This is a genomic window from Mycolicibacterium tusciae, assembly GCF_002086795.1.
Classification (GTDB): Bacteria; Actinomycetota; Actinomycetes; order Mycobacteriales; family Mycobacteriaceae; genus Mycobacterium; species Mycobacterium tusciae.
Map to the genome: position 1 here is coordinate 55,277 of NZ_MVIM01000013.1, position 56,522 is coordinate 111,798.

Below are 56,522 nucleotides of genomic sequence, written 5' to 3' on the forward strand. Positions count from 1 at the left end.
CGCGTACCACAAGCTGCTGGTGTGGGACATGATGAGCCGGCCCTGGCTGACGCGCACCGCGGAGTCGGTGCTCAACCCGCTGATCGGTAAGAGCGTCGCGATGTACTTCGAGAAGCCGGTGGTTTGACGTTGAGTCGTGACATCCCAGGAGTAGCCGGCGTCCTGACGCCTGCGCAGTGCCGCCAAACCGCCCAGTCGATCGCAGACACCCAAGAGTCCTCGGGAGCGATCCCGTGGTTCGAGGGCGGCCATACCGACCCGTGGGATCACGTGGAAAACGCGATGGCACTGACGACGGCCGGACTCCTGGAACCGGCCCGCCGCGCGTTCGAATGGTGCCGCAGGACGCAGCGCCCCGATGGCTCATGGCCCATCCAATTCCGCAACGGCGTGGTCGAGGACTCCAACAGCGACAGCAATTTCTGTGCCTACATCGCGACCGGGGTGTGGCACCACGTGCTGATCACCGGCGATCGCCGATTCGCCGAGAAGATGTGGCCGGTGGTGACCAAGGCTGTCGACTTCGTGCTCGACATGCAGCTCAGCGGTGGCGAAATCTCCTGGGCCAGAAGCTCGAACGGGCTCGAGCCCGAAGCACTGCTCACCGGATGCTCGAGTATTTATCACAGCCTGCGTTGCGCGCTGGCGCTCGCGGACTACTTCGGGGATCCGCAGCCCGAGTGGGAGCTCGCGGTGGGTCGTCTCGGCCACGTGATCGCCGAGCATCCGGACGCCTTCGTGACCAAGGACCGCTGGTCGATGGAGTGGTACTACCCAGTGCTAGGTGGCGCGATGCGCGGTGCCGCCGCTCGGGCACGCATCGACGAACGGTGGGACAACTTCGTCGTCGGCGGCCTCGGTATCCGCTGCGTCGACGACAGGCCGTGGGTCACCGGGGCCGAAACCTGTGAGCTGGTAATGGCTTTGGACGCGATCGGCGACACGGCCCGCGCACACGAGCAATTCGCGGCGATGCACCACCTGCGTGAAGAGGACGGCTCCTACTGGACCGGCCTCGTCTACGCCGACGGCAAACGGTGGCCGGTGGAACGCACCACGTGGACCGGCGCGGCGATGATTCTCGCCGCCGACGCGCTGTCGCGCACGACGCCGGCCAACGGCATCTTCCGCGGCGCCGATCTGCCGCGCGGCCTCGTGGGCGAGTACGACTGCGAGTGCGCGACCAGCGACCGCTAGCGCGGTCCTACGGCAAGCTCAGCGCGCTTAACGGGTTGATTACCAGCACCACGTGCGTCCGATCAACCCGTTAGGGCACAGGACCGCGCGGCTGATCCAGCCCGCCAGCCGTTACAAGGCCTCGCCGGGTACGCCGGACACCCGCTCCAGCACCCGCATCGACCCGGTCGCCGACACCTCGCGGAAATCGCCGGTGTCCAGCGCGCGGCGGTAGACGTGGTACGGCGCCTGGCCGCCGTCGTCGGGGTTCGGGAACACGTCGTGAATGATCAGCGCGCCGCCGACCAGCACCCACCGCACCCAGCCGTCAAAGTCGCGCTGGGCGGCCTCCTCGGTGTGACCGCCGTCGATGAACAACAGCCGCAACGGAGTTCGCCACCCTCGGGCCACCGTCGTCGACCGGCCGACCACCGCGACGACATGGTCGTCCACCCCCGCGGCATCAAGCGTGTGACGCAGCGTCGGCAGCGTGTCGAACAATCCGGTGACCGGGTCGACCATCGACTCGTCGTGGTACTCCCACCCCGGCTGGTGCTCTTCGGAACCGTGGTGGTGGTCGATCGTGAAGACCACGCCGCCGCTCTGCTGCGCCGCGGCACCGAGCAGAACCGTCGATCTACCGCAGTAGGTCCCGATCTCCACGCCGACACCGTCGCCCAGGTAGCGGACGGCGGTGTCGTACAGCGTGCGCCCCTCGTCGGCGGGCATGAAGCCGGTCACCTCGTCGGCGAGCGCGAACAGGCGGGCAGCGGCCTCGGGCAGGGCGGTGTCGCCGCCCTCGGGGAGCGCAGTATCGGTAGTGCTCATGGGGGCCAACCTACCGTTGCTGGTCAAGGGCAGTTGTAGTAGCGTCCGGACATGTGTCCGACACGACCCTGGAGTCGACTCGGCGCCGTCTGACCGCCAAGCAGGCCGACACCGTCGATCGCCTGGGAAGGGCCGCGGTCGAGCTCCTCAGCAGGGATGGTTTCACCGGCCTGACCGTGCGCCGCGTGGCTGCCGAGGCAGGAGTCGGAGCGGCCACCGCCTATACGTATTTCTCGTCCAAAGAGCATCTGGTCGCCGAGGTCTTCTGGCGCCGTCTCGCCGCCTCGCCGCCGGCGAGCCACGGTTCCGATGACCCGGCGGCGCGGGTCACCGAGGTGCTCCGGCACATCGCCCTGCTGGTCGCCGACGAACCCGAATTCGCTTGTGCGGTAACCAATGCGCTGCTCGGCCGGGATCCCGACGTCGAGGTGCTGCGGCTGCGCATCGGGCGTGACATCCGTGACCGGCTGACCGCTGCGCTCGGACCCGCCGTCGATCCCGACGTCGTCGACTCGCTGGAAATGCTGTACTCCGGTGCGCTGGTGCGCGCCGGAATGGGTTACGCATCGTACGCCGAGATCGCGCAGCGGTTGGAGAAGTCTGCGCGGCTGATGCTCGGTTAGCGAGGGCCGAGGATCGCCGTCGATGCGACGATGGCCGGCTCGACGATGCCCTGTATGTCGTGGCCCGCCTCGACGAACAGGGCGGTCAGCTCACGCAGACCACCGAGCACGATAAGCGCCAGCGGCCGGGAGATCGGTGCGATCTGTGCGCGACGGAATCCGGGACTGTCGCTGAGATCGACCAGCATGTCGGTGAGGTGTTCCATCGCAACGCGGTGCAGCGGCTGAGCCACGGCGCCCAGCGCGGGAAGCTCGCGGATCCAGGCGAGCGTGATCTCCGGCCGCGCTTCGATGTGGCCGACGTAGGCGCCGACGGCCTGGCGGATCTGCTCCTGCCAGTCCGCCTCCGGGTCGACGGCGTTGCGAATGTTGGTGATCAGGGTCTCGTTGTTCCGGCGCAGCAGCTCGATCAGGCAGTCTTCCTTGCTGGCGAACTGCGCGTAGAAGGTGCGCTTCGAGGTGCGGGCATGCCGGACGATGTCCGCGACGGTGGTGTCGCGGAAACCGCGCTCGATGATCGACGCCGCCATGCCGTCGAGTAAGCGGTCGCGAAACGGGTCGGTCCCCTGCGCTTCGGATTGCGAATCACGCTGGCCGAGCGCTGCCGTCACGTCGCCTCCCTCCGGACTCTTGCACATTGCTGGTACTAACCGGTACCGTACTACACGAACCTGCGGTACACCGTAGTACCAGTCCGCCGTAGTTCCAGGACTCTGTCGTCCTGGCGAGATGGCTTGGGAGTGCACCATGAGCGATGGGCCCACGCGCGACGCGGTGGGGACTGAGATCCTCGACAGGCCCGCCGTAACGTCCAGCGCCGTCAGGATGCCGCCAGGCCCGCGGTTGCCGAAGTGGGTGCAGGGCGCCGGCTACATCGTCTCGCGAAACTGGGTGTACGAGCGGATCGCTCGCCGCCACGGCGAAGTCTTCACCATGAACCTGCCCATGTTCGGCGAGACCGTCATCGTCGCCGACCCGCAGTTGGCCAAGCAGTTGTTCACGGCCAGCACCGACGATGTAGGCAACGTCCAGCCAAATCTGTCGAGGGTGCTCGGCAGCGGATCGGTGTTCGCGCTCGACGGTGCCGACCACCGCAGGCGCCGCAAGCTGCTGACGCCACCGTTTCACGGTAAGAGCATCAAGAACTACGAGAAGATCTTCGAAGAGGAGACGCTGCGCGAGTCGGCGAATTGGCCAGAGGGCCAAGCATTCCCGACGCTCGAGCCGATGATGCGGATCACGCTCAACGCGATCCTGCGAGCGGTGTTCGGAGCCGACGGGCAACAGCTCGACGAGCTGCGGCGCATCATTCCACCGTGGGTCACGCTCGGTTCGCGACTGGCCGTGGTGCCTATGCCGACGCGTGACTACGGCCGGTTCAGCCCCTGGGGCAGGCTCGCCGAATACCGGCGCCGGTACGACGACGTCATCGGCAGGCTGATCGACCACGTCAAAGCCGACCCGAACTTCGACAGCCGCGACGACGTGCTCGCACTGCTGCTGCGCAGCACGTACGAGGACGGGTCGGAGATGTCACGCAGCGACATCGGCGACGAGTTGTTGACGCTGCTGGCCGCCGGGCACGAAACGACGGCGTCCACCCTCGGATGGGCGTTCGAGCGCGTCACGCGTCATCCGGAGGTGCTGACCGCCCTGGTCGACGAGGCCGCGACCGACGACAACGAGTACCGGCAGGCCACCATCCTGGAGGTGCAGCGGGCCCGCACCGTCATCGACTTCGCGGGCCGACACGTCTACGCGCCGACATTCCAGCTCGGCGACTGGGTGATCCCGCGGGGCACGTCCATCGTGGTCGCGATAGCGCAACTGCACAACCGTGCCGAGGACTTCGCCGAACCGGATCGTTTCGACCCGCAGCGCTACATCGGGTCCAGGCCGCCGACGTTCGCGTTCGTCCCGTTCGGTGGCGGCACCCGGCGGTGCGTCGGCGCGGCATTCGCCAACGTCGAGATGGACGTGGTGCTGCGGACGGTGTTGCGGCACTTCGTGATCGACGCGACGACGGCGCCCGGCGAGAAGGTGCACTCGCGCGGTGTGGCCTTCACCCCAAAGCATGGCGGGCGCATCATCGTGCACCGCCGCGAGACCCCGCTGGGCTAGGAGAAAGCAATGACGGACGCGGCGATCAGCGACATGGAAGACACCAACGGCACCGACGACACCGAAGCCGCCGAGGCGCCGTCGGCCAAGATGCCACCGGCGGTGCGGCTGCCGAAGGTGGCGCAAGGGGTGCTGCTCGCCGGCTTTCGGCGCTTCTTCCTGCGCACCACGCTGAAGCGCCACGGCCCCGTCTTCGCGATCAACGTCCCGTTCTTCGGCCGTAGCGTTGTGGTCTCCGACCCTGCGCTGGTGCGGAAGGTGTTCCTGGCGAGCACCGACGAGCTGATCAATGTGAAGCCGAACCTCAGCAGGATCTTCGGGCCCGGGTCGGTGTTCGCACTCGACAACAAGGAGCACCGGGCGCGCCGCAAGCTGCTGGCGCCGCCGTTCCACGGGCAGAGCATCAGGAACTACGAAAAGGTCATCGAAGAGGAGACCCTGCGCGAGACCGCGACGTGGCCCGAGGGGCGCGAGTTCGCGACGCTCGAGCCGATGAACAGGATCACGCTGAATGTCATCCTGCGCACGGTATTCGGCGCCGACGGAGCCCAACTGGACTACTTGCGCGAGATCATCCCGCCGTGGGCCAAGCTGGCGTCGCGAATGGCCACGCTGCCCGAGCCCCCGTTCGGCACCGGGCGGTACAGCCCGTGGGGCCGGCTGGCGGAGTTCCGTCGAAACTTCGATTGCACCGTGTTCGCGCTGATCGAAAAGGCCGAGGCCGATCCGCGACTCGAGGACCGCACCGACATCCTGGCGCTGCTGCTGCGCAGCCGATACGAGGACGGCACCCCGATGTCGCACCAGGACATCTCCGACGAACTACTGACCCTATTGGGTGCCGGGCACGAGACGACCGCGTCGACCCTGGGCTGGGCGTTCGAGCGGTTGCGCCGTCATCCCGAAGTCCTCGCCAAGCTGGTGGAGGAGAACGACGAGGGCGGTAACGAGTACCGCCAGGCCACAATCGTTGAGCTGCAACGGAACCGGACCGTCATCGACTTCTCCGGTCGCCACGTCGTCGCGCCGCACTTCGATCTCGGCGAATGGCGGGTTCCGCACGGCTACACGGTGATCGTCTCGATCGGCAACGTGCACGCCAACCCCGACACCTTCCCGAACCCCGAGCGCTTCGACCCGAACCGGTTCCTGGGCACCAGGACCCCGACGGCGTGGATACCGTTCGGCGGTGGCACCCGCCGCTGCATCGGGGCGGCGTTCGCCAACGTCGAGATGGACGTCGTGCTGCGAACCATTCTGCGGCACTTCGTCATTGAGACCGACGATGCCCCTGATGAGAAGATCCACTTCCGCGGCATCGCCTTCACTCCGAAAGACGGCGGGCTCGTCACCGTGCGCCGGCGGTGACGCGCATGGGCTAGTTTCGTCCCATGAGTCTGGTCGAGATGATCAACGGCGGCATGGAAGCCACCATCCCCGCTGCGCACAAGCTCGGGATCAAGGCCGTCGAGGCGCGCCGCGGTTATGCCGCGGCCACCGTGCCGTTGGAGGGCAACGGCAATCACTTCGGCGTCGTGTACGCCGGAGTCGAGTTCACCGTCGCCGAAATTCTGGGCGGCATCATCGCGATCGCGAGCTTCGATGCCGCCAAGTATTACCCGCTGGTGAAGAAACTCGACATCGAGTTCACCGCGGCCGCGCGCAGTGACCTGCGCGCCGAAGCGACCTTGGACGAGGACGAATTACGTCGCGTCGAAACCGAAGCCGCGGAGAACGGAAAGGCCGACTTCATGCTGGACGCCGTCGTCCGTGATGAAGCCGGCCAGACTGTGGCCCGCACCCGTGGGCTCTATCAGCTCCGGGCCCACGGGAAGTAGCCGCGCCTCCTAGACGGTGCTCCGTTTCGGCAGTTTCCAGCCGGCCCGGGGGAAGTGGCAGGTATAGCCGTTCGGGTAGCGCTCCAGGTAGTCCTGGTGCTCAGGCTCGGCCTCCCAGAAGTCGCTTGCGGGAGTCACTTCCGTGACGACCTTGCCGGGCCACAGCCCCGACGCGTCGACGTCGGCGATGGTGTCCAGCGCGACGGCCTTCTGCTCGTCGTCGAGGTAGAAGATCGCCGAGCGGTAACTCGTGCCGACGTCATTGCCCTGCCGGTTCTTCGTCGTCGGATCGTGGATCTGGAAGAAGAACTCGAGCAGCGCGCGGTAGTCGGTCTGCGCCGGGTCGTAGACGATCTCGATGGCCTCGGCGTGACCGGGGTGGTTGCGGTACGTCGCGTTCGCGTTCTCGCCGCCGGTGTAGCCGACGCGGGTGTCGACCACCCCGGGCTGCTTACGGATCAGATCCTCCATGCCCCAGAAGCAGCCGCCGGCCAGGATCGCCTTCCTGTACTCACTCATGCCTGTGCCTCCTTCTTCTCGAAGAGCCTCTTGTAGTCGCCATAACCCTCGGCGTCCAGATCATTGAGGTGGATGAACCTCAGCGAAGCCGAGTTGATGCAGTAGCGCAACCCACCCTCGGATCGCGGGCCGTCGGTGAACACGTGCCCGAGATGGCTGTCGCCCTGTGCCGACCTGACCTCGGTGCGCTTCATGAACAGGGTGCGGTCAACTTTCTCGACCACGTTCGCGTCCTCGATCGGCCGGGTGAAGCTCGGCCAGCCGGTGCCGCTCTCGAACTTGTCGACCGAGGCGAACAACGGTTCGCCGGACACCACGTCGACGTAGATGCCGGGCTCGTGGTTGTCCCAGTACTCGCCGGTGAACGGGCGCTCGGTGCCGTTCTCCTGGGTGACGTGATACTGCTCCGGCGACAACGCACTGACCGCGGCGGGATTCTTGTTGTATTGCACGCTCATATAACGGCCCGGGTAACGGCGCTGTTCCGTGCGGAGATTACGGAAGTGTGATGCGTACCAGCCTTGCCCTCGCCGCTGTCGTCGGCGCCGTTTGGGTCGCACCTGCGGCATCCGCGGAGACGACGGTATTGCCGGAACGACAGGGACCCGCAGGAGTCGTCTTCGTCGACAATCCGGCGATCGTGGACGCCCATCCGATGCCCGCCGACTCGTTCAGCCGCGTTTCCGGCGATGACGCCGTCGCCGTGCACTTCACGACCGGAACACCAGAGTGCTACGGCGTGCATGCCACCGTCACCGAGACCGCCGAGACCGTCAGCGTCGAGTTGCTTTCCGGCACGCGGCCCGAGGCGGTCGGCCGTGCCTGCATCATGATCGCGGTATCCGGCACCGTCGAGGTGCCGCTGGCCGGCCCGCTCGGTGACCGGCGGGTTCTCAGCGTGTCCTGACTGCTCGACAAACCTTAGTAGAACGTGTTCTAGTTCTGGTGTGACTGGCAGCACTTTCAGCCGCGACGAGTTGGTCGCGGCGTTCGAGAAGTTCGAAGCGACGGTCGATCGCGCGGCGCAGACCCGCGACTGGGATCCCTGGGTTGAGCAGTACACACCCGACGTCCTCTACGTCGAGCACGCGGCGGGCACCATGCGCGGTCGGGACGAGGTGCGCCCCTGGATCTGGCAGACGATGGAGAGCTTCCCGGGCAGCTACATGACGTCGTTTCCGTCGCTGTGGTCGGTGTTCGACGAGGCAACCGGACGGGTCATCTGCGAGCTCGACAATCCGATGCGTGACCCCGGCGACGGCACGATCATCACGGCCACCAACATCTCGATCATCACGTACGCGGGCGACGGGCTGTGGCGCCGTCAGGAGGACATCTACAACCCGTTGCGGTTCGTGAGGGCCGCGGTGAAGTGGTGCCGTAAGGCGCAGGAACTTGGCACGCTGCCCGACGAAGCGGCCGAATGGATGAAGCAGTTCGGCGGGCAATCGGGCGGGCAGAAGTGACCGCACTGGTCATCGGCGCCAACGGCTATCTGGGCTCGCACGTCACCCGCCAGCTCGCCGCCTTGGGCGGCGATGTGCGTGTCATGGTGCGCGACGGGGCCAACACGATCGGCATCGACGACCTCGATGTCACACGGTTCATCGGCGACATCTGGGACAACCAGACCCTGCGCGAAGCGATGGCCGGCGTCGAGGACGTCTACTACTGCGTTGTCGACACCCGCGGCTGGCTGCGCGATCCCGCGCCGCTGTTCCACACCAACGTCGACGGCACCCGCAACGTGCTGGAGATCGCGAAAGATGCTGGGCTGCATCGGTTCGTCTTCACCAGCAGCTACGTCACCGTCGGCCGAAAGCGCGGGCGCATCGCCACCGAGGACGACATCGTCGTCGAGAGGGGCCTGACGCCGTACGTTCGCTCCCGGGTCCAGGCAGAAAAACTCGTGCTGCAGTACGCGCGTGACTATGGCCTGCCCGCCGTCGCGATGTGTGTGTCGACGACGTACGGCGCGGGCGACTGGGGTATGACCCCCCACGGCGCGCTCATCGCCGGCACCGCGTTCGGAAAGTTGCCGTTCGTGATGGACAAGATCGAGCTCGAAGCGGTCGGTATCGACGACGCGGCGCGGGCACTGCTGCTGGCCGCCGAGAAAGGCCGGATCGGCGAGCGTTATCTGATCTCGGACAAGATGATCAGCAACGCCGAGGTGGTGCGCATCGCGGCCGAGGCGGCCGGGGTGCCCGCACCGACCAAGTCGATTCCGCTGCCGGTGTCGTATGCGATGGCCGCACTCGGCAGCGCGAAGGCCAAGCTGCGCGGCACCGACGAACAACTGTCGATGGGGTCGCTGCGTCTCATGCGAGCCGAGGCGCCCGTGGCGTGTGACAAGGCCAAGCGGGAGCTGGGATGGCAGCCCCGACCCGTCGAGGAGTCGATCCGGGAAGCGGCGCGCTTCTGGGTCGGGCTGCGGGAGGCCAGACGCAAGACCAAATCGCGATCGGATGGCAGCGCAGGCTAATCTGAAGGCCGCCCTTCAAGATCAACGGCGGTGTACATGGCAGGCGGTGTGGAACATCCCCTGCGCGGCCGACATGACGAGTGCGAGGAGCTGGACCGTCTAGTCGAGGCTGCCGGCAGGGGTGAGAGCCGGGTCGTCGTGCTGCGCGGCGAGGCGGGCGTCGGCAAGACCGCATTGCTGGACTACGTCGCCGAGCGCGGCGCCGGGTTCCATGTCGCGCGCGCAGCCGGTGCCGAGGCCGAGGTCGAACTCGCCTTCGCGGGTCTGCACCAGCTGTGCGCCCCGATGCTGGACCGTCTGGATGCCCTGCCCGCGCCGCAACGCGATGCGCTTGCCACGGCGTTCGGCCGGAGCGCGGGACCGCCGCCGGACCGCTTCCTGGTGGGCCTCGCGGTGCTGAGCCTGCTCGCCTTGGTCACCGCGGACCGACCGCTGATCTGCATCGTCGACGACGCCCAATGGCTGGACCAGGTCTCTGCGCAGACGCTCGCGTTCGTCGCGCGCCGGCTGCTGGCCGAGCCGGTGGCGCTGGTGTTCGCGGTGCGCAGCACCGTTGCCGACGAGTTGACCGGGTTACCAGAGATGGAGATCCGCGGTCTGTCCGACGGGGACTCACGAGCCCTGTTGGACACCGTTATTCGTGGCCGCCTCGACGAGCGGGTGCGGGAACGGATCATCGCCGAGGCGCGCGGCAATCCGCTGGCGCTGTTGGAGTTGCCCCGTGATCCCGCCGCAGCCGAGGGCGGCTACGGTCGCCCGGACGCGCGCGCCCCGTCGAATCACCTCGAACAGAGCTTCGTGCGGCGGGTCAAGTCGCTGCCGGCGCCGACGCAGAAGCTGTTGCTGGCCGCGGCGGCAGAGCCCGTCGGCGACAAGGCCCTGTTGATCCGGGCCGCGCACCGGATGGGGATCACCCCCGACGACGCCGCGCATGCAGAGGCCGAGGGACTCATCGAGATAGGCACCAGGGTCCGCTTCCGCCATCCGCTGATGCGCTCGGCCGCCTACTTCGCCGCCGACGTCGACGATCGCCGCCAGGCCCACCGCGCACTCGCCGAGGAAACCGATCCGAACTCCGATCCGGATCGCCGGGCCTGGCACGGCGCCAACGCCGCGTTCGGCACCGATGACGATGTCGCCGACGAACTCGAGAAATCCGCCGACCGCGCGGCCGCCAGAGGAGGTGTCGCCGCCGCGGCCGCGTTCCTGGAGCGGGCCACCGAACTGACATCGGACCCGGCGCGCCGAGGAGCCAGGGCGCTGGCCGCCGCCGAGGCGAAGTTCGCGGCCACGTCGTCGGACGCGGCGTATGGGCTGCTGGCAATCGCCGAGATGAGCCCGCTGGACGCCCTGCAGCGGGCCAGGTCCCAACGGCTGCGCGCGAGGATCTCCTTCGTCGAGAGTCGCGGCGGCATGGAGGGTGCTGCGCCGGTCGCCGACACCGCGCTGGAATTGCTCGATGCCGCCAGGGGTCTGGAAGGACTCGACGACGCGTTGGCTCGCGAGACTTACCTCGACGCGCTGGGTGCCGCGATGTACGCAGGTCGGCTGTGCCCGCACGGCGGCCCCATCGTCGTCGCCGAACCGGCGCGCCACGCGCCTGTAGGCCCGCAACCGGCACGCCCGCACGATCTGCTGCTGGACGGCTTGGCGATGCGGTTCACAGCCGGCCACGCTGCGAGCCTGCCGACGTTGCGCACCGCCATGACGAAGGTGCTCGAGGCGGCACAGCACACCGACGACGACGTGATGCGATCGTTCTGGCAGGGCTTTCCCATTGCGCAGGAATGCGCCGCTGGGGAATTGTGGGACGACGCCATGTGGCACGACGTCGGCACCACCGCGGTTCGCCTGGCGCGCGAATCGGGTGCGCTCGCGATGCTCCCGCTGGCGCTGGCGACACGTGCGGGCACCCACGTGTTCGCGGGCGAGTTCGATGCGGCCGCGGCGCTGATCGAGGAGGCCAACACGATCTCCGCCGCAATGGGATTGGCGCCGGTGCGCTACCACGCCATCTCCCTCACCGTCTGGCGCGGCGCCGAGGACGAGGCAGTGCGGATGATCGAGGCGACGGCGCAACTGGCGGCGTCCCGCGGCGAGGGCAGGGTCATCGGCTTGCTCGGGTGCTTCACCGCGATCCTCAACAACGGGCTCGGCCGTTATCAAGAAGCGCTCACCGCGGCGAAGCGGGCGTGTGAGCACGAGGACCTGGGCCCGTACCGGTTGGCGCTCGCCGAACTCATCGAGGCGGGTGTCCGGTGTGGCGACCGGGAAGCGGCCGCCCGCGGAGTCACGCTGATGGAGACGCAGGCCGTCGCCGAAACGGATTGGGCGCTGGGCACATTGGCCCGCTGCCGGGCGCTCGCCGCCGACGACCAGACCGCTGAGGCGCTCTACCGCGAGGCAATCGAACGGCTCGGTCGCACCGGGATGAAGGTCTACCTTGCGCGTTCGCATCTCGTGTTCGGGGAGTGGCTGCGCCGCATGAATCGGCGGGTCGACGCCCGCGAGCAGCTGGGCACCGCGCACGACATGTTCGTCCGTATGGGATCCGAGAGCTTCGCCGAGCGGGCCCGCCGCGAGCTGCTTGTCACCGGTGAGAAGACCCAGAAGCGTGCGATCGGCACGGGCGACGGGCTGACGGCGCAGGAGGGGCAGATCGCGCAGCTGGCCGGCGCCGGCCTGACCAATCAGGAGATCGGCGCGCAGCTGTTCATCAGCGCCCACACCGTCGAATGGCATCTGCGCAAGGTGTTCGCCAAGCTCGGCATCAAATCCCGTCGGCAGCTGCGGGGGCGACCCGCGGTCACCTAGCCGGACCATGGAATGACTACGGACTTTCAAGGGTCCCGTGGTCCACCTCGGTCGACAGACTGAGTTGATGGAACTTGCGAATCAGAAAGTCCTGGTCACCGGTGGTACGGCCGGTATCGGGTGGGAGGCCGCACGCCTGATGGCGGCCGAGGGCGCCGAGGTCATCATCTCCGGACGCGACCGTGCACGTGGTGGTGCGGCGGCGGCGCGGATCGGTGACAACGCGCGCTTCGTGCCTGCCGACCTGTCCGACATGGACTCGGTGCACGCACTGATCGACCAGGCGGGCAACGTCGACATCGTGGTGAACAACGCCGCGAACTTCGCCGGCGCCGCCACCGTCGACCAGGAACTCGCTGCATTCGAATCGATTTTCGACACCAACGTCCGCGGTGCGTACTTCCTGATCGCGGGCCTGGTCCCGGCAATGCTCGAACGTGGCCGCGGCAGCATCGTCAACGTCACCTCCATGGTCGCGTCCAAGGGTGTTCCCGGGGCGTCGGTGTACAGCGCCTCCAAGGCGGCGCTCGAATCGTTGACCCGCACCTGGGCCGCCGAGTTCGGCAAGCACGGGGTGCGCGTCAACAGCGTCGCGCCCGGGCCGACCCGCACCGAAGGGGTGGCCGCCGAATGGGGCGAGACCAACGAGGAACTCGGCCGGGCGCTACCGCTGAGCCGTACTGCGCATGCCGCGGAAATCGCCGAGGCGGTGCTGTTTCTGGCCTCGCCGCGGGCCAGCTTCATCACCGGTTCGACGCTGCACGCCGACGGCGGCGGCGCGGCGGTTTGACGGCCCCGTCCAGCGGAAGGAATGAGCATGTCGCACCAAAGCGTCGAGGACGCCGCAGTGACGTTCTCATCGTGCCGTGATCGTCTGTTCGGCATCGCCTTTCGGATCCTGAACGACAGCGCCGCAGCGGAGGACATCGTCCAGGACGCGTGGGTGCGGTGGCAGACCTGCGATCGCAACGTCGTTCTCGACCCGCCGGCGTTCCTGACCACCACCACGAAGCGGCTCTGCATCAACGCACTGCAGTCGGCGCGTGCGCGTCACGAAACCCACGCGGCCCCGTGGCTGCCCGATCCGGTGGATCCCCACGCAGACCCGCAGCGTCGTATCGAGCAGTGCGAGGCACTGGAACTCGCCGCGCTCACTCTGCTCGAACGGCTGTCCCCGCCCGAGCGCGCGGCCTACGTGCTGCGCGAGGCGTTCGACTATTCGTACGCCGAGATCGCCAGGATCGTGGAGGTGACGCAGGCGAACGCACGCCAACTCGTCAGCCGTGCGCGCAAACGCCTCGTCGCAGAACGCCGTGAGGAGCCCACGGGCGCCGAGCAGAAGCGGATGGTGGTGGCGCTGACGGTGGCCACGCACTCGGGTGACCTGGCGACCTTGGAGACGGTGTTGACCGAGGACATCGCGATGGCCGCCTAGGCGAGGTGGAACAACGCCATGGCGTTGGCGTCGAGGATTGCGTGCGCTTCACCGGGATCGGCGACATCCATCACGTACTCGACCGCGCGCACGAACGTATCGCCGTCCTCGTACGGAAAATCGGTGCCCAACAGTATCCGGTCGGCACCAAAAGTGTCTATGGCACAACGCAATGCGGGCTCGTGGCAGTGGCTCACCGTGTCGAACCACAGCCGATGTACCGCCTGGCTGGGTGGCTCCGGAGTGCCGGGCGCCTCCCACGCGAGGTGATCGTCGGCCCTGCGGGTGAGCATCGGCAGCGCGCCTCCCAGATGCGAGCAGATGATCTTCACGCCGGGATACCGTTGCAGGTGACCGGAAGTGATCAGCTGCAGCGCGGCGATGGTGTCCTCGAACGGCGCGCCTGCCATCCACGTGATGTGGTGTTCGGTCACCAGCGGGGAGCAGGCGCCGTTGCCCGCCGGATGCAGGTACAGCACCGCGCCGCGGGTATCGAGTTCGGCGAAAATCGGCTCGAAGTCCGGATCGGTGATCGCGCGGTCCAGCACGCTGGTGTTCATCGTTACCCCGACCATTCCCAATTCATCTGTAGCACGCGTTATTTCGGCGATCGCGGCATCGACGTCCGGCAGAGGTATGGCGGCAAAGGCGCGGAAGCGGTCGGGATGTGCGGTGACGACGGCGGCATACTCGTCGTTGACGTAGTGAGCCGCCGCGACGGCCCGCTCGGTGTCGGGGCCGTAAGGCAACTGCGGGGCTGCCGACAGCACTTGAATGTCGATGCCCGCGCGATCCATCAACCGCAGCCGCGCATCGAGCTCGGCGCCACCGCCTGCGCCGATACCTCGCTGGGTCGCGGTGTCGGTCTTGCCGAGAGCGGCGAGCCGGTCGAGATATCGGTCGGTCCAGTAGTGGGCGTGAACGTCGATCCGCATGTATGTCAACGCTATTCGTTGAACGCCGCGCCGTACAGTGTTCAACGGCTGGCGATTTGGATCGCGCCGCGGTTAGCCTCGGAACCGTGAGCGAGAAACTGCACGTCGACCTTTCCGGTGCACCGCAGACCATGCTGGCCACCTTGTACGCCAAAGCGCTGGACGCCGACCTGCCCAAGCCGATACTCGGCGATCGGTTCGCCAGGGAGATCGTCGACCGCATCGACTACGACTGGTCGAAGACCTCGATCACGAAGGCCAATTCGCCGTCGGTCACCACCCGCAGCGCCCATTTCGACAGCTGGGCCAGGCAATTTCTCGCGGTCCATCCCGAAGCCACCGTCCTACACCTCGGCTGCGGATTGGACGCGCGCGCGTTTCGACTCGATCCCGGTCCCGGCGTTCAGTGGTACGACATCGACTATCCCGAGGTCGCCGATCTGCGTCGCCAACTCTTCCCGGGCCGCGACAACTATCACGTCATCGCCGCCTCGGTGACAGATCCGGCGTGGCTCACCGAGGTGCGCTCGGACCGGCCGACGCTGATGATCGCCGAGGGACTGACCATGTATCTCACCGAGTCCGACGGTGTCGCATTGTTGCGGCGCGTCGTCGACACCTTCCCCAGCGGGGAACTGCAGTTCGACGCGTTCAACCGGTTGGGCATCAAATCGCAGTGGATGAACGCGGTGGTTCGCCGGTCCGGGTCGACGCTGCACTGGGGGATCAACCGGCCCGACGACATCGTCGGTGCGGTTCCCGGCGTGCGGCTACTGGCGTGGGAGTCGCCATTCGATTCGGCGACGTTCCAGGACGTCGCCTGGTACTACCGCGCGATGGCCGATGTGATGTCGCTGGCGCGGTCGCTGCGCTACATGGCGCAGTATCACCGCTACGCGTTCTGAGCTCCCTGACTTCTGAGCGGGCTCAGTACCCGAGCAGGTGTCGGCGGGTGCTGTGGCTGGTGCCCGGGCCGGCGGCGGTCGGCGCCTTGACGGTCGGGGTGGCCACGACGCTCGGTTGCCAGTTGTTGTGCACCGGTGCGGCTTCGGCGTTGACCGCCGTTCCCAGTGCGAACGCGCCGATCAGTCCGGCGGGGACGACGATGTAGGTGGCGATGTAGCGCGTGAAGACGTGCATGTGGATTCTCCCGATGTCCTTGACGTGTTGCGCATAACGATGCCGCGCAACGGTCCACGCGTCTGTCCGATGATCGGACCGCCTACCGGATGAATCCGGTGTCCCCCGATCGGCGGAATCAGACCGCCTTGAGTTCGGCGATGACCTCGCCGTAGAGCCGGGCCTTGATCGCCCCGAACACCGCGCCGGCCTTCGGTGCGAGCGCCTCGGCCCGGGCGATCGCGACGTCGAGCACCGCGCCTTCACCCGCGGTGGCGGCGACGATGCCGGCCGACCGGGCGTCCTCACCGCCATAGCGCCGTGCGGTCGTCATCGCTTCGTGAGCGGTTGCGATCGGTAGCCGCGAGCGAATCAGCGCGTTCATGCCGGGGGTGAACGGAATGCCGAGGTCAACCTCTGGAAGGCAGAAGAACCCCCGGTCGGCCCGCATGACGATCTGGTCGTGGGCGAGTGCGAGCATCGCGCCGCCGGCAAACGCGTGGCCCTGTACGGCGGCGACGATCGGTGCCGGAAAGGCCAGGACACGGGCGAACATCAGATGAACGTCCACCAGGTTCGCTTCGGAGGCGTCCGGGTTGCTCGCCATGAAATCCAGATCCAGCCCGTTGGAGTAGAACTTGCCGAGGCCGGTCGTGACGACGGCTTTGGCGCCCTCGGCGGCTTCGACCTCGTCGAGCGCGGTGTTGATCGCGGCGAGTCGATCGGGGTGAAAGCGGTTCTCGTCGTCGCCGAGCGTGAGCACGAAAACCGCACCGTTGCGGTCGAGGCCGGTCATCTGCCGATTACACCACTCGTGCCTGCTGTCAGAATCGGACGGTGGCCCACCCGACGCCTGGAAGGAAATAGACGATGTCTGCGCCGCAGTCCCCCCGCGATGAGCCGGGCCTGCCCATCGTGATCGTGCGGTTCGGGAGGGTGGACGAGGTGCTGCGCCCCGGTGAGGGCCCGGTGTTCATCGGCAGGGAGCTCCCCGCGCAGCTGCGCATCGACGACACGCGCATCTCCCGAACGCACGCGCGGATCGAGTCGAGGGGCGCGCAGTGGGTGGTCGTCGACGAAGCCAGCACCAACGGCGTGTTCCTCAACGGCGAACGGGTCTCCAACGTGCCCGTGACGGACGGCATGACGCTGCACCTGGGTCACCGCGAGGGCATCGCGGTGCGGTTCTCGTTCATCGACCCCGATGCGGGCACGATGATGGCCACCGGCGTGATGCCGGCACGCACCACTGACGACACCATCGCGCAGCCGGAGAAGGCCGTCGCCGGCCCCCCGCCCGGAGCGCAGGACGGCCCTGACATCGCCCGGGCCGGTGCGGCGGTCACCGCGCGCCGCGAAGAGCTCGGCTACTCGGCACGCCGCCTCAGCGACGAGAGCGGCGTCAGCGTGGGCGAGTTGGAGGATTTCGAGCGCGGGCGCACCTGGCCTCCCCAGGGCACCCGCGACAAGATCGAACGGGCCCTGCGCTGGCCGTCGGGCACGATTCCCCTGGTGTCCCGAGGGGGTGAGATCCCCGACGACGACGACACCGGAACACTGTCGGACTCCGTGCAGCTGGAGGTGATGCTCGACTACGCCAAGATCGCCCTCGACGGGATGAGCGCGCGGATCGCGGCCCTGCCGCCGGTCGACGACCCGGATTTCGCCGTGCAGGTAGCCGAGCTGCTGGCGCAGCTGCGCCGGCTGCACGCCACCACCGCCAACGCCGCGCGCAGCGCGCCGGCCCTCGAGATCCTGCTGGCGCTGTCCGATGTGCGCCGGACCTACAGCGACCTGATGTGCCACGCGGCGACCGCCCCCGCCGCCACGCTGGGGCAGCGCCTGTACGCCGCGCGGCACCGGGCCCTGCTCAGCGTCGAGGAAACCGCAGCGGCCTGCGCCGTCGACGTCGATGCCGTGAACGCGGTTGAAGCAGAGCGGGAGGTATCGGCCGCGGTGTCCTCGGCGCTGGAAAGCGTCCTTGTCCGCATCACCAACCGCTGAGCGGACGGACCCAGATGCCACCGCATCCCCACCGGGCGCGAAGACGCCGCCTGCGCCCGTACGTGATACTGCTGAGCATGAATGCGGCGGGGTGCATCCATAGAGATGAGCATCGGGGGGCCCGCCAGTGCTGACCAACGGCTCGATGGTGGGCGGCTACCGCATCGAGCGGGAACTGGGCGCCGGCGGGATGGGCTCGGTGTATCTGGCCGCACATCCCACCTTGCCCCGCCGCGACGCGCTCAAGGTGCTCTCCCGAGAACTCTCGCGTGACCCCGACTTCCGGACGCGCTTCACGCGCGAAGCCGACGTGGCCGCATCACTGGATCACCCACAGATCGTGTCGGTTTACGACCGGGGCCAGACCGACGACGGGCAGTTGTGGATCGCGATGCAGTTCGTCGACGGTACCGACGCCGACGCCGCACTGCGTGATGGCAAGATGACCCCGCCTCGTGCCGTGCACATCGTCTCCGAGGTCGCCAAGGCACTGGATTTCGCGCACAGCCGCAACGTCGTGCACCGCGACATCAAGCCGGCCAACTTTCTGCTGTCGGGACCTGCCGACGCCAACGAGCGGGTGCTGCTCGGCGATTTCGGCATCGCCCGCGCGCTGGACGACGTCGGGTTGACCGCCACCGGGTCGGTCATGGCCACCATCGCCTACGCCGCCCCAGAGGTGTTGTCGGGCATGCAGTTCGACGGCCGCGCCGACATCTACTCACTTGGTTGCACCCTGTATCGGCTGCTGACCGGCAAGACACCGTATTCGGGCGCCAACGGGCCGGCGGCCACGATGATGGCCCACTTGCAGCAACCGCCACCGCGGGTCACCGACGTGGTGCCCTCGCTGCCGCCGGCGCTCGACCAGGTGATCGCCGTCGCGATGGCCAAGGATCCGAGGCAGCGGTTCGGTTCGGCCAGCGCGTTGGCGGCCGCCGCCGGGGCGGCACTGTATGACCCACGCGCACAACAGAACCCGACGTTGCTGGCACCGGTATCCGGCGCGGAGGTCAGCTCGTACCCGCGCGCGGACTCCGGCACGCCCTGGATGCCCGGCGGACCGCCACCGGGTCAGTCGGGACCGGGATTTGGGCCGTCCACCCCGGTGCCTGTCGCACCGCGGCGCCGTCGGCGCGCGGTGGTCATCGGCGCGGCGGCCGCGGTGGCGATGCTGGTCGCTGCCACCGTGACGGTGGTGGCGTGGCCGTCCGACGATGCGGCGTCACCCACCTCGCAGAGCGGATCGACATCCGGGGTCCCGACCACCGTGGCCGGACCACCGGCCACCGACGTGCCCGTTTCGGGCCTACGCTCGATCTTGTTGACTGGCAACGAGATTCCCGGCAACACCGGCGAGACCGCGGTGGTCCTCGAATCGGACGGCACCGAACTCCTCAACGACTCGGCGACCATCGACAATCAGCAGTGCCTGGGTGCATGGGCGCCGGCACAACAGCCGGTGTACAGCCAGACGCGCATCGCCGGGGTCGCGGTGCAGACGCTGCGTGCGCTGTACCGAAAGATCACCCAGGAAAGCGTCATTCAGGCGGTGGTGTCGTTTCCCGATCCGAGCGGCGCCGGTATCTCGCTGCAGCTGCAGCGTCAGGACTGGGAGGCCTGCGCGGGCAAGACGGTCACCATCACTCCGGCGGGCGAGCCACCGCTGCAGTGGACGTTCGGGCAGCCCACCAACAACGCCGGCGCATTCGTGTTGGACGCGACCTCCAGTGCCGGCGACGCGGTCTGCCAGCACGGCATATCCACCCGCGGCAACGTGCTGATCGACATCCGTCAATGCCGACCGCCTGGCACCGGCGATGTCGGGGCCTTGATCACCGCCACCGCCAACAAGGTGCCCCGGCAACAGTGACCACCGAAACCCATCGAAAACTTTTGTCAGCCAGGAGGTTTGCCGTCAATGGCGTCACGTAAAGTATCCGCGGTCATCGGAGCGATGCTTGTCACGGTTCTCATGGGCGCGGCGTGCTCTCGCGGCGAGACTCCCGTCGACCAGGAGAGCACCGCGGAGTCGACACAGTCTTCGGTGGCGGCCACCACCACGACGACGACCACCGCACCGTCCGACGACGACCAGGTGCGTGAGACGGTGATGGCCTTTCAGCAGGCGTACAACACGCAGAACTGGGATGCCTATCTGGAGCTGATGTGCCCGTCGTGGCGAGCCCAGTACACCGGCCCGGTCATGGACATGACGAAGAAAACCCGCATCGATCAAGGCTTGACGACGATGACCGTGAACAGTGTGCAGATCCTCGGGGACGAAGCGACGGCGAACGTCGATGCCCAGAACGAACTGCTGGGGCGCAAGACCCTCGACCTGAAGCTGGTCCGCGAGGACGGATGGCGCGTCTGCATGCCCAGTGGTGTGCGGTAGTGCGAATCGCCTTGGCGGCGTTGACGGTCGCGCTGCTGCTGGCCGCGTGTGGTAGCACCGTCGACGGCACACCGGTGCAGGGGACGGCACCAACGGTCGACCCGTCGGCGCTCGACCCCGGCTCCTACCCCACAACACCACGGCCACCCCTGGGACAGGCGGGCACCGATGAGGCGGGACAGCTTGTCGAGGGCAGGCGGATGGCCGGCTTCGTCGTCGGGCCGTGGCAGGTCGACCCCGCGCTGACCCAGATCGGGGCCTCGCCCGCAAAGGTCCTGCAGCGCCGCAATGAGGTCGTGCAGGTGGTCTGGCCGGCGATGCTGGCCAGGTTCCCCTCGCTGCCGCTGGTCGCCGGCTTCGTCAGTGAACGGACGTCGGCCAATCCGGGCGACGCCACACTGCTGCGCAATGCGGTCCTGCAGTATCCGTTTCCGCAGACCGCAACGGAGGCGGCCGAGGGCTTGGCGTCAGGGGCGTTGAACATCGTCGACGGTGGCGCCAGCGCGGCCATGACGGAACCGATGCGGGCGGTGCCGATTCCGGGTCACCCCGAGGCGACCGGCGCGCTGATGAAACGTCTCGAGGGCACCGCCAGCGTGGACGAGCTGACTGTCGTCAGTTCCCGCGGGCCGTACGTCCTGATCCAGGTGGTCCAGTTCGCCACGCCAGATCGGGCCGCCGATCTGGCGGGCCGCATCCTCGATCTGCAGGGCCCACTGATCGACACGTTCGTCCGCACCGAGCCGGCGCCGCTGGCGGCGCTGCCGCGGGACCCGTCGGGTCTGCTGGCCCGGACCGTACCGATCAAACCCGGGCAGGGTGACACGATGTCGGACGCCGACTACGACCCGGCAGCGGCATTGCAGTTGGAGGACAACCCGATTCAAGTGGGCACGGCGATGCAGGACGCCGGGGTCGACACCGTGGCGGTCAGCCAGACGACGCTCTATCAGGCCCGTGACGGCGCGGCCGCGCAACAGCTTGCGCAGACCCTCGGCGACGACGTCGTAGAGCGCCAGGCGGGCCAAGCCGCCGCCCAGGTGCCGGGCCTCGCGGGCAGCCGGTGCGTGCGCACGGAAGACGCGAATTCACTGATAGCGCGGCACTGGTGTGTCGGCACCAAGGACCGGTACACGTTCAAAGCGGTTGCCCGCGATCTGAACAACGCCCATCAGCAGATCGCGGCCCAGTACCTGATGCTGGGCGGGTAGCCAGCGCTCAGTTCGGGATCTTCTCCAGGATCCGGTTGGCGATCGTCACGTTCTGCTCGGCCAGGTTGCTGCCCATGATCTGCACATCGACCAGCACGTTGTTCTTCGCCGCGATGGCACGGGTGACGGTGACCGGCGAATTGTCATTGACGTTGCGCAACGACGTGACGCCGCCGCCGGCGTCGACCGGCTCGCCCAGCGTGAACGCCGCCTGCTGGCCCTGCGTAATCATCTTCCACACGAACTGCTTGTTCGCGCAGCGGCGCCACTGCTCGACGTAGTTGGCCAGGGCGCGCTGCGCGGCCGCCGCGCTGTCGAAGGTGACCACCGACTCGCCGAGCATGAGCGAAGGGGTCGGCGACTGGACTTGGCTGGCGCCGTGGAACTTCCGATAGCCGGTGCCTTCGTAGGCGGGCGGCGCGCCGCCGCTGAAGGAGCTGGCGCAGTTCTCCGGCTCGTACACCTGCTGGCTGGGATCCGGTACAGCCACACCCGTGGAGTTCGGCCCCTCGATCAACTGCGGGTTGTCCATGATGGTCTTGAGCTCCTCCAGGCTCGGCAGCAACTCCGGGAGCTTGGCGGCGGCGACGGGCGCCGGCGTCGGCGGTGGCGGCGGGGTGCTCGACGTCGACGTGGCCGACGCCTCGGCAGTGGACTCCTCGGTGGGGGTCGCTGACTCACCGCCGCAGGCCGTCCCGACTACGAGGACAGCTGCCGACGACAACGCGAGCGCGACTCGCGTCCGTCCGCGCAAACTCCCCGAATTCGCCCACCGCTGGTGCTGACGCATCAAGTCGCCCTTTCTGTTCCATGACCGGTCTTCCAGCATCGCATGGCGAAGGACGTGGTCCGGACACCAATTTCACAGCCGCGACACAGAACCCCGCTGGCGCGTCCTGCCAGAATCAGGAGGTGACCCAAACGATCAACGGCCGGATCTCCAATTGGTACCCGCAACTTCCGGCCGTGCGTGCCGCGCTGCCGGGAGATCGCGACGCCGATGTGTCCATCGTCGGTGCCGGCTATACCGGGCTGTGGACGGCGTACTACCTGAAGCGGGCCGATCCGTCGCTGCGCATCGTGGTGCTCGAGGCGCGGTTCGCCGGGTTCGGTGCCTCGGGCCGCAACGGCGGTTGGCTGTCCGGCCTGGTGCCCGGTGACCGAAACCGGATGGCGAAGCTCTACGGACGCGATCGTGTGCTGGCCTGGCAGCAGGCCCTCAACGAGTCGGTCGACGAAGTCATCGACGTGGCGGGCCGCGAGGGTATCGAAGCTGGCATCGTCAAGGGCGGAACGCTGCACGTCGCGCGCAACCGCGCGCAGGCGTCGAGGTTGGCGGCCGAAGTCTCCGAGGAACTCAGCTGGAAGATCGACGGCATCACTGCGTTGACGAAAGATGAATCGGCACAGCGTATTCAGATCGACGGCGTCGTGTCGGCGTACCACAACCCGCACTGCGCGCGGGTGCAGCCGGCCCAGCTGGTGCGAGGGCTTGCCGACACCGTCGAGCGGCTTGGGGTCGATCTCTACGAGCGGTCGCCGGTCAACGAGCTGCGTGCGGGACGGGTGGGGACCGTGCTGGGTAAGGTGAGCGCACCCGTCGTGCTGCGAGCGACCGAGGGCTTCACCGCGTCGCTGCCGGGGCTGAAGCGACGCTGGTTGCCGATGAACAGTTCGATGATCGCGACCGAGCCGCTCGCGCAGGATATTTGGGAGACCATCGGCTGGGAGGGCCGCGAGACGCTCGGCGACACCGCGCACGGCTTCTTCTACGCACAGCGCACCGTGGACGACCGCATCGCCATCGGCGGCCGCAGCGTGCCGTATCGCTTCGGTTCGCGCATCGACATCGACGGTAGGGTGCCCGAGCGCACCATCGACCATCTCACCGCGGTACTGCACTCGGCGCTACCGCAGACCCGCGGTGTCCCCGTCGCACATGCCTGGTGCGGTGTGCTCGCCGTCCCGCGGGACTGGGAGGCATCCGTAACGTTCGACAAGGCAACGGGATTGGGCGCGGCGGGCGGCTACGTCGGCCACGGCGTCACCGCCACCAACCTGGCCGGACGCACCCTGGCCGACCTGGTGCTCGGACGGCAGACCCCGCTCACCGACCTGCCGTGGGTCGGGCACCGATCGCGTGACTGGGAACCCGAGCCGTTGCGATGGCTGGGCGTGCGCGGGATGTACACGGCGTACAAGGCCGCCGACTGGCACGAGTCGCGCGGGCGAAGGACGACGTCACCGATCGCCGTCGTGGCCGACAAGATCGCCGGCAGGCCCCACTAGCGTTCGGCGCGCTCCTTCAGCCGCTGCAGGGTCAACTTGATGTGCTTGGCATTGGCCGTGTCGCGGTCACGTACGCCCGTAGCGATGCCCGCCGGTGTGCGAAACCAACCGGGCCGCTTGTCCCAGGTTCGCTCGGTGACGGTGCAGCCGCCGTCGGTCGCGGTGATGTCATAGCGCCAGTGCGCGACGGGGATGACAAGACTCTTCACGTCGAACGCGAACGCGCGCCCCGGCTCGGCGTCGGTGACGGTGCAGGTCGTCGTCCACTTCTTACTGCCCTGCTGGTTGCGGCCCTTGAAAACGGCCCCCGGTGCGACGCGGTCGCCCCTGTGCCAAACCATCTCGGTGGCCTCCTCAGCCAGCGTCGACAGCGTGGGAAGGTCGGTGATCAGCGCGTATACCGTCGCCGGCTCGGCCGCGATGTCTGTCGAGGCCTCGGCGGAGGCGGGACCGTGTGCACTCATCTCGCGATCGTAGCCAGCGGTACCGGAATCCTGAGCGGTACTGCCACGTTGAACGAGTCATGAGCGATCGCCCCGTACTCCAGCCCACAGCTGCCCATCCGATCACCGTCGAGCCGACGGGCAAGCACGTCACCGTTCGTATCGACGGCGAGGTCGTCGCCGACACCGACAATGCGCTGACCCTGCAGGAGTCGACGTATCCCGCCGTGCAGTACATCCCGAAGGCCGACGTCGTGCAGTCCGCGCTGCGCGACAGCGATACCGAGACGTACTGCCCGTTCAAGGGCGTGGCGAGCTATCACCACGTCGTCACGGGATCCGGCGACACCGTCGAGGACGCGATCTGGACGTACCTCGAGCCGCACCCCGCGGTGGCCGCGATCGCCGGTCACGTGGCGTTCTACCCGGACAAGGCTGTCGTCACCGTCACCTAGTCTGAGGCGGTGCGGAGCGTCGAGTGCAGTGTCGTTTTCGCGGGTCCGGCCGGCCCGGGATTGACGCTGTCACCGCTGCGCCGCGGCCGCGCCGATCCGTGCTATCACGACGCCCGGGACGGTGCGATCTGGCGCACCAGCCTCATGCCCAGCGGACCGGTCACCGCGCGCCTGACCAAATCGGCTCGCGACACCGTTGACTGCGAGGCATGGGGCAGCGGCGCACGGGAATTCGCCGAATCGCTACCTGCCCAACTCGGACGCGACGACGACTCGTCGGGCTTCCAACCGGTCGAGCCGACCATCGCCGCCGCGCATCGGCGGGTTCCGCATCTGCGGCTGGGACGCACCGACCGCGTACTGGAAGCGCTCATCCCGGCCGTGCTCGAACAACGGGTCTACGGCAAGGACGCCCGCGCGGCGTGGCGAAAACTCGTCACGAAATACGGGGCACCCGCTCCCGGGCCGGCCCCCGCGCACATGCGGGTGTCACCACCGGGTGAGGTGTGGCGGCGCATCCCCTCCTGGGAGTTTCACCTCGCCAACGTCGACCCCGGCCGCGCCCGCACGATCGTCGGCTGCGCGCAGCGGGCCGACTCGCTGGAACGCCTGGCCGCCGGCCCGACGGAGCAGGCCCGCAGCGCGCTCATGTCGCTACCCGGCGTCGGCGAATGGACGGCGGCCGAGACGGCGCAGCGCGCCTTCGGCGACGCCGACGCGTTGTCGGTCGGCGACTACCACCTGGCCAAGATGGTCGGCTGGAGTCTGCTCGGCCATCCCATCGACGACCCCGCGATGGTCGCGATGCTCGAACCGCTGCGCCCGCACCGCCACCGTGCGGTTCGCCTGCTGGAAGTCAGCGGTCTGGCGGCCAATCCGCGGTTCGGTCCGAGGATGCCGATTCCAAACCTTGCCGATATGTGACGTGTCTTCCACGCCCGGTTTTGTCCGGTAGCCCGCGGGTACACGTCGCGAGACGGTCAATCATGCGAAGGAGCTACTGATGACTACGTTCACCATTCCCGGCCTCTCGGACAAGCAGGGCGCCGAGGTGGCCGAAATTCTGCAGAAGTCGCTGAGCGCGTACAACGATCTGCATCTGACCTTGAAGCACATTCACTGGAACGTCGTCGGCCCGAACTTCATCGGCGTGCACGAGATGATCGACCCTCAGGTCGAACTCGTTCGCGGATACGCCGACGACGTCGCCGAGCGCATTGCCGCCCTCGGCAAGTCGCCCCAAGGTACGCCGGGCGCGATCATCAACGACCGCACGTGGGATGACTACTCCGTGGGCCGCGACACGGTGCAGGCGCACCTGGCCGCCTTGGACCTCGTTTACACCGGTGTGATCGAGGATTTGCGTAAGGGCATCGACCGCCTCGACGACCTCGACCTGGTGTCCCAGGACCTGTTCATCAGCCAGGCGGGCGAGCTGGAGAAGTTCCAGTGGTTCGTGCGGGCGCATCTGGAGAACTCCGGCGGCCAGCTGTCCAACGCGGGCGCCAAGACCGAGAAGGCGGCCGCCAGCCGCGCGAAGAAGAAGACCGCGACCAAGTAGCGGCCTGATCCAAACTCGCCGCCGCACAGTGCTGTGCGGCGGCGAGTTCGCGTTTACGGGGGTGTAGTCGGGTCTACGCTGCGGCTGTTGTGAGTTCGCGGTGTGCTGCGGCCAACCGTAGGGCGGCGGTGAGCACCGACCCGACGACGATCGTCGCGCCGACCACCGGGATGGCGGCCGGTGCCGCGGCGGCCACGACGGCGGCGAGGCAGCGTTCGGTCTTGCCGAAGGGCCCGCCGTTGCGCCGGGTTGCGCCCGCCCCTGCGGCGGCCAGTGAGGCGAATGTCGGCAGCGTCGCCGCCAGCGCGGCGGCAAGGACCCAGATCACCGGCCAGGACAGCCAGTTCATGGCGGGGCCGCCCTGAGATGCCGCCCAGACCGCGAGTCCGGCGAACATCAGCAGATCCGAGGCACGGTCTCCGATTTCGTTCAGTGCGAACCCCCAGGGCCGGCAGACCTTCCTGGCCCGCGCGACCGCGCCGTCGAGATTCGCCCCGGCGAGCCGGACGCCGAGCCACAACACCGCCAGTGGCCACCAGCCGGCCGCGATGCTGACTGCCGCCGCTGATGCGCCGAAAATGCCGACCGCGGTGAAGAAATCCGGTGAGGTGCCCTGAATCTCGGCGCGCTGCAGGAAGATCCGGAGCCGTTGGGTGTACCAGGGTTTCAGTGCGTAGAGTCCGTCCATCGCTACGCCGCTCCCGCCATGGATACCCGCTGCGGTTCCCGCTGAGCGACCGCGCGGCTGTCCGGTACCAGTCGGAGCGTGCCTGTATTGGTCCGCGTGCGACGCCCGTTGCGCAATGCCATGACCTCGCGTCGCAGATCCTGCGCGGCGATTGCGGCCGGGTCCATCGGCTCCCCGATCCGAACCTCCATCGGGTTGGGGGTCAGGCGCCCACCCTTGGGCAGCACGTCGGCCGTGCCCAACAGCGCAACCGGGATGACCGGCACACCGCATTCCTTTGCCAAATGGATCGCGCCGGAACGGAACTCGCCGATGTTGCCGTCGGTGCCCCGGGTGCCCTCCGGATAGATCACGACAGTTCGACCCGCCGCGAGCGCCGGTTTGACCGCTGCAACCAGCGCGGCATACGACGAGCCGCCTGAACGCCGCACCGGAAGGCCACCTGCGAGGCTGGTCAGCACGAACCGGCGCACCGGCACGTCGAACCAGTAGTCGGCAGCCGCAACGAACACCGGCTTCGCCTTGGGCGGCAACGCGGCGAGGAGAACAGCCGTGTCGGCGTGAGAGCTGTGGTTGGCGACGAGGATGCAGCCACCTTCGTGACGCCAGCGGCCGATCATCGTCAGTCCGCCGGAGCAGCCGACCACGGTCCGCCACAGGTAGTGCCGGAACGCGGCGGCGAATCGGCCCGCGCGCATCCACCGATGGACGGCGACGAGGAGTAGTCCGACGACGCACGCGGCCTCGATCCAGGGAACGGTGGCCGGCGCGGCGTTCAACAAGATGGCGAGGTTGTTGAACAGCTCGGGGGTGTGGCCGTGCATTGCCGAACGGTGCAGGTAATCGCCCAGGCCGGGCATGTACCACGGGTTGAGTGCGCGAAGCGCGTTCATCGGGTATCTCCTCTCCTTCTCGTCGGTTGGCCGGGCGATCTGCCTGTCCGTTGATGAAGAGAGTTAACGAATACGCACTTGGAGATTTCTAAAGGCTTCCAAAAGCCCCTGAGCAGCCCTGAAGGCCGAAACCCCGGTGCGACGACGTCGCACCGGGGCTTGAGGGGGGCTGCGGGTGACCTGCGGCTACGTGGTGGGTGACTCGTCGAGGGCGTCGTCGCGCACCGGACGGTCGGCCAGTTCCTCGTTCCTGCCGAACAGGAACGGGTAGGCGATGCCTGCGATCGCGGCACCGACCAGCGGCGCCAACCAGAACGCCCACAGCTGCATCGGTGCGCCGTCACCGTTGAAGAATGCGACGGCCGTAGACCGCGCCGGGTTGACCGAGGTGTTCGAGATGGGGATCGAGATCAAGTGGATCAGTGTCAGCGTGAGGCCGATCGACAAGCCCGCGAACCCTTTCGGTGCCCGGTCGTCGGTGGACCCGAGAATGACCAACAGGAAGATGCCGGTCAGCACCACCTCGGTGATCAGGACGGCCGCCAGGGAGTAGCCACCCGGCGAGTGTTCGCCGAAACCGTTGGCGGCCATGTTGCCGGTCGCCGTCCAGCCGTCCTGCCCCTTGGCGACGACGTAGATGACGACGCCTGCGACCAGTCCGCCGACGACCTGGGTGACCCAGTAGGCGGGCAACACCTTCCACTCCACGCGGCGCGCCAGCGCAGCACCGAGCGTCACCGCGGGGTTGAAGTGACCACCGGAGATCGTGCCGAAGGCGTACACGCCGGTGAGCACGGTCAAACCGAAGGCGAGCGCGACACCGAGAAAGCCGATACCCAGGGACACCCCGTCTGCGGAGGCGAATTTGGCGGCGAACACCGCGCTGCCGCAGCCACCGAGAACGAGCCAGAACGTCCCGATGAACTCCGCTGCCAGTCTGTGCAGCATGGTGGGCTCGCGCATGCGTCCTCCTTCGTTGGTGTGACGCCGTGTGCTGAGAGTGACATGAATTCACGAACCTCGAAGTGGACGTGGCCAAATCGTGCCGTGATGGAAATCAACGGGACCGCGCCGTGATCTGAGCTTCGCCGGTTACGCGTCGACGGGATTGCAGCGGTTGACGATCAGAGGGTCGGTCTTGGTGAACGGGAATGCCGGGAGATCGTCGATGTGCATGTTGAACGTCGCGGCCAGCACTTCCCGCGAGTACGCGCTCGCCGATGCGCGATACCCGATGTCGCCGGGCATGGGCTGGTCGAAGAAGATCGCGAAGTGAATGTCGGGGGCGTCGACGACCTCGATGTGGTGTGGGTAGGCGCGAGGGATGAAGTAGACGTCGCCCTCCTTGAGGTAGTAGGTGTCGACCGAGCCGTCGGGGTCCATCACCGTCATCCGACCGTTTCCCTTGTGGACGTAGCCCATTTCGGCGGTGATGGGATGCCAGTGAGGTTCCCGCATACCGTCCTCGCGGATTCGCAGGGAGTACATCGACAAATCCTTCAGCGCAGGCCAGTACTGGGACCGCGCCAGCCGCGCCGAACCGACTGCGACACCGATGGCCGGACTCTGCGCCTCGACGGCGAACTTGTGTGGATCGTCGAACCGGGCGGTTGACGGAACGTCCGGACTTCCGGCGCGAGCGGCGAACTTTCGGTCCGTGGTGTCACGGCGCATCGTGGCGAAGTCAGCGGCGGGCAGGTCATAGGTGTTGCCGAGCACGGCGTCTGTCATTGCACCGAAAGATGCTGCCAGACCGAAGTCTTCGGGCCGCTCGCTGCGGAACGCGAGAATGAACTCGGCGGGGTCTTCTCCGATGTTCTCGATGTGATGTAGTGACCCGGAGTCGATGTGAAACATCTCGCCCGGCCCGACGGTGAAGCTGGAGAACTTGCTGTAGCTGTCGAGCACCGACACCAGCGAGGTGCCGGATATGCAGTAGGTGAGCTCGTTGCAGTTGGCATGCCAGTGTGGTGTGCGCATTGCGCCGGGGTTGACCACGATCCGTTTGATCGACATACCGGACAGGATCGGGAACGTGTCGGCGGTGACTCGCGTGATGGACCCGAGGTCGTTGTGCTCGACGACTTCGCCGTGGGTCAACGAGGTGGCGTGAAGGCTTGGGGTCTGGGGTGTGGAAGGCATATCCCACATGCTCGCGCCGAAATCGGAGTTTTGTAGAGGTTCTCGAACTTTCGCTACAAAACCAGGATTTCGTGGCTAGGCGTAGGCGGTGAGGCGTGCGACGATCGCCACCTTGCCGTCGGGGCCGATGGCTGTCGCCTCGCCGATGCCGCTACGGCGGCCTACTCGTAAAGCCGTTCCGACGTAACGTGATTCGGGGCCGCCTTCCCGAGTGCTGAAGAACTGTCGGATGAAATTCACTCGTAGCGATGCGGTACGCAGCGGCCGATCGTCGCGGCCTGCGTTGACTGCCGCCGACGCCACAAGTTCGAGTGCCATCGCCGACACCCCGCCGTGCACGATGCCGAGGCTGTTGTTCAGCACCGGATCAGGCAACTGCTGGAGGGCTTTGGCCGAACCACCACTCTCGGCGACTCGAACCGCCATCCGGTCGGCCAGCGAACCGGGCGGCAGGGGACCCGTTGGTCCGTCGGGGAACTCGCCGATGTGCTCCGGCGCGCTGATGAAGAAGGACCGCACCGTGGCGGTGGCCAGCGTGATGCCGCGATGGGACAACTCGCACAGGCCCAGCCCGACGTCGCTCTTGGCGGCGAACGGCTTCGACATCGCGGTGACCGGCTCGCCGGGGTCTTCGGCGATGACGTCGACCGCGTCGGGGCGGACTTCGAATGACAGCTCACTGGACACCGTCCACTCGCCGGGGCCTCGGCGGCGGTGGTTGACCAGACCGCCGACGTGGTCGACCAGCATTGCCAGCGGCGCGATCGTGAGCGTGCCGGTAAGCGGGTTGACCATCGCGCCTGCGGGTATCGACGCCACGCAGCCGTCGGGACCGTCTTCGGACGTGACGATGCCGAAACGGCCCAATGGGGTGTTCAACGGGTGAGCCATCGCGATCCAGCGTGACGACACCGCCGCTGGCCATATACCCCATGGGGGTATATACTCACCGTCATGACGGAGGTAGACCACACCCAACATCAGGCGCACGCGGGTCACGAAGGCCACGACGCGCACGGCGGGCACGGCGGGCACGGTGACCACGCCGCGGCGTTCCGGCGGCTGTTCTGGGTGATGCTCGTGATGGCCGTCCCGACGGTCGCGCTGTCACCGATGTTCGCGATGATCCTGGGCTACACCGTGCCGGCGTTCCCCGGCGCGCAGTGGGTGTCCCCGGTGCTGGGCACGGTGATGTACGCGTGGGGCGGTAAGCCGTTTCTGACGGGCGCGGTCAGCGAGATCCGTTCGCGCGCACCGGGAATGATGCTGCTGATCGGCCTGGCCATCACGGTGGCGTTCGTGTCGTCATGGGGTGCCAGCCTCGGTGTGTTGCATCACCAGCTCGACTTCTGGTGGGAGTTGGCGCTGCTGATCGTGATCATGCTGCTGGGGCATTGGATCGAGATGCGGTCGCTGGCGCAGACCACCTCCGCGCTGGACTCACTGGCGGCGTTGCTGCCGGACGAGGCAGAACGTGTGGTGGGTGGGACAACAGAGACGGTCGCGCCGTCCGAGCTACGCGTGGGTGATGTCGTGCTGGTGCGGCCCGGCGGCAGCGTTCCGGCCGACGGCGAGATCGTCGACGGATCCGCGGACGTCGACGAGTCGATGGTGACCGGCGAATCGCGTCCGGTGCGGCGTGGCGTCGGCGACCACGTGATCGCGGGGACGGTCGCCACCGATTCCGGACTGCGCGTCGCGGTGAGTGCGGTCGGCGACGACACGGCACTGGCCGGAATCCAGCGCCTGGTCACCGAGGCGCAGAACTCGTCGTCGCGCGCGCAGCGGCTGGCGGACAAGGCGGCGGGCTGGCTGTTCTGGTTCGCGCTGGTCTCGGCCATCATCACCGCGGTCGTCTGGAGCCTGCTCGGCCTGCCCGACGAGGCGGTGGTGCGCACCATCACGGTGCTGGTGATCGCCTGCCCGCACGCGCTGGGTCTGGCGATCCCGCTGGTGGTGTCGATCGCGACCGAGCGCGCGGCCCGCGGCGGTGTCCTGATCAAGGACCGGCTGGCACTGGAAAGCATGCGCACCGTCGGCGCGGTGCTGTTCGACAAGACCGGGACGCTGACCAAGGGGGAGCCGACCGTCACCGCTATTGCGACGACTGGACGGTCCGAAAACGAGGTGCTGGCATGGGCCGCGGCGGCAGAGGCCGACTCCGAGCACCCGCTGGCGCGCGCGATAGTCGAGGCCGCCCGCAGGCGGGAGTTGTCGGTGCCGCGATCGTCGGACTTCAGCTCGTCGCCCGCGGTCGGCGTGGAGGCGGCGGTGGAAGGCCACCGGGTCCGCGTCGGCGGGCCGCGGCTGCTGGCGGAGGCGGGTTCCGACGAGTTGTCCGCAGTGGTGCCGTGGCGCGACGAAGGTGCAATCGTGCTGCACGTGCTCGTCGACGGCGACGTCGTCGGGGCGCTCAAGCTCGCCGACGAAGTGCGCCAGGAGTCGCGCGAGGCCGTCGACGCCTTGCACAAGCTGGGCATCGAGGTGGTGATGATCACAGGCGACGCCGAGTCGGTCGCGCGTTCGGTGGCCGACGACCTCGGCATCGACCGGGTGTTCGCAGGCGTCCGACCTGGGGATAAGGCCGCGAAGGTGGCCGAGCTGCAGCAGGAGGGGCTGAAGGTGGCGTTCGTCGGCGACGGGGTCAACGACGCGCCCGCGCTGGCACAAGCCGATGTGGGCATCGCGATCGGCGCAGGCACCGACGTGGCGATTGCGTCGGCTGGTGTCATCCTCGCGAGCTCTGACCCGAGGTCGGTGGTCTCGGTGATCGCGCTGTCCAAGGCGACCTATCGCAAGATGAAGCAAAACCTTTGGTGGGCAGCGGGATACAACGTGCTCTCGGTGCCGCTCGCGGCGGGCATTCTCGCGCCTGTCGGGATTGTGCTGCCGATGTCGGTGGGCGCGATCTTGATGTCGGCGTCCACTGTGGTGGTGGCCGCCAACGCCCAACTGCTACGTCGACTGGACCTCCGGCCTGAGTCGAGCGTGCGGGCCGTTCTCTAAGAATCTGGCTAGGCTTTGCGCAAATCAATTCAGTAGAATAGGCGCAGATAACACGCATGCATTAGGGATGCAGCAAACACCAGACGGAAGGGTCCGTGAGCGGCGCGGCACTTCGCATTCTGGCTGTTGTACCCGGTTGATCCCGAAACAGAAAGGGCGGCAATGTCTCTCGCCGAGATTCAGCGCCGGATTCGATCGTGCGACGAAACGGCCGCATCACCCTACTTAGGTTCGCCTAAGTTGGCATGTCAACCCGAGTTTGTCATATCGTTTTGTCCACTTGTGGCGAGTGGGAATTGGGCCGTCGTTCAGTGCTGCACGAAGGAACCGCCCTCGCTGAAACGGCCAGCGGCCGTCCTCGAATTGGTTGGCCAGCGGAATCCTCGCTCGGCGTTCGGAAAAGGGTAGGTGGGAATGGCGCCCAGCAGTCAAGGGCTGTACAACCCCGCGTTCGAGCATGACGCGTGTGGCGTGGCCATGGTCGCGGACATGCACGGCCGCCGCAGTCGAGCCATTGTCGACGCCGCGATCACCGCCCTGGTGAACCTCGAGCACCGCGGCGCCCAGGGCGCCGAACCCCACACCGGTGACGGTGCGGGCATCCTGCTGCAGGTCCCCGACGAGTTTCTGCGTGCAGTGCTGAGGGACCAGGGAGCCTCCTTCGAGCTGCCCGAGTACGGCAGCTATGCCACCGGCATCGCATTCCTGCCTCAGTCGTCCAAGGACGCCGCCACCGCCTGCGAAGCCGTGGAGAAGATCGCCGAGGCCGAGGGGCTCGAGGTATTGGGGTGGCGTGACCTGCCCACCGACGACTCGTCGCTGGGTGCCCTGGCCCGCGACGCCATGCCGACGTTCCGGCAGGTCTTCATGGCCGGCGCCTCGGGCATGGACCTGGAGCGCCGCGCCTACGTCGTGCGCAAGCGCGCTGAGCACGAACTCGGCACCAAGGGCCCGGGACAGGACGGCCCGGGACGCGAAACCGTTTATTTCCCAAGTCTTTCCGGTCAGACCTTCGTCTACAAGGGCATGCTGACGACTCCGCAGCTCAAGGCGTTCTACCTGGATCTGCAGGACGACCGGCTCACCAGCGCGCTCGGCATCGTGCACTCGCGGTTCTCGACCAACACGTTCCCCTCGTGGCCGCTGGCCCACCCGTTCCGGCGGATCGCGCACAACGGCGAGATCAACACCGTCACCGGCAACGAGAACTGGATGCGGGCCCGCGAAGCCCTGATCAACACCGACGTGTTCGGCGCAAACGGACTCGACAAGATCGTCCCGGTCTGTACGCCAGGCGCTTCGGACACCGCGCGCTTCGACGAGGTTCTCGAGCTGCTGCATCTCGGCGGCCGCAGCCTGCCGCACGCGGTGCTGATGATGATTCCCGAGGCGTGGGAGCGCAACGAAAGTATGGACGGGCGTCGCAGGGCTTTTTATGAGTACCACGCCTCCCTGATGGAGCCGTGGGACGGCCCCGCGTCGATGACGTTCACCGACGGCACCGTGATCGGCGCCGTGCTGGACCGCAACGGCCTGCGGCCGTCGCGCATCGAGGTCACCAAGGACGGCCTCGTGGTGATGGCGTCGGAAACCGGCGTGCTGAACCTCGACCCGTCGACCGTGGTGAAGAAGATGCGCTTGCAGCCCGGCCGAATGTTTCTCGTCGACACCGCGCAGGGCCGCATCGTCGACGACGAGGAGATCAAGGCCGAACTCGCCGCCGAGCACCCGTATCAGGAGTGGCTGGACGCCGGCCTCTTCAAGATCGAGGACTTGCCCGCCGGTGACTACATGCGGATGCCGCACCACCGGGTCGTGTTGCGGCAGCAGGCCTTCGGCTACACGTACGAAGAGCTGAACCTGCTGGTCGCCCCGATGGCACGCACCGGAGCCGAGCCGCTGGGCTCGATGGGCACCGACACGCCCGTCGCCGTGTTGTCCCAGCGACCCCGGATGCTCTACGACTACTTCCAGCAGCTGTTCGCTCAGGTCACCAACCCACCGCTGGACGCCATCCGCGAGGAGGTGGTGACCAGCCTGCAGGGCACGGTCGGCCCCGAGGGCGACGTGCTCAACCCCAATGCCGACTCCTGCCGCCAGATCGTGTTGACGCAGCCGATCCTGCGCAACGCCGAACTGTCCAAGCTGATGTGCGTCGACCCCGACCACGAAATCCGCGGCCACAAGCACGGCATGCGCGCGGCCGTCATTCGATGTCTGTACCCGGTGAACCGCGGCGGCCAGGGCCTCAAGGAGGCGCTCGACAACGTTCGTGCCAAGGTGTCGGCGGCCATCCGTGACGGCGCACGCATCATCGTGCTGTCCGATCGCGAGTCCAACGAGCAGATGGCGCCCATCCCGTCACTGCTCAGCGTGTCCGCCGTGCACCACCACCTCGTCCGCGACCGCACCCGCACCCAGGTCGGGCTCGTCGTCGAGGCGGGTGACGCCCGCGAGGTGCACCACATGGCCTGCCTGGTCGGCTTCGGCGCGGCCGCGATCAACCCGTACATGGCGTTCGAGTCGATCGAAGACATGGTCGACCGCGGCGTGATCTCCGGCATCTCAAGCGACCAGGCCAAGGCCAACTACGTCAAGGCGGCGGGCAAGGGCGTGCTGAAGGTGATGTCCAAGATGGGCATCTCCACGCTGGCGTCCTACACCGGTGCGCAGCTGTTCCAGGCCATTGGCATCAGCCAGCAGCTGCTCGACGAGTACTTCACCGGTCTGACGTGCCCCGTCGGTGGCATCGACCTCGACGACATCGCCGACGACGTCGCCACCCGGCATGCGCTCGCGTACCTGGACCGCCCCGACGAGTGGGCGCACCGCGAGCTCGAGGTCGGCGGCGAGTACCAGTGGCGCCGCGAGGGCGAGTACCACCTGTTCAACCCGGACACGGTGTTCAAGCTGCAGCACTCCACCCGTACCGGCCAGTACTCGATCTTCAAGGAGTACACCGCCCTGGTCGACGACCAGAGCGAGCGGATGGCGTCGCTGCGTGGCCTGCTGAAGTTCAAGGACGGGCAGCGTCCGGCCGTGCCGCTCGACGAGGTCGAGCCGGCCAGCGAGATCGTCAAGCGTTTCTCCACCGGTGCGATGAGCTACGGGTCGATTTCCGCCGAGGCCCACGAGACGCTGGCGATCGCGATGAACCGCCTTGGCGGACGGTCGAATTCGGGCGAGGGCGGCGAGGCCGTCAAACGCTTCGATCGCGACGAGAACGGCGACTGGCGGCGCAGCGCCATCAAGCAGGTGGCGTCCGGCCGCTTCGGGGTCACCAGCCACTACCTGAGCAACTGCACCGACATCCAGATCAAGATGGCCCAAGGCGCCAAACCCGGTGAGGGTGGCCAGCTTCCGGGCAACAAGGTCTATCCGTGGGTGGCCGAGGTACGGCACTCGACGCCGGGCGTCGGGCTGATCTCCCCGCCGCCGCACCACGACATCTACTCGATCGAGGATCTGGCGCAGCTGATCCACGACCTGAAGAACTCCAATCCGCAGGCACGCGTGCACGTGAAGCTGGTGAGCGAGAACGGTGTGGGCACCGTGGCGGCGGGTGTGTCGAAGGCGCACGCCGACGTCGTGTTGATCTCGGGCCACGACGGCGGCACCGGCGCGACGCCGCTGACTTCCATGAAGCACGCGGGTGCGCCCTGGGAGCTCGGGCTTGCCGAGACCCAGCAGACGTTGCTGCTCAACGGACTTCGCGACCGCATCGTCGTGCAGGTCGACGGCCAGCTGAAGACCGGCCGCGACGTCGTCATCGCCGCGCTGCTGGGCGCTGAGGAATTCGGCTTCGCCACCGCACCTCTGGTGGTGTCGGGCTGCATCATGATGCGCGTCTGCCACCTCGACACCTGCCCTGTCGGTGTGGCGACGCAGAATCCGGTGCTGCGTCAACGGTTCAACGGCAAGCCCGAGTTCGTCGAGAACTTCTTCATGTTCATCGCCGAAGAGGTGCGGGAGATGATGGCCCAGTTGGGCTTCCGAACCGTCAACGAGATGGTCGGCCAGGTAGGCGCCTTGGACACCACGAAGGCTGCCGATCACTGGAAGGCCTACAAGCTGGACCTGACGCCGGTGTTGCACGAGCCTGAGTCGGCGTTCATGAACCAGGACCTGTACTGCAGCTCACGTCAGGACCACGGACTGGACAAGGCACTGGATCAGCAGCTCATCGTGATGTGCCGTGAGGCACTCGATTCGGGTTCACCGGTCCGGTTTTCTACAACGATCGCGAACGTCAACCGCACCGTCGGTACGATGCTGGGCCACGAGGTGACGAAAGCTTATGGCGGCCAGGGACTCCCGGACGGCACCATCGACATCATGTTCGAGGGCTCGGCCGGTAACAGCTTCGGCGCCTTCGTGCCCAAGGGCGTGACGCTGCGCGTGTACGGCGATGCCAACGACTACGTCGGCAAAGGCCTTTCCGGAGGCAGGATCGTCGTGCGCCCGTCTGACAAGGCGCCCGCCGAGTTTGTCGCAGAGGACAACATCATCGCGGGCAACGTGATCCTGTTCGGCGCCACCAGCGGTCAGGCGTTCATCCGCGGGCAGGTGGGCGAACGGTTCGCCGTGCGCAACTCCGGCGCCCACGCGGTCGTGGAGGGCGTCGGTGACCACGGATGCGAGTACATGACCGGCGGCAGAATCGCGATTCTCGGACCTACCGGCCGCAACTTCGCGGCGGGTATGTCGGGCGGAATCACCTATGTCTACGACCCGGACGGCAACCTGCCGGACAACCTCAACTCCGAGATGGTGGAATTGGAATGCCTCGTAGGCGACGACGGCGAAGATGAGGTGTGGTTGCACGAAATTATTCGTGCGCATGTCGATGCCACTGATTCCGCTGTCGGACAGCGTATTTTGAGCGACTGGGACAACACCGTGAAGCACTTCACCAAGGTCATGCCCCGCGACTTCAAGCGGGTGCTGGAGGCGATTGCCGAGGCCGAGCGAACCGGCCAGAACGTCGACGAAGCGATCATGGCGGCCGCCGGTGCCTGATCCCCGTGGTTTTCTGAAGTACACGACGCGCGAGACTCCGCAGCGGCGGCCGGTCCCGCTGCGGCTTCGCGACTGGAAAGAGGTCTACGAAGACTTCTCCCACGACACCCTGCGCGAGCAGGCGACGCGCTGCATGGATTGCGGTATCCCTTTCTGCCACAACGGATGCCCCCTGGGAAACCTGATCCCGGAGTGGAACGACCTGGTGCGCAACGACCGGTGGCGCGACGCGATCGAACGGCTGCACGCGACCAACAACTTCCCCGAGTTCACCGGACGGCTGTGCCCGGCGCCGTGTGAAGGCTCCTGCGTGCTCGGCATCAACCAGGATCCGGTGACCATCAAGCAGGTCGAGGTCGAAATCATCGACAACGCCTTCGACAACGGCTGGGTCGTTCCGCTGCCGCCGGACAAGCTCACCGGCAAGAAGGTCGCCGTCGTCGGCTCCGGTCCGGCCGGGCTGGCCGCTGCGCAGCAGCTCACCCGCGCGGGTCATGCGGTGACGGTGTTCGAGCGCGAGGACCGTATCGGCGGCCTGCTGCGCTACGGCATCCCCGAATTCAAGATGGAGAAGCGCCATATCGACCGTCGTCTGGAACAGATGTCGGCCGAGGGCACGCAGTTCCGGCCCGGCGTCAACGTCGGCGTCGACGTCACCGTCGCGCAGCTGCGGCTGAACTACGACGCCGTGGTGCTGGCCGGTGGGGCGACCGCCTGGCGTGACCTGCCGATCCCGGGTCGTGAGCTCGACGGCATCCATCAGGCGATGGAGTTCCTGCCGTGGGCCAACCGTGTTCAGCAGGGCGACGACGTGCTCGGCGAGGACGGCGAGCCGCCGATCACCGCCAAGGGCAAGAAGGTGATCATCATCGGCGGCGGCGACACCGGTGCCGACTGCCTGGGCACCTCGCACCGCCAAGGTGCGGAAAGCGTGCACCAGTTCGAGATCATGCCGCGCCCGCCGGAGGAGCGCGCCGACAGCACGCCGTGGCCGGTCTACCCGCTGATGTTCCGCGTCAGCTCGGCCCACGAAGAAGGCGGCGAGCGTGTCTACTCGGTCAACACCGAGGAGTTCCTCGGCACCGACGGCCGGGTCACGCATCTGCGCGGCCACGAGGTCGAGATGAAGGCGGGCAAGTTCGAGAAGGTCGACGGCAGCGACTTCGAGCTCGAGGCCGATCTGGTGCTGCTGGCCATGGGCTTCGTGGGTCCCGAGCGTGAGGGGCTGCTGACCGAGCTCGGTGTCGAGTTCACCGACCGCGGCAACGTCGCGCGCGACGACCATTTCGCGACGACGGTGCCTGGCGTCTTCGTGGCCGGCGACATGGGTCGCGGCCAGTCGCTGATCGTGTGGGCGATCGCCGAGGGTCGCGCCGCTGCCGCCGGTGTGGACAGCTACCTGATGGGCGACACCGCGCTGCCCGCGCCGATCAAGCCAACGGCGGTTCCACAGCGCTAGTCCGACGATCGATGACGTCTTTCTGCGGCCTGTCTGGGCGTCGAGTCCGAGTCCCAGAAACAACATCAGTCACAGCAGAAACATCAGATGATTTTTTCGGCGCGCCTCGCCCCGTTTGCCAACTCGCCGGTATCTAATGACTTCATGAGGGCATTGCGCTAGGGTAAGGCCCCGAGCAGCTATCGGTATCGACGCAGGAGTTATCACTGTGTACCTCAACCCGCTATCTCGGTCACGGGTGAATCGAATCGCCTGGTCACTGTTCCGTCATCCCCTGAAGAGCCGCGAATTCCCGGCCAAGGCCGAGCGCCTGATCACCGCCGACGAACTGGTCCGCTTCGGCGTCTAGCGAATTCCGTTACCGCCCGGTGGTCGCGCCGCACGTTCCGTGATTCACCCTTTGCCGAATCGTTATCTTTCCGTTACCGCCGCTAATCTTTGCTACTCAGCAGTCCCGACGCCCTGATCTCGTCGGCGAGCGGTTCGAGAACGGCGGGGTCATACGGCGGCGGTAGGTAGATGATCGCCAAGTCCAGACCCTCCGCGCCCAGCGCGGCGGCTTCCTCCACGACCTTGCCGTAATCACGGTCCTCGCCCAACCGGACATGAGCCGACAGCATGATCTCCTTGGGATCCCGGCCGATGTCCGCGCAGTGCCGGGCGAGCACATCGCGCTTGCGGGCGAATTCCTCCGGCGGACCGCCGACGAAGTTCCAGTGCTGGGCGTAGCGGGCGGTGATCCTCAGGGTGCGCTTCTCGCCGCTGCCGCCGATGCAGATCGGCGGGTGTGGTTGCTGTGGGCCCTTGGGCTCGTTGCGAGCCTCCTTGAGCTGATAGAACCTTCCGTCGAACGTCGTCGTCTCCTTGGACAGCAGGCTCGTCAGCACCTCGCACGCCTCCTCGAACCGATCGAAGCGTTCCTTGATCGAGCCGAGTTCGATCCCGTAGGCCCCGGACTCCTCCTCGTTCCACCCGGCGCCGATGCCGAGTTCCAGGCGGCCGCCGGAGACGATGTCCAGTGCCGCAGCCATATTCGCGAGCACGGCGGGGTGACGGTAGTGGATGCCGGTGACGAGCACACCCACCCGCAGCCGCTGTGTCGCCTGGGCCAGCGCGGTCAACGTGACCCACCCCTCCAGGCACGGCCCCGTCGAGTCGGAGAAAATCGGATAGAAGTGGTCGAAGGTCCAGCCGGACTCGTAGACCTCGATTTCGTCGGCGGCCTTCCAGACGGCGAGCATGTCGGACCACGTGGTGTTCTGCGGGGAAGTTTTGAATGCGAATCTCACGTAGATCGAGCGTAGTCCGGATTCCTGGGGATAACCCGTCAGTCCGATTCACCGAATTCGCCGAACCAGTGCGCCAGCTTGCCGCGTCGACTCACCGCGCGCAGCCGGCGTTCGGCCGCGGCCCTGGTCTTGGTGGTGGTGACGATCAGCAGTTCGTCGCCGATCTCGATGCGGGTATCGGGCTGCGGGACGAAGGTATGGCCGTCGCGGATGATCAACGTGATCACGCTCGGGTCGGGCAACCGCAGCTCCAGGACCGTCACGTTGTGCAGCCGGGACGGATCCTGCACGGTCATCGTCAGCAGCTCCGCGTCGAGCACGTCAAGTGGTGCCGCCTCGACCTGGAGCTCGCGGGTGGCTTCCTTCGGGATGAGACCCAAGCGGTGCGCGAGGAAGTGCAGGCTCGGCCCCTGCACCAGCGTGTAGACCACCACCAGGATGAACACGATGTTGAGGATGCGGATGCTGTCCGGCACGCCTCCGACGATCGGGAACGTCGCCAGCACGATCGGCACCGCGCCCCGCAGACCGGCCCAGGAGATGAAGATCTGCTCGCGCCACGGCACCCGGAACCAGACCAGCGAGGCGAACACCGACACCGGCCGCGCAATCAGGAGCAGGACGAGACCGATCACGATCCCCGCCGCCAACTCGGCGCCCAGATCGCTGGGATCGACGAGCAGACCGAGCAGGACGAACAGGCCGATCTGTGCCAGCCAGCCGAGCCCCTCCGCAAACGACCGCGTGGCCGCGCGGTGGGGCAGCCCGGTGTTGGCAAGCACGACCGCCGCCAGATACGCGGCGAGGAACCCGCTGGCGTGGGCGCTGCCGGCAGCGGCGAACGCCACCATGCCAAAGCCGAAGGTAGCCAGCGGATACAGCCCGGATGCGGGAAGTGCGATGCGGCGCAGCGCGATTGAGCCCAAGAATCCGCAGCCCAACCCAATCGCCGCACCCGCAACCAGCTCGTAGACGACTTGTGCGAGCGCATGTCCCGCAGACAGTTCGAGCGGCGTCACGCTGAACATCAGCACGAGGATGACGGTCGGCGCGTCGTTGAAACCGGACTCGGCCTCGAGCAGTCCCGCCACCCGGCGAGGTAGCGGCACGACGCGCAGCACCGAGAACACCGCGGCGGCATCGGTGACGGAGACGACGGCGCCGAGCAGCACCGCCAGCTGCCAGTCGATGCCGAGCAGCAGATGGGCACCCGCCGCGGTGACCGCCGTACTGACCGCCACACCGATGGTGGCCAACGCGCCCGCGGGAGCCAACACCTTGCGAATGTCCGAGAACCGCGTCGTCAAGCCGCCTTCGACGAGGATGACAGCCAGCGCCACGGTGCCGAGGTGGTCGGCAAGCAGGTAGTTGTCGAACTGCAGACCGAGCCCGTCCTCGCCGACGATCACGCCGACGCCGAGGAACAACAACAAGCTGGGTAGACCCACCCGGCTCGCCGCCCGGGTGGCGACGATGCTGGCCAACAGCACGAGCCCACCGGCGAGCAGCATCAGATACAGCTGCTCCAAGGTCATTCGAATCGCTTTCGGGAAGGTGCCAGTGAGCCTCGACGTGCAGTAAACACCTACCACGGCCGAGAAGCGCCGTGGTGAGGTGCGACGATGAACCGATGTTCCGATTGACGCGGCGAAAAACCGAGGAATCGGGCCGCGTCGATGAACGACCGAAGATGCGCATCGGCATCGCCGGCGCCGGTGCCATCGGTCGCTCCGTCGCCCAGGAACTGCTCGGCTACGGCCACAAGGTGTTGCTGATCGAGCACAACGTCCGCCACTACGAACCGCACACCGTGCCGGACGCGGACTGGCTGCTGGCCGACGCGTGCGAGCTGACCTCACTCGAGGACGCGGGGATTCAGACCTGCGACGTGGTGATCGCTGCGACCGGCGACGACAAGGTGAACCTGACGGCGTCGCTGCTCGCCAAGACCGAGTTCGGCGTCGACCGAGTGGTGGCGCGCGTCAACGACATGCGAAATGCGTGGCTGTTCACCGAGTCATGGGGTGTCGACGTCGCCGTTTCGGCACCGGCCGCCCTGGTCGCGGCGATCGAGGGAGCCATCGACATCGGCCATGTCGTGCGGCTGATGGAACTGCGCCAGGGACAGGTGAGCCTGGCGAAACTCACGCTGCCCGAGGGCGATCCACTGGTCGGTCAGCTGATGCGGGATCTGCCCCTGCCGGATAACACCGCGCTGGCGATCGTGATCCGCGAGACCGGGATCGTGTTCCCGACGCCGGACGACGTGCTCGAGGCCGGCGACGAGATGCTGTTCTTCGCCGGCGGCGCCCAGAATCAGGTGTCTGCTCTTGTCCAGCGTGCGACGGAACCGCTCGGCGACCGAGCCCACCCGCCCAGCTGATCGAAGCGTGCCGACGCGCGGCGACGACTGCGCCTCGTATCTGATAAATTCTTCAACTGATGGATCAAAGGAAACAGCAAGCCTTCAGGGGAACCGTGGAGCCGCAGCCGCTGTACAAGCTCAAGGGTGAGTTCTTCAAGACCCTCGGCCACCCGGCCCGGGTCAGGATCCTGGAATTGCTGGCCGGCCAGGACCGATCCGTGGGTGAACTGCTGCCCGAGGTCGGTCTCGAATCGTCGAACCTGTCTCAGCAGCTGGGCGTGCTGCGCCGGGCCGGGGTAGTGACCACTCGAAAGGACGGCAACGCCGTCATCTACTCGATCGCCTCACCGGACATCGCCGAACTGCTCGCAATGGCGCGCAAGGTGCTGACGACGGTGCTCAGCGACCGGGTTGCCGTGCTGGCGGACCTCCGCGCCGATGGTGAGCAATGAGCTGGATCCGCAAGATATTTCGGGTTGGGCGTGTGGTCGAGCCGCCGGGGCCCGCGCCTGAGGTGAGGGTCAAGCCCCCAGCCGGCGTGCGCGGTTCGCTGCAGATTCGCCATGTCGACGCGGGTTCATGCAACGGGTGCGAAGTGGAGATCGGCGGTGCGTTCGGTCCGGTGTATGACGCCGAGCAGTACGGGGCGCGACTGGTCGCCTCTCCCCGGCACGCAGACGCGCTGCTGGTCACCGGTGTCGTCACGCACAATATGGCCGAGCCGCTGCGCAACACCGTGGCGGCCACACCGCAGCCCAGGGTCGTGATCGCCTGCGGCGACTGCGCGCTGCACCGCGGCGTATTCGCCGACGCCTACGGCGTGGCCGGCGCGGTCGGCGACATCGTGCAGGTCGATGTCGAAATACCGGGCTGCCCACCATCGCCCGCCCAGATCGTCAACGCGCTGCGGTCGGTGACCGGGAAGTGACCGTCACGCTTTCCGCCCCGTCGGGGGCGGAGCGAAAGAATGTGTCCCGCGACCTTTTCGGCGTCGTCGCCGGGCTGATCACCGCGGGTATCGGCGCCGTCGGGGTGTGGCTGGGCCTGGTCGGCATCTTCGGCGAGGCACGGCCCGTGAACATCGGCTGGCTGTTGCCCCTGTCCGGGGTGCAGTTGGCCCTGGACCCGCTCGGCGGATTCTTCATGGCGCTGACCGGGGCGGTCGCGGTGCCGGTAGGTGTCTATGCCGTCGGCTATGCCCGGAATCTGAGCCGAACACCCGCGGCGGTGCTGCCGTTGTTGGTCGCGGCCATGCTCCTGGTGCCCGCGGCCGCATCGGTGACGACGTTCCTGTTGGCCTGGGAGCTGATGGCGATTTCGTCGCTGGTGCTGGTGCTCGCCGACCACACCCGCCCCGAAGTGCGGACCGCGGCACTGGTCTACGCGGTGATGACGCAACTCGGCTTCGTCGCGATCCTGGTCGGACTCATGGTGTTGTCGGCCGCGGGTGGCGCCGACCGCTTCGCCGAGATGACCGACGTGCCCGACGGTGTGCGGACGTTGGTCTTTTTGTTGACACTCGCCGGGTTCGGCTCCAAGGCGGGCCTGGTGCCGCTGCACGCGTGGCTGCCGCGGGCCCATCCGGAGGCGCCAAGCCCGGTGTCGGCTCTGATGAGCGCCGCGATGGTCAACCTCGGCATCTACGGCATCGTGCGCATCGATCTGCAGGTGCTCGGCCCGGGCCCACGCTGGTGGGGGCTGGCGCTGCTCGTGGTTGGCGGGGTGTCGGCGCTGTACGGCGTGCTGCAGGCCTGCGTGGCAACGAATCTCAAACGCCTGCTTGCCTATTCGACGACAGAGAATATGGGGTTGATAACCCTCGCGCTGGGTGCGGCGACACTCTTCGCGAGCTCCGGTGCGTCGGCACCCGCGACCATCGCGATGGCCGCAGCAGCACTGCACCTCGTCGGCCACGCCGCGTTCAAGTGCCTGGGGTTTCTGGCGGCGGGGTCGGTGCTGGCGGCCACCGGGCGCAGCGACCTAGATCGGCTCGGCGGTCTGGCCCGGCGGATGCCCGCCACCACGACGTTGTTCGGGGTGGCCGCGCTCGGCGCGTCCGGGTTGCCGCTCGGCGCGGGGTTCGTCAGCGAGTGGTTGTTGGTGCAGTCGCTTATCCATGCGGCCCCCGGCAACGACACGGTGGTGTCGTTGACGGCGCCGCTGGCGGTCGGGGTGGTCGCGCTGACTGCGGGATTGGGGGTGGCGGCGATGGTCAAGGCGTTCGGCATCGGATTCCTGGCTCGGCCGCGGTCCGAATCTGCTTACGCGGCAAAGGAATCCTCGCGCAGCATGGTGGTGGGCATGACGGCTGCCGCCGTCGGTTGCGTGCTGATCGGCGTGACCCCGGGTGTGGTGGCACCCGCGCTGCGCGTGGTGCTCTCCACGTTGCCGGCCACCGAGGCGGTCGACTTCGCCGATTTCGGTGCTGTGGTTCGGCTGCCAGGTGTTGCGGGCTCGATCGCGCCGGGCGTGATCGCGGCCGTGCTATTGATCGCGGTGCTGGCCGCAGTGGTGCTGAGCCAATGGCGATCGTGGCGCCGTCCCCCCGCCGAGGAGCTGCCGCTGTGGGCCTGCGGGGCCGACGAGCTGACCGCCCGGATGCAGTACACCGCGACATCCTTCGCCGAACCCTTGCAGCGGGTGTTCGACGACGTCCTGCGTCCCGATACCGACATCGAGGTCACACCCTTCGCCGAATCGCGGTACATGGTCGAGGCGGTGAGATACCGCAGCCAGATGGTCGATGCCATCGAGGAGCGGCTCTACACGCCGGTGGTGCGGGCCGTGACCGTCATGGCGAATTTGCTGCGTCGGGCACACACGGGCAGCGTGCACCTTTACCTCGCCTACGGTGCGCTCGGCGTACTGATCATGCTGGTGGTCGCCCAGTGAACGTGATGCCCTACCTCGCGGGCGCCGCCCAGCTCGCCACGGTGACCATCGGTGCACCGCTGGTGGTCGGGCTGATGAGGCAGGTGCGGGCGCGATGGGAGGGACGTGCCGGCGGCGGAATGCTGCAACCCTGGCGGGACCTACGCAAACAGCTTGGCAAGCAACAGATCACACCGCACGGCACCACGGTCGTGTTCTCCGCCGCCCCGGCCGTGCTCGCCGGCACGACGCTGATGATCGCCGCGATCGTACCGGTGGTGGCGACCGGCTCACCGCTCGATTCCAGTGCCGACCTGTTCGTCGTCGTCGGGATGCTATTCCTGGGCACTGTCGCACTCACGCTCGCCGGGATCGACACCGGCACCTCGTTCGGCGGAATGGGCGCCAGCCGCGAGATAACCATCGCCGCCCTGGTCGAACCCACGATCCTGCTTGCGGTCTTCGCGCTGTCGATCCCCGCCGGATCGGCGAATCTCGGTGCGCTGGTGAACAACACGATGGAGCATCCCGCTCACGTGGCATCCCTGGCGGGCGTGCTGGCTTTCGTCGCCCTGGTCATCGTGATCATCGCGGAGACGGGTCGGCTGCCGGTAGACAACCCAGCGACCCACCTCGAGCTGACGATGGTGCACGAGGCGATGATCCTCGAATATGCCGGTCCGCGACTGGCGGTGGTCGAATGGGCATCGGCGATGCGGCTCACCGTGCTGCTGGCGCTATTGGCGAACCTGTTCTTGCCGTGGGGGATTGCCGGTTCCGAGCCCACCGTCACCGCCGTCGTCATCGGGGTCGCCGCCGTCGCCGTGAAGGTCGCCGTGCTGGCGGTCCTGCTGGCCAGCGCCGAGGTGTTCATCGCCAAGCTGCGTTTGTTCCGGGTGCCAGAGCTGTTGGCCGGCTCGTTCCTGCTCGCCCTGCTCGCGGTGACCGCGGCCAACTTCTTCACAGTGCAGGGACCGTCATGACCGATGCCGACTTCGTGATTGTCATCGACTTCGCGGCGGGCGGGCTCGTTCTCGCGGCGATCCTCATCGTGTGGCACCGCGGCCTGCGCGCCATCGTGCGTCTGTTGGCATGGCAGGGCGCGGCTCTGGCGGCGATTCCCATTGTGCGGGGACTGCACGAAGGCAACGCCGAATTGGTGGCAGTCGGCGGCGCGGTGCTGGTGCTGCGCGCCGCGGTGTTGCCGTGGCTGCTGGCCCGGGCGCTGGCCGCCGAACACGAGGCACAACGGGAGGCGACGCCACTGGTGAACACCGCCACCTCGCTGTTGCTCAGCGCAGTGCTGACCGTCGTTGCATTCGCGATCACCCGCCCCCTGGTGGACCTCGAGTCGGACGCAGTCGTCAACGCGGTCCCCGCAGCGTTCGCGGTGATCCTCATCGCGCTGTTCGTGATGACGACGCGGCGCCACGCCGTATCGCAGGCGGCGGGATTCCTGATGCTTGACAACGGAATTACGGCCACGGCGTTTCTGCTTACCGCCGGAGTGCCGTTGATCGTCGAGCTCGGTGCATCGCTGGACGTGTTGTTCGCCGTGCTGATCATCGGCGTCCTGACCGGACGTTTGCGCCGAGCGTTCGGTGGGGCGGACCTCGATCACCTGCAGGAGCTGCGGGACTGATGACCATCTTCATTCTCGCAGCCATCGTTGTGCCCGCCGCCGCGGCGCTGGTGAACCTCCTTGTCGGATGGCGCCTTTGGACGGCCATACTGTCGGTGGGTTCGGCCGCCACGGTGCTGATGTGCGGCGTCGTGCTCGCTGCACGCGTGGGGCCCGGTCAGCACATGGCACTGGGTGGCCTGCTGCGCGCCGACGCACTGTCGGTGACGATGCTGATCGTCATCGGCGTGGTGGCCACCCTCACCACGTGGGCTGGCATCGGCTACATCGGCACCGAGCTTGAGCACGGCCACACCAACGCCGGCGGCGCCCGGCTCTACGGGGCGTTGACGCAGGGGTTCATCGCGGCAATGGCGTTAGCGGTGTGCGCCAACAACATCGGTGTCATCTGGGTCGCTATCGAAGCCACCACTGTCGTCACCGCATTCCTGGTCGGACACCGTCACACCCGCACCGCACTGGAGGCGACGTGGAAGTATGTGGTGATCTGTTCGGTCGGCATTGCGCTGGCTTTGCTGGGCACCGTGCTCTTGTACTTTGCCGCCCAGCACGCGGGGGCACCCGATGCGCAGGCACTGAATCTCGACGTGCTTGCCGTGTACGCCGCGGACCTCGATCCGGGGGTGACCCGCCTGGCCGGCGGTCTGCTGCTCATCGGTTACGGCGCGAAGGCAGGCCTCTTCCCTTTTCACACTTGGTTGGCCGACGCGCACAGCCAGGCTCCGGCACCGGTCTCCGCGCTGATGAGCGGGGTGCTGCTGTCGGTGGCGTTCTCGGTGCTGCTGCGCATCAAGCCGGTCGTCGACGCCGCCACAGGACCGTCGTTCCTGCGCAACGGGCTGGTCGTCCTCGGTCTGGCTACGCTGTTTGTCGCGGCGATGATGGTGACCGTCACCGGCGACGTCAAGCGCATGCTCGCGTACTCCTCGATGGAGAACATGGGCCTGATCGCGATCGCCGCAGCGGCCGGGACATCGCTGGCGATCGCGGCCCTGCTGCTGCATGTGCTGGCGCACGGCGTTGGAAAGACAGTGCTGTTCCTGGCGGGCGGCGAGCTGCAGGTTGCGCACAATTCCACCGCCATCGGCGACATCACCGGTGTCGTGCGACGCTCCCGGTTGGTCGGTGGCTCGTTCGCGGTCGGGCTGATCGTGCTGCTCGGGCTGCCTCCGTTCGCGATGTTCGCCAGCGAACTGGCCATCGCCCGGTCGCTCGCCGACGCCGACATGGCATGGGTGCTGGCCGCGGCGATGCTGTTGGTGGCGATCGCATTCACGGCGTTGGTGCGAAATTCGGGACGAATGTTGTTCGGCACCGCAGCCGCGGATGCACCCGCGATCGCCGTGCCAGCGTCCGTCGCGGCGGCGCTGCTGGTGGGCGCGGCCGCCTCGGTGGCGCTCGGCGTCACGGCAGGTCCGCTCACCGGTCTGTTCACTGCCGCGGCGGATCTGCTCGGAGGTCTGCCGTGAGCGACTTTGTCCGGCACCGGATTTCCCGGGATGCGCTGGGGGACAAGGCCGAAGAACTCTTCCAGTCCGGGTTTCGGCTGGCTTTGGTGGCTGCGCACGACGACGGTGGCGCGCTGCGAGTGGTGTATCTGTTGCTGGCCGCTCGGCCCGATCGCCGGGTCGAAATTGAATGCGTGCTGCCGCCAGGTGATCCGGTGCTGCCGTCGCTGGCCTACATGTCCTTTCCAGCCGGTCGGTTCGAGCGGGAAATGGCGGATCTCTACGGCATTCGGCCCGCCGGGCATCCGCGGCCTCGTCGGCTGGTCCGTCATGCGCACTGGCCGGAGGACTGGCATCCCATGCGTCGAGACGCCGGACCTGCACCGAGATTCGAGTCCGCCGGCAGTTTTCCCTTCGTCACTGTGGAGGGCACCGGCGTGTACGAGATCCCGGTGGGGCCTGTGCACGCAGGATTGATCGAATCGGGACACTTCCGGTTCTCCGTCGTCGGCGAGACCGTACTGCGGCTCAAGGCACGGCTCTGGTTCGTGCACCGTGGACTGGAGAAGCTGTTCGAGGGCCGGCCCGCCACAACAGGGGTCACCTTGGCCGAACGGGTCAGTGGTGACACGTCGGCGGGTCACGCGCTGGCGCACGCGCTGGCGGTCGAGGATGCTCTCGGCCTCACACTGCCCGACGAAGCACACAGGCTACGGGCAGTGGTCCTCGAACTCGAGCGGCTCTACAATCACGCCGCCGACCTTGGCGCGTTGGCCAACGACGTCGGCTTCGCCCTCGCCAATTCACATGCGCTACGGATCCGGGAAAGTCTCTTGCGCCTGAACGCCACGGTGACCGGTCACCGGCTGCTGCGCGGAGCGATCCACCCCGGCGGTGTCGAGTTGCGCAGACTGCCCGACCCGGCGACCCTGCGCGAGATCGCCGCGGACCTCGCCGAGGTGGCCGACCTTACGTTGCGAAACAGCGTCGTCTACGACCGCTTCGCGGGCACCTCGGTGCTCTCCGGCGACGACGCGCGCGCACTAGGGTGCCTTGGCTATCCCGCCCGGGCCAGTGGGCTGCGTACCGACGCCAGGGTCGAACACCCGACGACCTCATTGCCCGTGATCGAGGTCGGCGCCACCGATGGAGATGTGCTCGCCCGCTACACCGTCCGGCGCGACGAGTTCGCCGCATCCGTCGGGCTGGCGTGCGAGCTCGTCGAATCGCACAGCGGGCCGATTGAATACCGGATACAGCGCGATTACCGACCCGAGGCGTCCAGCGGCGTCGGCATCGTGGAGGGTTGGCGCGGCACCATCGTGCACCGCGTGGAGGTGGACGCAGGCGGGAACTTCACGCGGGCGAAGATCGTCGACCCGTCCTGGTTCAACTGGCCCGCGTTGCCGGTCGCGATGTCCGACACGATCGTTCCGGACTTTCCGCTGACCAATAAGAGCTTCAACCTGTCCTACGCCGGAAACGATTTGTGATCTCGCGATGAGTTGCGGTCGTCGCGCCGGTCAGTACGGGCATGATCGATTTGACTTCAGCCTGCCGACGCACTGCCCAGGTCTTGGCGAACGTGACCGACGAGCAGCTGAGCGCATCCACCCCGTGCGAGAAGCTGCCCGTCGATGAACTGGTGGCGCACATCGGTGGCCTCGCTCTGGCGTTCACCGCGGCCGCGCGCAAGGACTTCGGACCGCTGACCGACACACCGCCGACCTTCGACGGAGCGCTCGAGGATGACTGGCGCACCGTATATCCGCAGCGGCTCGCGGACTTGGCCGTGGCGTTCGGCGATCCGGCCGCCTGGCAGGGCATGAGCCGGGCCGGTGGCGTCGACTTCCCCGGCGAAGTGGCGGGGATGGTCGCTCTGACGGAGGTGGTGGTGCACGGTTGGGATCTGGCCAAGGCCACCGGTCAGCCGTATGACATCGACGCCGCCACCGCCGACGCGGTCGTGCCGCACGTCGCACAGTTCGCGGCGGAAGAGCCGGTCGAGGGGCTGTTCGACCGTGCAGTGCCCGTTCCCGACGATGCTCCGGTGCTCGACCGGATCGTCGGGCTGACGGGTCGTGACCCTGCGTGGAGTGGGCCCTGACCGGGCACACTTAAACCATGGATCCGGTCATCGCCCTTCGCCAGATTGCCTACTACAAGGACCGGGCGCGGGAAGATCCCCGCCGGGTGATGGCCTACCGGAACGCCGCCGACGTCGTCGAGGCGTTGACGGACGCCGAGCGTGATCGTCACGGCGCGGCCAACAGCTGGCAGTCGCTGTCGGGAATCGGACCCAAGACCGCGAAGGTCATAGCGCAGGCCTGGGCCGGCCGCGAACCCGACGTGCTTGTCGAATTACGCTCGAACGCAGCCGATCTCGGGGGCGGTGATATCCGCGCGGCCCTGCGCGGCGATCTGCATGTGCACTCGAACTGGTCCGACGGGTCGGCACCGATCGAGGAGATGATGCTGGCGGCAATGGAATTGGGCCACGAGTACTGCGCGCTGACCGACCACTCGCCGCGGCTGCGCGTGGCCAACGGGCTTTCGCCGGAGCGGCTGCGCGAGCAACTGGACGTGATCGACGAGATCCGTGACATGGTCGCGCCGATGCGCATCCTCACCGGTATCGAGGTCGACATCCTCGACGACGGCTCGCTCGACCAGGAGGACGAACTGCTCGAGCGCCTCGACGTCGTGGTGGCCAGCGTGCATTCCAAACTGTCCATGGATTCGACCGCGATGACCCGTCGCATGCTCAAGGCCGTGGCCAATCCGCATACCGATGTGCTGGGCCACTGCACCGGACGGCTGGTGACCGGCGGTCGAGGGGTGCGGCCCGAATCGAAGTTCGACGCCGAGAAGGTGTTCACCGCGTGCCGCGACAACGGCACCGCCGTCGAGATCAACTCGCGGCCCGAACGCCGGGATCCGCCGACCCGTCTGCTGAACCTCGCGCTCGAGATCGGCTGCGTGTTCTCCATCGACACCGACTCGCACGCGCCGGGTCAGCTCGAGTTTCTGGGCTACGGTGCGCAGCGTGCGCTGGACGCGGGCGTTCCGGCCGAGCGGATCGTCAATACGTGGTCGGCCGACAAGCTGTTGGACTGGACCAGCTCGTAGACCTTCCTCAGCTGGACGTGGCGAATGGATGATGCGGCCTCAGTCCGGCAGGTGTGGCATCTCGAGGCCGGGATCGCGCCCGAGTTGGACGCCGCGCATGACGGCGGCGTTGCCATACCGCTTCCGCACCTGGTCGACGGCGTCGTCCAACGCGATGACGTCATGGGCGGGCGCAGGTGGGAACGGCAGCTCCAGTTGTTGCGCGCCGTCGCGGTCGATGTTGGACACGGCGAAACCGACGAGCGTCAGGCCGCGTTCGGCGATCAGGGGGGCGGCCGACGCGACGAGCATGCGTGCGGCGTCGAGGATCATGTCGGTCGACGCGGTTGCCCGCGGCATGGTGTGGGACCGGGTCGCGCGGCCGAAGTCGTCGAAACGCAGGCGCAGCACCACAGTTCGTCCGGTGCGGCCCGCTTTGCGCATGCGGCGGGTGATCCGGTCGACGAGGTTGACGACGACGGCGTCGACCTCCGCGTCCGACATCGTGTTGCCCCGCCTGCCCAGGGCGCGCTGCGCGCCGACCGAACGTCGTCGCACACCCGTCACCACCCGCCGGCGGTCGATGTTGCGGGACAACGCGAACAGCCGATAACCCATCGCCCCGCCCAACAAAGACGACAGCGTCGACTCCGACAACTCGGCGACGTCGGCGACGGTCTCGATGCCGTGTGCGTGCAACTTTTCGGCGGTCTTGGCGCCTACACCCCAGAGCCGTCGCACCGGCAGGGGATGCAGGAAGGCGAGCTCACGGTCCGGCGGAACGAGTAACAAGCCGTCGGGCTTGGCCTCCTGGCTGGCGACCTTGGCCAGGAACTTGGTGCGGGCGATGCCGACGGTGATCGGCAGCCCCACCCGGTCGCGCACCGCCGTGCGTAGTTGCGCGCCGATCTCCACCGGGGTGCCGGAGACCCGCAGGAGCCCGGAGACATCGAGGAACGCCTCGTCCACGCTGAGCGGCTCGACGATGGGCGAGGTGTCGTGGAACACCTCGAAAACGGCGCGGCTGGCTTCGGAGTACGCCGACATCCTCGGCGGCACGACGATCGCGTGCGGGCACAGGCCGCGAGCCTGCCGCCCGCCCATCGCGGTGCGAACCCCGTAGGCCTTGGCCTCGTAGCTGGCGGCGAGCACGACGCCGCCGCCGACGATCACCGGCCTGCCGCGCAGCGCGGGGTCGTCACGCTGCTCGACCGATGCGTAGAAGGAGTCGAGATCAGCGTGCAGGATCGTCGCCGACGGCCGAGCCGTCGATCCAGATGACACGAACACATGTTCGCATCGCGGTATGACTAGTGGGGGGTCTTGCCGTAGATACTGGTGATCCAGACGTGCACAACGGTGTCGAGCGCCGAGTCCTCGGCGATCGACGGGCGTTGGCCCGTGTACGAGGCGAACATGGCCCGCTCGTTCATCAGGTTGAGGGCGGCGGCGAGGTCCTGGGCAGGCACGGTATCCGGCGCCGCGCCGCGGGCGCGTTCGGCGTTGATGACAGCAGCGGTGCGGTCGACCCACTTCTGCATGAAGGTCGACCAGAGTTCGCGCAATTCTGCGTTGGTCGCGGTGGCCCCGACGCCCGCGAGCACGACGGCCAGGTGAGTGCGCAGGGGTTCGAAGAAGGCGTAAATACTGTCGTGCCACGCGCGCGCCGGGTCGGTGGAGTAGTCATCGGCCCGACCCTCGAAGGTGGCGTCGGCCTCGGCGAGAACCTTTTCGAACAGCGTCAGCAGCACCGCGTCCTTGGACGGGAAGTAGAAGTAGAAGGTCGGCCGGGACAGACCCGCTCCCTTGGCGAGGTCATCCACCGATATCTCCGCAAGCGGCCGCTGTTCGAGCAGGCGTTCCAGGGTCGTGAGGATCGCCTGTTCCCGATCGTCCCCCGAGGGGCGGGTCGATCGGCGGGCACGGGAGACAGAGGCCCGGTTGGCGGTGGTCACAGGGCCCGAGTCTACACAGTGTCGACTTTCTCAACACACCGTTGACTATCTCGACACACCGTTGATACGCTCCGGTACCATGAGCGAACACCTCGACGTCGTCATCGTGGGAGCCGGGATCTCCGGCATCAGCGCCGCCTGGCACCTGCAGGACCGCTGCCCGACCAAGAGCTATGCGATCCTGGAGCGCCGCGACAATCTCGGCGGCACCTGGGACCTGTTCAAATACCCCGGGATCCGCTCGGACTCCGACATGTTCACCCTCGGCTTCCGGTTCAAGCCGTGGACGTCGGAAAAGGCCATCGCCGACGGGCCGTCGATCATGTCCTATCTGAAGGACACGGTTGCCGAGTGCGGCATCGACAAGCACATCCGGTACGGCCACCGCGTCCTCGGCGCGGACTGGTCCGACGCCGACAATCGCTGGACCGTCCGCATCGAAGCGGACGGCGAGGTGCGCGAGATCACCGCGTCCTTCCTGTTCGCCGCCAGTGGCTACTACAACTACGACGAGGGATACTGCCCGGAGTTTGCGGGACGCGACGACTTCGAGGGCACGATCATCCACCCGCAGCACTGGCCGGAGGACCTGGACTACGTCGGCAAGAAGATCGTCGTGATCGGCAGCGGCGCGACCGCGGTGACTCTCATTCCCGCGCTTGCTAATTCAGGCGCAGGTCATGTCACGATGCTGCAGCGCTCGCCGACCTATATCGGTGCGCTGCCTGACGTGGATCCGTTCACCGTCCAGACGAACAAGATGCTGCCGACCAAGGTGGCTTACGTCCTCAATCGGTGGAAGAGCATCCTCTTCCAGTCCGCCCAGTACCGAATCAGCAGGCGATTCCCGAACTTCATGCGCAAGCAGCTGATGACGATGGCGCAACGGCGACTGCCCGAGGGCTATGACGTCGACAAGCATTTCGGCCCGAGGTACAACCCGTGGGACGAGCGGCTGTGTCTGGCGCCGAACGGCGACCTGTTCAAGACCATCAAGAAGGGCAAGGCCGACGTCGTCACCGACACGATCGAGCGGTTCACCAAGACCGGCATCAAGCTGACCTCGGGCGAGGAGCTGGAGGCCGACATCATCGTCACCGCAACGGGTTTGAACCTGCAGCTCTTCGGAGGGGCGGAGATCTCTCGCAACGGCGTACCGATCGAACTGAACGAGACCATGGCCTACAAGGGCACGATGTTGACCCACATGCCCAACATGGCGTTCACGATCGGCTACACAAACGCGTCGTGGACGCTGAAGGCAGACTTGGTGTCCGAGTTCTTCTGCCGGGTGATCAACTACATGGATGCCAAGGGTTTCGACACCGTCGAACCGCAGCATCCGGGAGACAGAGTCGACGAGGCTCCGCTGATGGACTTCACTCCCGGCTACGTGTTGCGCGCATTGGATTACCTGCCGAAGTCCGGACACATCGCGCCGTGGCGCCTCAAGCAGAACTACCTGCTGGACCTGCGCTTGATCCGGCGCGGCAAAGTCACCGATGAGGCCCTGCACTTCAGCAAGCACCGGGCGCCGGTGACGGCTTCGGCCTAGAGTCTCAGTCTGCAGCGACGACGACAATGCCGTCGTCGTCGCTGTAGGCGATCTCGCCCGGGGCGAACTCCACGCCGCCGAACTCGACGGCCACATCACGTTGACCGTCACCGGTTTTCGTGCTCTTGCGGGGGTTGGTGCCCAACGCCTTCACACCGATGTCGAGGGTGCGCAGCGTCGACGAGTCCCGTACCGCACCGTTGATGATGATGCCGACCCAGCCGTTGTCGACGGCCAGGCCGGCGATGACGTCACCGACGAGCGCGGCGTGCAGCGAACCCCCGCCGTCGATGACGAGCACACCGCCGTTACCCGGTTGGGACAGTACGGATTTCAACAACGCGTTGTCCTCGAAGCACTGCACCGTGGTGATCGGCCCGGCGAACTCGGATCGTCCGCCGAACTGGCGGAACTGCAGATCACAGCTGCGGACATCCGGGCCGATGTCGTCGACGAGGTCTGCGGTGGGACGGAAATCGATGCTCACTCGTCGATGTTAGCGATCACGATGTCGCGGACGAACTGCGCCAAACCCGGCTCGACGTCGTCGTAGTACCGGGTGAATCGTTCGTCGGCCACATACATCTCGACAAGGTTGCGGTGCATCTCACCGCCGAAGTCGTAGAACCTCTCGATCGACGCACGATGCCGGGCGACCAGTTCGTCGGCCACCTGGGACCCCGGTTGGACGCCGTCGCGCTTGGCCTCGGCCAGCGCCTGCAGCAACGCGTCACCCTCTGCCTTGATGTCGATCCAGTCCTGCTTGGTGAGCGCCGCGGCCCGCTGCTGCGACTGTTTCCACGCGTCGGTCTGCCCCCAACGCTGTTC

The 56,522-nt window shown here is 67.1% G+C and carries 55 protein-coding genes (2 of these 55 running past the window's edge); 35 read left to right on the forward strand and 20 right to left on the reverse strand.

The genetic code is table 11. The features are described from left to right. Both BST47_RS21545 and BST47_RS21550 read left to right on the forward strand, forming a co-directional pair. Positions 1 to 127: the end of a class I SAM-dependent methyltransferase gene (locus BST47_RS21545; RefSeq protein WP_083127691.1), read on the forward strand. 590 nt of this gene lie to the left of the window's left edge; only the last 127 of its 717 coding nucleotides appear in the window; the start codon falls outside the window, past its left edge; its stop codon occupies positions 125 to 127. Then, positions 124 to 1,197: an MMP endo-(1,4)-3-O-methyl-alpha-D-mannosidase gene (locus tag BST47_RS21550; RefSeq protein WP_234809808.1), complete on the forward strand. Its 1,074-nt coding sequence runs from the start codon at positions 124 to 126 to the stop codon at positions 1,195 to 1,197. The genes BST47_RS21545 and BST47_RS21550 overlap by 4 nt, the downstream gene beginning before the upstream one ends. A 111-nt stretch (positions 1,198 to 1,308) precedes the next feature. On the opposite strand, the gene BST47_RS21555 is transcribed toward BST47_RS21550, so the two are convergent. Beyond that, positions 1,309 to 2,004: a class I SAM-dependent methyltransferase gene (locus tag BST47_RS21555; protein WP_083127693.1), complete on the reverse strand. Its 696-nt coding sequence runs from the start codon at positions 2,002 to 2,004 to the stop codon at positions 1,309 to 1,311. Positions 2,005 to 2,057: 53 nt separating this feature from the next. Here BST47_RS21555 and BST47_RS21560 point away from each other — a divergent pair, with 53 nt between their 5' ends. Continuing rightward, positions 2,058 to 2,627, forward strand: coding sequence for a TetR/AcrR family transcriptional regulator (locus BST47_RS21560; protein ID WP_083127694.1), 570 nt, complete (start codon positions 2,058 to 2,060; stop codon positions 2,625 to 2,627). Here BST47_RS21560 and BST47_RS21565 read toward each other — a convergent pair. Beyond that, positions 2,624 to 3,238 carry a TetR/AcrR family transcriptional regulator gene (locus tag BST47_RS21565; RefSeq protein WP_083127789.1) on the reverse strand — a complete coding sequence of 205 codons (615 nt, stop codon included), beginning with the start codon at positions 3,236 to 3,238 and terminating at the stop codon, positions 2,624 to 2,626. The genes BST47_RS21560 and BST47_RS21565 overlap by 4 nt on opposite strands. 136 nt (positions 3,239 to 3,374) lie before the next feature. On the opposite strand from BST47_RS21565, the gene BST47_RS21570 reads away from it, so the two are divergent. The 3 genes from BST47_RS21570 to BST47_RS21580 are packed head-to-tail and all read left to right on the forward strand — an operon-like array spanning position 3,375 to position 6,586. Then, entirely contained in the window at positions 3,375 to 4,748 is a 1,374-nt protein-coding gene (locus BST47_RS21570; protein ID WP_420094053.1) for a cytochrome P450, read from the forward strand. 9 nt (positions 4,749 to 4,757) lie between these two features. Further along, entirely contained in the window at positions 4,758 to 6,116 is a 1,359-nt protein-coding gene (locus BST47_RS21575) for a cytochrome P450 (protein WP_083127695.1), read from the forward strand. 23 nt (positions 6,117 to 6,139) lie between these two features. Then, a complete protein-coding gene (locus tag BST47_RS21580) occupies positions 6,140 to 6,586 on the forward strand; it encodes a YiiD C-terminal domain-containing protein (protein ID WP_083127696.1) in 447 nt (148 codons plus the stop codon). 9 nt (positions 6,587 to 6,595) lie between these two features. Here BST47_RS21580 and msrA read toward each other — a convergent pair whose 3' ends face one another. Together msrA and msrB are read right to left on the reverse strand one after the other, a co-directional pair. Continuing rightward, entirely contained in the window at positions 6,596 to 7,105 is a 510-nt protein-coding gene (msrA, locus tag BST47_RS21585) for a peptide-methionine (S)-S-oxide reductase MsrA (protein ID WP_083127697.1), read from the reverse strand. Beyond that, the gene (gene msrB, locus BST47_RS21590) at positions 7,102 to 7,563 is read right to left on the reverse strand and encodes a peptide-methionine (R)-S-oxide reductase MsrB (RefSeq protein WP_083127698.1); all 462 of its coding nucleotides are present in this window, start codon (positions 7,561 to 7,563) and stop codon (positions 7,102 to 7,104) included. Before msrB ends, msrA begins: the two co-directional genes overlap by 4 nt. A gap of 50 nt (positions 7,564 to 7,613) precedes the next feature. Here msrB and BST47_RS21595 point away from each other — a divergent pair, with 50 nt between their 5' ends. The 6 genes from BST47_RS21595 (at position 7,614) to BST47_RS21620 (ending at position 13,839) form a co-directional block, all read left to right on the forward strand. Continuing rightward, positions 7,614 to 8,012, forward strand: coding sequence for a hypothetical protein (locus BST47_RS21595; protein WP_083127699.1), 399 nt, complete (start codon positions 7,614 to 7,616; stop codon positions 8,010 to 8,012). 40 nt (positions 8,013 to 8,052) lie between these two features. Further along, positions 8,053 to 8,571 carry a nuclear transport factor 2 family protein gene (locus tag BST47_RS21600; protein ID WP_083127700.1) on the forward strand — a complete coding sequence of 173 codons (519 nt, stop codon included), beginning with the start codon at positions 8,053 to 8,055 and terminating at the stop codon, positions 8,569 to 8,571. Continuing rightward, complete coding sequence (locus BST47_RS21605; protein ID WP_207568659.1) at positions 8,568 to 9,590, forward strand: NAD-dependent epimerase/dehydratase family protein; 1,023 nt, start codon at positions 8,568 to 8,570, stop codon at positions 9,588 to 9,590. Before BST47_RS21600 ends, BST47_RS21605 begins: the two co-directional genes overlap by 4 nt. Positions 9,591 to 9,626: 36 nt before the next feature. Then, complete coding sequence (locus BST47_RS21610; protein ID WP_083127791.1) at positions 9,627 to 12,404, forward strand: AAA family ATPase; 2,778 nt, start codon at positions 9,627 to 9,629, stop codon at positions 12,402 to 12,404. A 67-nt stretch (positions 12,405 to 12,471) separates the two neighbouring features. Beyond that, positions 12,472 to 13,194, forward strand: coding sequence for an SDR family NAD(P)-dependent oxidoreductase (locus tag BST47_RS21615; RefSeq protein ID WP_083127702.1), 723 nt, complete (start codon positions 12,472 to 12,474; stop codon positions 13,192 to 13,194). 27 nt (positions 13,195 to 13,221) lie between these two features. After that, positions 13,222 to 13,839: a sigma-70 family RNA polymerase sigma factor gene (locus BST47_RS21620; protein ID WP_234809809.1), complete on the forward strand. Its 618-nt coding sequence runs from the start codon at positions 13,222 to 13,224 to the stop codon at positions 13,837 to 13,839. On the opposite strand, the gene BST47_RS21625 is transcribed toward BST47_RS21620, so the two are convergent. After that, entirely contained in the window at positions 13,836 to 14,774 is a 939-nt protein-coding gene (locus tag BST47_RS21625) for an amidohydrolase family protein (RefSeq protein WP_083127704.1), read from the reverse strand. The genes BST47_RS21620 and BST47_RS21625 overlap by 4 nt on opposite strands. 131 nt (positions 14,775 to 14,905) lie before the next feature. Here BST47_RS21625 and BST47_RS21630 point away from each other — a divergent pair, with 131 nt between their 5' ends. Further along, entirely contained in the window at positions 14,906 to 15,679 is a 774-nt protein-coding gene (locus BST47_RS21630; protein WP_234809815.1) for a class I SAM-dependent methyltransferase, read from the forward strand. Between the two features lie 22 nt (positions 15,680 to 15,701). Here the strand turns inward: BST47_RS21630 and BST47_RS21635 are convergent, their stop codons facing one another. Together BST47_RS21635 and BST47_RS21640 are read right to left on the reverse strand one after the other, a co-directional pair. Then, a complete protein-coding gene (locus tag BST47_RS21635) occupies positions 15,702 to 15,914 on the reverse strand; it encodes a hypothetical protein (protein ID WP_083127706.1) in 213 nt (70 codons plus the stop codon). Positions 15,915 to 16,032: 118 nt separating this feature from the next. Further along, entirely contained in the window at positions 16,033 to 16,689 is a 657-nt protein-coding gene (locus BST47_RS21640) for an enoyl-CoA hydratase-related protein (protein WP_083127707.1), read from the reverse strand. A 74-nt stretch (positions 16,690 to 16,763) separates the two neighbouring features. On the opposite strand from BST47_RS21640, the gene BST47_RS21645 reads away from it, so the two are divergent. From BST47_RS21645 to BST47_RS21660, 4 genes are all read left to right on the forward strand, one after another. Beyond that, complete coding sequence (locus BST47_RS21645) at positions 16,764 to 17,897, forward strand: FHA domain-containing protein (protein WP_083127708.1); 1,134 nt, start codon at positions 16,764 to 16,766, stop codon at positions 17,895 to 17,897. A 145-nt stretch (positions 17,898 to 18,042) separates the two neighbouring features. Continuing rightward, entirely contained in the window at positions 18,043 to 19,770 is a 1,728-nt protein-coding gene (locus BST47_RS21650) for a serine/threonine-protein kinase PknH/PknJ (protein WP_165799836.1), read from the forward strand. A gap of 48 nt (positions 19,771 to 19,818) precedes the next feature. Then, positions 19,819 to 20,295, forward strand: a complete 477-nt coding sequence (locus BST47_RS21655; protein ID WP_083127710.1) for an Rv0361 family membrane protein — start codon at positions 19,819 to 19,821, stop codon at positions 20,293 to 20,295. Next, positions 20,295 to 21,506, forward strand: coding sequence for a DUF7373 family lipoprotein (locus BST47_RS21660; protein ID WP_083127711.1), 1,212 nt, complete (start codon positions 20,295 to 20,297; stop codon positions 21,504 to 21,506). Before BST47_RS21655 ends, BST47_RS21660 begins: the two co-directional genes overlap by 1 nt. Before the next feature lie 7 nt (positions 21,507 to 21,513). On the opposite strand, the gene BST47_RS21665 is transcribed toward BST47_RS21660, so the two are convergent. Further along, positions 21,514 to 22,296 carry a sensor domain-containing protein gene (locus BST47_RS21665; protein ID WP_083127792.1) on the reverse strand — a complete coding sequence of 261 codons (783 nt, stop codon included), beginning with the start codon at positions 22,294 to 22,296 and terminating at the stop codon, positions 21,514 to 21,516. Positions 22,297 to 22,418: 122 nt separating this feature from the next. Between BST47_RS21665 and BST47_RS21670 the strand changes: the two genes are divergently transcribed. Further along, positions 22,419 to 23,795, forward strand: a complete 1,377-nt coding sequence (locus BST47_RS21670; protein WP_083127793.1) for an NAD(P)/FAD-dependent oxidoreductase — start codon at positions 22,419 to 22,421, stop codon at positions 23,793 to 23,795. Here BST47_RS21670 and BST47_RS21675 read toward each other — a convergent pair. Then, positions 23,792 to 24,259, reverse strand: a complete 468-nt coding sequence (locus BST47_RS21675; protein WP_083127712.1) for an SRPBCC family protein — start codon at positions 24,257 to 24,259, stop codon at positions 23,792 to 23,794. The two genes, BST47_RS21670 and BST47_RS21675, sit on opposite strands and share 4 nt — an antisense overlap. Before the next feature lie 59 nt (positions 24,260 to 24,318). Between BST47_RS21675 and BST47_RS21680 the strand changes: the two genes are divergently transcribed. The 3 genes from BST47_RS21680 (at position 24,319) to BST47_RS21690 (ending at position 26,254) form a co-directional block, all read left to right on the forward strand. Continuing rightward, complete coding sequence (locus BST47_RS21680; protein WP_083127713.1) at positions 24,319 to 24,693, forward strand: DUF427 domain-containing protein; 375 nt, start codon at positions 24,319 to 24,321, stop codon at positions 24,691 to 24,693. Positions 24,694 to 24,702: 9 nt separating this feature from the next. Then, a complete protein-coding gene (locus BST47_RS21685) occupies positions 24,703 to 25,617 on the forward strand; it encodes a DNA-3-methyladenine glycosylase family protein (RefSeq protein ID WP_083127714.1) in 915 nt (304 codons plus the stop codon). A gap of 79 nt (positions 25,618 to 25,696) precedes the next feature. After that, a complete protein-coding gene (locus tag BST47_RS21690; protein ID WP_083127715.1) occupies positions 25,697 to 26,254 on the forward strand; it encodes a Dps family protein in 558 nt (185 codons plus the stop codon). A 73-nt stretch (positions 26,255 to 26,327) separates the two neighbouring features. Here the strand turns inward: BST47_RS21690 and BST47_RS21695 are convergent, their stop codons facing one another. The 5 genes from BST47_RS21695 to BST47_RS21715 all read right to left on the reverse strand — a co-directional run bounded on the left by BST47_RS21695 (position 26,328) and on the right by BST47_RS21715 (position 30,868). Next, positions 26,328 to 26,942: a CDP-alcohol phosphatidyltransferase family protein gene (locus tag BST47_RS21695; protein ID WP_083127716.1), complete on the reverse strand. Its 615-nt coding sequence runs from the start codon at positions 26,940 to 26,942 to the stop codon at positions 26,328 to 26,330. Between the two features lie 2 nt (positions 26,943 to 26,944). After that, positions 26,945 to 27,835, reverse strand: coding sequence for a lysophospholipid acyltransferase family protein (locus tag BST47_RS21700; protein ID WP_234809810.1), 891 nt, complete (start codon positions 27,833 to 27,835; stop codon positions 26,945 to 26,947). A gap of 186 nt (positions 27,836 to 28,021) precedes the next feature. Beyond that, positions 28,022 to 28,798, reverse strand: a complete 777-nt coding sequence (gene aqpZ / locus BST47_RS21705; protein WP_083127717.1) for an aquaporin Z — start codon at positions 28,796 to 28,798, stop codon at positions 28,022 to 28,024. Between the two features lie 129 nt (positions 28,799 to 28,927). Next, positions 28,928 to 29,977, reverse strand: coding sequence for a cupin domain-containing protein (locus BST47_RS21710; protein ID WP_083127718.1), 1,050 nt, complete (start codon positions 29,975 to 29,977; stop codon positions 28,928 to 28,930). A 75-nt stretch (positions 29,978 to 30,052) separates the two neighbouring features. Beyond that, on the reverse strand, positions 30,053 to 30,868 hold the full coding sequence (locus tag BST47_RS21715) for a PaaI family thioesterase (protein WP_083127719.1): 816 nt from the start codon (positions 30,866 to 30,868) through the stop codon (positions 30,053 to 30,055). A 63-nt stretch (positions 30,869 to 30,931) separates the two neighbouring features. Here BST47_RS21715 and BST47_RS21720 point away from each other — a divergent pair, with 63 nt between their 5' ends. From BST47_RS21720 to BST47_RS21730, 3 genes are all read left to right on the forward strand, one after another. Further along, the gene (locus tag BST47_RS21720) at positions 30,932 to 32,983 is read left to right on the forward strand and encodes a heavy metal translocating P-type ATPase (RefSeq protein WP_083127720.1); all 2,052 of its coding nucleotides are present in this window, start codon (positions 30,932 to 30,934) and stop codon (positions 32,981 to 32,983) included. A gap of 414 nt (positions 32,984 to 33,397) precedes the next feature. Next, entirely contained in the window at positions 33,398 to 38,002 is a 4,605-nt protein-coding gene (gene gltB / locus BST47_RS21725; protein WP_083127721.1) for a glutamate synthase large subunit, read from the forward strand. Beyond that, on the forward strand, positions 37,995 to 39,461 hold the full coding sequence (locus BST47_RS21730) for a glutamate synthase subunit beta (RefSeq protein WP_083127722.1): 1,467 nt from the start codon (positions 37,995 to 37,997) through the stop codon (positions 39,459 to 39,461). The genes gltB and BST47_RS21730 overlap by 8 nt, the downstream gene beginning before the upstream one ends. Before the next feature lie 431 nt (positions 39,462 to 39,892). On the opposite strand, the gene BST47_RS21735 is transcribed toward BST47_RS21730, so the two are convergent. Further along, a complete protein-coding gene (locus BST47_RS21735) occupies positions 39,893 to 40,750 on the reverse strand; it encodes an LLM class F420-dependent oxidoreductase (protein ID WP_083127723.1) in 858 nt (285 codons plus the stop codon). 38 nt (positions 40,751 to 40,788) lie between these two features. Continuing rightward, the gene (locus BST47_RS21740) at positions 40,789 to 42,285 is read right to left on the reverse strand and encodes a potassium/proton antiporter (RefSeq protein ID WP_083127724.1); all 1,497 of its coding nucleotides are present in this window, start codon (positions 42,283 to 42,285) and stop codon (positions 40,789 to 40,791) included. Between the two features lie 155 nt (positions 42,286 to 42,440). On the opposite strand from BST47_RS21740, the gene BST47_RS21745 reads away from it, so the two are divergent. The 10 genes from BST47_RS21745 (at position 42,441) to BST47_RS21790 (ending at position 52,205) form a co-directional block, all read left to right on the forward strand. After that, a complete protein-coding gene (locus tag BST47_RS21745) occupies positions 42,441 to 43,133 on the forward strand; it encodes a potassium channel family protein (RefSeq protein ID WP_083127795.1) in 693 nt (230 codons plus the stop codon). Positions 43,134 to 43,228: 95 nt separating this feature from the next. Next, the gene (locus tag BST47_RS21750; RefSeq protein ID WP_107529046.1) at positions 43,229 to 43,567 is read left to right on the forward strand and encodes a lsr2/espR transcriptional regulator; all 339 of its coding nucleotides are present in this window, start codon (positions 43,229 to 43,231) and stop codon (positions 43,565 to 43,567) included. Further along, a complete protein-coding gene (locus tag BST47_RS21755; RefSeq protein WP_083127726.1) occupies positions 43,564 to 44,043 on the forward strand; it encodes an NADH-quinone oxidoreductase subunit B family protein in 480 nt (159 codons plus the stop codon). Before BST47_RS21750 ends, BST47_RS21755 begins: the two co-directional genes overlap by 4 nt. Before the next feature lie 41 nt (positions 44,044 to 44,084). Next, positions 44,085 to 46,007, forward strand: a complete 1,923-nt coding sequence (locus tag BST47_RS21760) for a proton-conducting transporter transmembrane domain-containing protein (RefSeq protein ID WP_107529050.1) — start codon at positions 44,085 to 44,087, stop codon at positions 46,005 to 46,007. Between the two features lie 5 nt (positions 46,008 to 46,012). Then, entirely contained in the window at positions 46,013 to 46,969 is a 957-nt protein-coding gene (locus BST47_RS21765; RefSeq protein WP_083127796.1) for a respiratory chain complex I subunit 1 family protein, read from the forward strand. Then, positions 46,966 to 47,628 (forward strand): hypothetical protein, encoded by a 663-nt coding sequence (locus tag BST47_RS21770; RefSeq protein WP_083127728.1) that lies wholly within the window; start codon positions 46,966 to 46,968, stop codon positions 47,626 to 47,628. Before BST47_RS21765 ends, BST47_RS21770 begins: the two co-directional genes overlap by 4 nt. Then, positions 47,628 to 49,097 (forward strand): proton-conducting transporter transmembrane domain-containing protein, encoded by a 1,470-nt coding sequence (locus tag BST47_RS21775; protein WP_083127729.1) that lies wholly within the window; start codon positions 47,628 to 47,630, stop codon positions 49,095 to 49,097. Before BST47_RS21770 ends, BST47_RS21775 begins: the two co-directional genes overlap by 1 nt. After that, positions 49,094 to 50,569 (forward strand): hydrogenase large subunit, encoded by a 1,476-nt coding sequence (locus BST47_RS21780; RefSeq protein WP_083127730.1) that lies wholly within the window; start codon positions 49,094 to 49,096, stop codon positions 50,567 to 50,569. The genes BST47_RS21775 and BST47_RS21780 overlap by 4 nt, the downstream gene beginning before the upstream one ends. Positions 50,570 to 50,610: 41 nt before the next feature. Beyond that, the gene (locus BST47_RS21785; protein WP_083127731.1) at positions 50,611 to 51,183 is read left to right on the forward strand and encodes a TIGR03086 family metal-binding protein; all 573 of its coding nucleotides are present in this window, start codon (positions 50,611 to 50,613) and stop codon (positions 51,181 to 51,183) included. Positions 51,184 to 51,200: 17 nt separating this feature from the next. Next, positions 51,201 to 52,205 carry a PHP domain-containing protein gene (locus BST47_RS21790; protein WP_083127732.1) on the forward strand — a complete coding sequence of 335 codons (1,005 nt, stop codon included), beginning with the start codon at positions 51,201 to 51,203 and terminating at the stop codon, positions 52,203 to 52,205. A 39-nt stretch (positions 52,206 to 52,244) separates the two neighbouring features. Here the strand turns inward: BST47_RS21790 and dinB are convergent, their stop codons facing one another. Together dinB and BST47_RS21800 are read right to left on the reverse strand one after the other, a co-directional pair. Continuing rightward, positions 52,245 to 53,474 carry a DNA polymerase IV gene (gene dinB, locus BST47_RS21795; protein WP_083127733.1) on the reverse strand — a complete coding sequence of 410 codons (1,230 nt, stop codon included), beginning with the start codon at positions 53,472 to 53,474 and terminating at the stop codon, positions 52,245 to 52,247. Positions 53,475 to 53,494: 20 nt separating this feature from the next. Further along, the gene (locus tag BST47_RS21800) at positions 53,495 to 54,139 is read right to left on the reverse strand and encodes a TetR/AcrR family transcriptional regulator (protein WP_083127734.1); all 645 of its coding nucleotides are present in this window, start codon (positions 54,137 to 54,139) and stop codon (positions 53,495 to 53,497) included. A gap of 79 nt (positions 54,140 to 54,218) precedes the next feature. On the opposite strand from BST47_RS21800, the gene BST47_RS21805 reads away from it, so the two are divergent. Beyond that, the gene (locus BST47_RS21805) at positions 54,219 to 55,694 is read left to right on the forward strand and encodes a flavin-containing monooxygenase (RefSeq protein ID WP_083127735.1); all 1,476 of its coding nucleotides are present in this window, start codon (positions 54,219 to 54,221) and stop codon (positions 55,692 to 55,694) included. A 4-nt stretch (positions 55,695 to 55,698) separates the two neighbouring features. On the opposite strand, the gene rraA is transcribed toward BST47_RS21805, so the two are convergent. Together rraA and BST47_RS21815 are read right to left on the reverse strand one after the other, a co-directional pair. Beyond that, a complete protein-coding gene (rraA, locus tag BST47_RS21810; protein WP_083127736.1) occupies positions 55,699 to 56,181 on the reverse strand; it encodes a ribonuclease E activity regulator RraA in 483 nt (160 codons plus the stop codon). Beyond that, on the reverse strand, positions 56,178 to 56,522 hold the final stretch of the coding sequence (locus BST47_RS21815; protein WP_083127737.1) for a MerR family transcriptional regulator. 411 nt of this gene lie beyond the right edge of the window; 345 of the gene's 756 nt are visible here — the last part of the coding sequence; its start codon lies beyond the right edge, outside the window; its stop codon occupies positions 56,178 to 56,180. The genes rraA and BST47_RS21815 overlap by 4 nt, the downstream gene beginning before the upstream one ends.

Coding starts and splice junctions, on each gene's coding strand:
- BST47_RS21555 (WP_083127693.1), bottom strand. CDS start 2,004: ATGAGCACTACCGATACTGCGCTCCCCGAGGGCGGCGACACCGCCCTG.
- BST47_RS21570 (WP_420094053.1), top strand. CDS start 3,375: ATGAGCGATGGGCCCACGCGCGACGCGGTGGGGACTGAGATCCTCGAC.
- BST47_RS21575 (WP_083127695.1), top strand. CDS start 4,758: ATGACGGACGCGGCGATCAGCGACATGGAAGACACCAACGGCACCGAC.
- BST47_RS21580 (WP_083127696.1), top strand. CDS start 6,140: ATGAGTCTGGTCGAGATGATCAACGGCGGCATGGAAGCCACCATCCCC.
- msrA (WP_083127697.1), bottom strand. CDS start 7,105: ATGAGTGAGTACAGGAAGGCGATCCTGGCCGGCGGCTGCTTCTGGGGC.
- msrB (WP_083127698.1), bottom strand. CDS start 7,563: ATGAGCGTGCAATACAACAAGAATCCCGCCGCGGTCAGTGCGTTGTCG.
- BST47_RS21595 (WP_083127699.1), top strand. CDS start 7,614: ATGCGTACCAGCCTTGCCCTCGCCGCTGTCGTCGGCGCCGTTTGGGTC.
- BST47_RS21610 (WP_083127791.1), top strand. CDS start 9,627: ATGGCAGGCGGTGTGGAACATCCCCTGCGCGGCCGACATGACGAGTGC.
- BST47_RS21615 (WP_083127702.1), top strand. CDS start 12,472: ATGGAACTTGCGAATCAGAAAGTCCTGGTCACCGGTGGTACGGCCGGT.
- BST47_RS21620 (WP_234809809.1), top strand. CDS start 13,222: ATGTCGCACCAAAGCGTCGAGGACGCCGCAGTGACGTTCTCATCGTGC.
- BST47_RS21625 (WP_083127704.1), bottom strand. CDS start 14,774: ATGCGGATCGACGTTCACGCCCACTACTGGACCGACCGATATCTCGAC.
- BST47_RS21630 (WP_234809815.1), top strand. CDS start 14,906: ATGCTGGCCACCTTGTACGCCAAAGCGCTGGACGCCGACCTGCCCAAG.
- BST47_RS21635 (WP_083127706.1), bottom strand. CDS start 15,914: ATGCACGTCTTCACGCGCTACATCGCCACCTACATCGTCGTCCCCGCC.
- BST47_RS21640 (WP_083127707.1), bottom strand. CDS start 16,689: ATGACCGGCCTCGACCGCAACGGTGCGGTTTTCGTGCTCACGCTCGGC.
- BST47_RS21645 (WP_083127708.1), top strand. CDS start 16,764: ATGTCTGCGCCGCAGTCCCCCCGCGATGAGCCGGGCCTGCCCATCGTG.
- BST47_RS21650 (WP_165799836.1), top strand. CDS start 18,043: ATGGTGGGCGGCTACCGCATCGAGCGGGAACTGGGCGCCGGCGGGATG.
- BST47_RS21655 (WP_083127710.1), top strand. CDS start 19,819: ATGGCGTCACGTAAAGTATCCGCGGTCATCGGAGCGATGCTTGTCACG.
- BST47_RS21665 (WP_083127792.1), bottom strand. CDS start 22,296: ATGCGTCAGCACCAGCGGTGGGCGAATTCGGGGAGTTTGCGCGGACGG.
- BST47_RS21675 (WP_083127712.1), bottom strand. CDS start 24,259: ATGAGTGCACACGGTCCCGCCTCCGCCGAGGCCTCGACAGACATCGCG.
- BST47_RS21680 (WP_083127713.1), top strand. CDS start 24,319: ATGAGCGATCGCCCCGTACTCCAGCCCACAGCTGCCCATCCGATCACC.
- BST47_RS21690 (WP_083127715.1), top strand. CDS start 25,697: ATGACTACGTTCACCATTCCCGGCCTCTCGGACAAGCAGGGCGCCGAG.
- BST47_RS21695 (WP_083127716.1), bottom strand. CDS start 26,942: ATGGACGGACTCTACGCACTGAAACCCTGGTACACCCAACGGCTCCGG.
- BST47_RS21700 (WP_234809810.1), bottom strand. CDS start 27,835: ATGAACGCGCTTCGCGCACTCAACCCGTGGTACATGCCCGGCCTGGGC.
- aqpZ (WP_083127717.1), bottom strand. CDS start 28,798: ATGCGCGAGCCCACCATGCTGCACAGACTGGCAGCGGAGTTCATCGGG.
- BST47_RS21710 (WP_083127718.1), bottom strand. CDS start 29,977: ATGCCTTCCACACCCCAGACCCCAAGCCTTCACGCCACCTCGTTGACC.
- BST47_RS21715 (WP_083127719.1), bottom strand. CDS start 30,868: ATGGCTCACCCGTTGAACACCCCATTGGGCCGTTTCGGCATCGTCACG.
- BST47_RS21720 (WP_083127720.1), top strand. CDS start 30,932: ATGACGGAGGTAGACCACACCCAACATCAGGCGCACGCGGGTCACGAA.
- gltB (WP_083127721.1), top strand. CDS start 33,398: ATGGCGCCCAGCAGTCAAGGGCTGTACAACCCCGCGTTCGAGCATGAC.
- BST47_RS21740 (WP_083127724.1), bottom strand. CDS start 42,285: ATGACCTTGGAGCAGCTGTATCTGATGCTGCTCGCCGGTGGGCTCGTG.
- BST47_RS21745 (WP_083127795.1), top strand. CDS start 42,441: ATGCGCATCGGCATCGCCGGCGCCGGTGCCATCGGTCGCTCCGTCGCC.
- BST47_RS21755 (WP_083127726.1), top strand. CDS start 43,564: ATGAGCTGGATCCGCAAGATATTTCGGGTTGGGCGTGTGGTCGAGCCG.
- BST47_RS21765 (WP_083127796.1), top strand. CDS start 46,013: ATGCCCTACCTCGCGGGCGCCGCCCAGCTCGCCACGGTGACCATCGGT.
- BST47_RS21770 (WP_083127728.1), top strand. CDS start 46,966: ATGACCGATGCCGACTTCGTGATTGTCATCGACTTCGCGGCGGGCGGG.
- BST47_RS21775 (WP_083127729.1), top strand. CDS start 47,628: ATGACCATCTTCATTCTCGCAGCCATCGTTGTGCCCGCCGCCGCGGCG.
- BST47_RS21785 (WP_083127731.1), top strand. CDS start 50,611: ATGATCGATTTGACTTCAGCCTGCCGACGCACTGCCCAGGTCTTGGCG.
- BST47_RS21790 (WP_083127732.1), top strand. CDS start 51,201: ATGGATCCGGTCATCGCCCTTCGCCAGATTGCCTACTACAAGGACCGG.
- BST47_RS21805 (WP_083127735.1), top strand. CDS start 54,219: ATGAGCGAACACCTCGACGTCGTCATCGTGGGAGCCGGGATCTCCGGC.